This is a genomic window from Streptomyces sp. NPDC060209 (assembly GCF_042728155.1).
In the GTDB taxonomy this organism is placed as follows: Bacteria; Actinomycetota; Actinomycetes; order Streptomycetales; family Streptomycetaceae; genus Streptomyces.
In genome coordinates, this window is sequence record NZ_JBHWZS010000028.1 from 1 (window position 1) to 50,313 (window position 50,313).

The 50,313-nt window shown below is 70.2% G+C and carries 55 protein-coding genes and 2 pseudogenes; 23 read left to right on the forward strand and 34 right to left on the reverse strand.

Going from position 1 to position 50,313, the window contains the following annotated elements:
* Nucleotides 1-53 precede the first annotated feature (53 nt).
* The 14 genes from ACFWFI_RS08390 to ACFWFI_RS08455 form a co-directional block, all read right to left on the reverse strand.
* Nucleotides 54-1,886 (reverse strand): protein kinase domain-containing protein, encoded by a 1,833-nt coding sequence (locus ACFWFI_RS08390; protein ID WP_387387131.1) that lies wholly within the window; start codon nt 1,884-1,886, stop codon nt 54-56.
* Between the two features lie 43 nt (nt 1,887-1,929).
* The gene (locus ACFWFI_RS08395; RefSeq protein WP_387387133.1) at nt 1,930-3,612 is read right to left on the reverse strand and encodes an MFS transporter; all 1,683 of its coding nucleotides are present in this window, start codon (nt 3,610-3,612) and stop codon (nt 1,930-1,932) included.
* A 182-nt stretch (nt 3,613-3,794) separates the two neighbouring features.
* Nucleotides 3,795-4,463, reverse strand: a complete 669-nt coding sequence (locus tag ACFWFI_RS08400; RefSeq protein ID WP_387387135.1) for a lytic polysaccharide monooxygenase auxiliary activity family 9 protein — start codon at nt 4,461-4,463, stop codon at nt 3,795-3,797.
* A gap of 109 nt (nt 4,464-4,572) precedes the next feature.
* On the reverse strand, nt 4,573-4,728 hold the full coding sequence (locus ACFWFI_RS08405) for a DUF6131 family protein (protein ID WP_387387137.1): 156 nt from the start codon (nt 4,726-4,728) through the stop codon (nt 4,573-4,575).
* Between the two features lie 123 nt (nt 4,729-4,851).
* Entirely contained in the window at nt 4,852-5,130 is a 279-nt protein-coding gene (locus tag ACFWFI_RS08410; protein WP_387387140.1) for a gas vesicle protein K, read from the reverse strand.
* On the reverse strand, nt 5,127-5,354 hold the full coding sequence (locus tag ACFWFI_RS08415) for a gas vesicle protein (protein WP_387387142.1): 228 nt from the start codon (nt 5,352-5,354) through the stop codon (nt 5,127-5,129). Before ACFWFI_RS08415 ends, ACFWFI_RS08410 begins: the two co-directional genes overlap by 4 nt.
* A gap of 2 nt (nt 5,355-5,356) precedes the next feature.
* Nucleotides 5,357-6,175 (reverse strand): GvpL/GvpF family gas vesicle protein, encoded by an 819-nt coding sequence (locus tag ACFWFI_RS08420; protein ID WP_387387144.1) that lies wholly within the window; start codon nt 6,173-6,175, stop codon nt 5,357-5,359.
* A 19-nt stretch (nt 6,176-6,194) separates the two neighbouring features.
* Nucleotides 6,195-6,530, reverse strand: coding sequence for a gas vesicle protein (locus ACFWFI_RS08425; RefSeq protein WP_387387146.1), 336 nt, complete (start codon nt 6,528-6,530; stop codon nt 6,195-6,197).
* Nucleotides 6,527-7,636: an SRPBCC family protein gene (locus ACFWFI_RS08430; RefSeq protein WP_387387148.1), complete on the reverse strand. Its 1,110-nt coding sequence runs from the start codon at nt 7,634-7,636 to the stop codon at nt 6,527-6,529. Before ACFWFI_RS08430 ends, ACFWFI_RS08425 begins: the two co-directional genes overlap by 4 nt.
* Nucleotides 7,637-7,642: 6 nt before the next feature.
* Nucleotides 7,643-8,515 carry a histone protein gene (locus tag ACFWFI_RS08435; RefSeq protein ID WP_387387151.1) on the reverse strand — a complete coding sequence of 291 codons (873 nt, stop codon included), beginning with the start codon at nt 8,513-8,515 and terminating at the stop codon, nt 7,643-7,645.
* Between the two features lie 7 nt (nt 8,516-8,522).
* Nucleotides 8,523-8,777: a gas vesicle protein GvpG gene (locus tag ACFWFI_RS08440; RefSeq protein WP_387387152.1), complete on the reverse strand. Its 255-nt coding sequence runs from the start codon at nt 8,775-8,777 to the stop codon at nt 8,523-8,525.
* A gap of 1 nt (nt 8,778) precedes the next feature.
* On the reverse strand, nt 8,779-9,528 hold the full coding sequence (locus ACFWFI_RS08445; protein ID WP_387387153.1) for a GvpL/GvpF family gas vesicle protein: 750 nt from the start codon (nt 9,526-9,528) through the stop codon (nt 8,779-8,781).
* Between the two features lie 3 nt (nt 9,529-9,531).
* On the reverse strand, nt 9,532-9,987 hold the full coding sequence (locus tag ACFWFI_RS08450; RefSeq protein WP_387387154.1) for a gas vesicle structural protein GvpA: 456 nt from the start codon (nt 9,985-9,987) through the stop codon (nt 9,532-9,534).
* Nucleotides 9,988-10,019: 32 nt separating this feature from the next.
* Nucleotides 10,020-10,340: a gas vesicle protein GvpO gene (locus ACFWFI_RS08455; protein ID WP_387387156.1), complete on the reverse strand. Its 321-nt coding sequence runs from the start codon at nt 10,338-10,340 to the stop codon at nt 10,020-10,022.
* Between the two features lie 123 nt (nt 10,341-10,463).
* Here ACFWFI_RS08455 and ACFWFI_RS08460 point away from each other — a divergent pair, with 123 nt between their 5' ends.
* The 5 genes from ACFWFI_RS08460 (at nt 10,464) to ACFWFI_RS08480 (ending at nt 13,949) form a co-directional block, all read left to right on the forward strand.
* Entirely contained in the window at nt 10,464-10,907 is a 444-nt protein-coding gene (locus ACFWFI_RS08460) for a hypothetical protein (protein WP_387387157.1), read from the forward strand.
* A 2-nt stretch (nt 10,908-10,909) separates the two neighbouring features.
* The gene (locus ACFWFI_RS08465) at nt 10,910-11,929 is read left to right on the forward strand and encodes a PHP domain-containing protein (RefSeq protein WP_387387158.1); all 1,020 of its coding nucleotides are present in this window, start codon (nt 10,910-10,912) and stop codon (nt 11,927-11,929) included.
* Between the two features lie 111 nt (nt 11,930-12,040).
* The gene (locus ACFWFI_RS08470) at nt 12,041-13,003 is read left to right on the forward strand and encodes an iron-containing redox enzyme family protein (RefSeq protein WP_387387159.1); all 963 of its coding nucleotides are present in this window, start codon (nt 12,041-12,043) and stop codon (nt 13,001-13,003) included.
* 51 nt (nt 13,004-13,054) lie between these two features.
* Nucleotides 13,055-13,738: a HemK2/MTQ2 family protein methyltransferase gene (locus tag ACFWFI_RS08475; protein WP_387387161.1), complete on the forward strand. Its 684-nt coding sequence runs from the start codon at nt 13,055-13,057 to the stop codon at nt 13,736-13,738.
* Nucleotides 13,722-13,949, forward strand: coding sequence for a CDGSH iron-sulfur domain-containing protein (locus tag ACFWFI_RS08480; protein WP_387387162.1), 228 nt, complete (start codon nt 13,722-13,724; stop codon nt 13,947-13,949). Before ACFWFI_RS08475 ends, ACFWFI_RS08480 begins: the two co-directional genes overlap by 17 nt.
* A gap of 6 nt (nt 13,950-13,955) precedes the next feature.
* Here ACFWFI_RS08480 and ACFWFI_RS08485 read toward each other — a convergent pair.
* Nucleotides 13,956-15,160: pseudogene (locus tag ACFWFI_RS08485) on the reverse strand (aromatic acid exporter family protein).
* Between the two features lie 128 nt (nt 15,161-15,288).
* Here ACFWFI_RS08485 and ACFWFI_RS08490 point away from each other — a divergent pair.
* Nucleotides 15,289-15,471, forward strand: coding sequence for a DUF6480 family protein (locus tag ACFWFI_RS08490; protein ID WP_387387163.1), 183 nt, complete (start codon nt 15,289-15,291; stop codon nt 15,469-15,471).
* Entirely contained in the window at nt 15,468-16,082 is a 615-nt protein-coding gene (locus ACFWFI_RS08495; protein WP_387387164.1) for an endonuclease, read from the forward strand. Before ACFWFI_RS08490 ends, ACFWFI_RS08495 begins: the two co-directional genes overlap by 4 nt.
* A gap of 35 nt (nt 16,083-16,117) precedes the next feature.
* On the opposite strand, the gene ACFWFI_RS08500 is transcribed toward ACFWFI_RS08495, so the two are convergent.
* From ACFWFI_RS08500 to ACFWFI_RS08535, 8 genes are all read right to left on the reverse strand, one after another.
* Nucleotides 16,118-16,864, reverse strand: coding sequence for a hypothetical protein (locus ACFWFI_RS08500; protein WP_387387166.1), 747 nt, complete (start codon nt 16,862-16,864; stop codon nt 16,118-16,120).
* A gap of 164 nt (nt 16,865-17,028) precedes the next feature.
* Nucleotides 17,029-17,223 (reverse strand): hypothetical protein, encoded by a 195-nt coding sequence (locus ACFWFI_RS08505; protein WP_099177066.1) that lies wholly within the window; start codon nt 17,221-17,223, stop codon nt 17,029-17,031.
* A 136-nt stretch (nt 17,224-17,359) separates the two neighbouring features.
* The gene (locus ACFWFI_RS08510; protein ID WP_387387168.1) at nt 17,360-18,229 is read right to left on the reverse strand and encodes a phosphatidylinositol-specific phospholipase C/glycerophosphodiester phosphodiesterase family protein; all 870 of its coding nucleotides are present in this window, start codon (nt 18,227-18,229) and stop codon (nt 17,360-17,362) included.
* A gap of 210 nt (nt 18,230-18,439) precedes the next feature.
* Complete coding sequence (locus ACFWFI_RS08515; protein ID WP_387387169.1) at nt 18,440-19,561, reverse strand: acyl-CoA dehydrogenase family protein; 1,122 nt, start codon at nt 19,559-19,561, stop codon at nt 18,440-18,442.
* Nucleotides 19,558-20,748: an acyl-CoA dehydrogenase family protein gene (locus tag ACFWFI_RS08520; RefSeq protein ID WP_387387171.1), complete on the reverse strand. Its 1,191-nt coding sequence runs from the start codon at nt 20,746-20,748 to the stop codon at nt 19,558-19,560. Before ACFWFI_RS08520 ends, ACFWFI_RS08515 begins: the two co-directional genes overlap by 4 nt.
* Entirely contained in the window at nt 20,745-21,713 is a 969-nt protein-coding gene (locus ACFWFI_RS08525) for an NADPH:quinone oxidoreductase family protein (protein ID WP_387387172.1), read from the reverse strand. Before ACFWFI_RS08525 ends, ACFWFI_RS08520 begins: the two co-directional genes overlap by 4 nt.
* Before the next feature lie 101 nt (nt 21,714-21,814).
* Entirely contained in the window at nt 21,815-22,414 is a 600-nt protein-coding gene (locus tag ACFWFI_RS08530) for a helix-turn-helix domain-containing protein (RefSeq protein WP_387387173.1), read from the reverse strand.
* A 141-nt stretch (nt 22,415-22,555) separates the two neighbouring features.
* Complete coding sequence (locus tag ACFWFI_RS08535) at nt 22,556-23,287, reverse strand: PIG-L deacetylase family protein (RefSeq protein ID WP_387387175.1); 732 nt, start codon at nt 23,285-23,287, stop codon at nt 22,556-22,558.
* Nucleotides 23,288-23,497: 210 nt separating this feature from the next.
* Here ACFWFI_RS08535 and ACFWFI_RS08540 point away from each other — a divergent pair, with 210 nt between their 5' ends.
* A complete protein-coding gene (locus ACFWFI_RS08540) occupies nt 23,498-24,070 on the forward strand; it encodes a rhodanese-like domain-containing protein (protein WP_387387177.1) in 573 nt (190 codons plus the stop codon).
* Nucleotide 24,071: 1 nt separating this feature from the next.
* On the opposite strand, the gene ACFWFI_RS08545 is transcribed toward ACFWFI_RS08540, so the two are convergent.
* Nucleotides 24,072-25,373 carry an alpha/beta fold hydrolase gene (locus ACFWFI_RS08545; RefSeq protein ID WP_387387179.1) on the reverse strand — a complete coding sequence of 434 codons (1,302 nt, stop codon included), beginning with the start codon at nt 25,371-25,373 and terminating at the stop codon, nt 24,072-24,074.
* A gap of 245 nt (nt 25,374-25,618) precedes the next feature.
* On the opposite strand from ACFWFI_RS08545, the gene ACFWFI_RS08550 reads away from it, so the two are divergent.
* Nucleotides 25,619-26,443 carry an aldo/keto reductase gene (locus ACFWFI_RS08550; protein WP_387387180.1) on the forward strand — a complete coding sequence of 275 codons (825 nt, stop codon included), beginning with the start codon at nt 25,619-25,621 and terminating at the stop codon, nt 26,441-26,443.
* Between the two features lie 104 nt (nt 26,444-26,547).
* Here the strand turns inward: ACFWFI_RS08550 and ACFWFI_RS08555 are convergent, their stop codons facing one another.
* Nucleotides 26,548-26,823, reverse strand: coding sequence for a DUF2087 domain-containing protein (locus ACFWFI_RS08555; protein ID WP_387387182.1), 276 nt, complete (start codon nt 26,821-26,823; stop codon nt 26,548-26,550).
* A 129-nt stretch (nt 26,824-26,952) separates the two neighbouring features.
* On the opposite strand from ACFWFI_RS08555, the gene ACFWFI_RS08560 reads away from it, so the two are divergent.
* The 3 genes from ACFWFI_RS08560 to ACFWFI_RS08570 all read left to right on the forward strand — a co-directional run bounded on the left by ACFWFI_RS08560 (nt 26,953) and on the right by ACFWFI_RS08570 (nt 30,125).
* The gene (locus tag ACFWFI_RS08560; protein ID WP_387387184.1) at nt 26,953-27,927 is read left to right on the forward strand and encodes an acetylxylan esterase; all 975 of its coding nucleotides are present in this window, start codon (nt 26,953-26,955) and stop codon (nt 27,925-27,927) included.
* A 90-nt stretch (nt 27,928-28,017) separates the two neighbouring features.
* Nucleotides 28,018-29,199: a Gfo/Idh/MocA family protein gene (locus ACFWFI_RS08565; RefSeq protein WP_387387186.1), complete on the forward strand. Its 1,182-nt coding sequence runs from the start codon at nt 28,018-28,020 to the stop codon at nt 29,197-29,199.
* Nucleotides 29,196-30,125: a DUF6807 domain-containing protein gene (locus ACFWFI_RS08570; RefSeq protein WP_387387188.1), complete on the forward strand. Its 930-nt coding sequence runs from the start codon at nt 29,196-29,198 to the stop codon at nt 30,123-30,125. Before ACFWFI_RS08565 ends, ACFWFI_RS08570 begins: the two co-directional genes overlap by 4 nt.
* Nucleotides 30,126-30,256: 131 nt before the next feature.
* On the opposite strand, the gene ACFWFI_RS08575 is transcribed toward ACFWFI_RS08570, so the two are convergent.
* Nucleotides 30,257-30,649, reverse strand: a complete 393-nt coding sequence (locus tag ACFWFI_RS08575; protein WP_387387189.1) for a VOC family protein — start codon at nt 30,647-30,649, stop codon at nt 30,257-30,259.
* Nucleotides 30,650-30,817: 168 nt separating this feature from the next.
* Nucleotides 30,818-31,261, reverse strand: a complete 444-nt coding sequence (locus ACFWFI_RS08580; protein ID WP_387387190.1) for a nitroreductase family deazaflavin-dependent oxidoreductase — start codon at nt 31,259-31,261, stop codon at nt 30,818-30,820.
* A gap of 321 nt (nt 31,262-31,582) precedes the next feature.
* Between ACFWFI_RS08580 and ACFWFI_RS08585 the strand changes: the two genes are divergently transcribed.
* Complete coding sequence (locus ACFWFI_RS08585) at nt 31,583-32,944, forward strand: FAD-dependent oxidoreductase (RefSeq protein WP_387387192.1); 1,362 nt, start codon at nt 31,583-31,585, stop codon at nt 32,942-32,944.
* Nucleotides 32,945-33,064: 120 nt separating this feature from the next.
* Here ACFWFI_RS08585 and ACFWFI_RS08590 read toward each other — a convergent pair whose 3' ends face one another.
* On the reverse strand, nt 33,065-34,045 hold the full coding sequence (locus tag ACFWFI_RS08590; protein WP_387387194.1) for a hypothetical protein: 981 nt from the start codon (nt 34,043-34,045) through the stop codon (nt 33,065-33,067).
* Between the two features lie 372 nt (nt 34,046-34,417).
* Here ACFWFI_RS08590 and ACFWFI_RS08595 point away from each other — a divergent pair, with 372 nt between their 5' ends.
* From ACFWFI_RS08595 to ACFWFI_RS08605, 3 genes are all read left to right on the forward strand, one after another.
* Nucleotides 34,418-35,038 carry an L-threonylcarbamoyladenylate synthase gene (locus ACFWFI_RS08595; protein ID WP_387387195.1) on the forward strand — a complete coding sequence of 207 codons (621 nt, stop codon included), beginning with the start codon at nt 34,418-34,420 and terminating at the stop codon, nt 35,036-35,038.
* Between the two features lie 112 nt (nt 35,039-35,150).
* Nucleotides 35,151-35,342 carry a DUF6381 family protein gene (locus ACFWFI_RS08600; RefSeq protein WP_387387196.1) on the forward strand — a complete coding sequence of 64 codons (192 nt, stop codon included), beginning with the start codon at nt 35,151-35,153 and terminating at the stop codon, nt 35,340-35,342.
* A 177-nt stretch (nt 35,343-35,519) separates the two neighbouring features.
* Entirely contained in the window at nt 35,520-35,906 is a 387-nt protein-coding gene (locus tag ACFWFI_RS08605; protein ID WP_387387217.1) for a DUF2267 domain-containing protein, read from the forward strand.
* 3 nt (nt 35,907-35,909) lie between these two features.
* On the opposite strand, the gene ACFWFI_RS08610 is transcribed toward ACFWFI_RS08605, so the two are convergent.
* Entirely contained in the window at nt 35,910-36,917 is a 1,008-nt protein-coding gene (locus ACFWFI_RS08610; protein ID WP_387387198.1) for an MsnO8 family LLM class oxidoreductase, read from the reverse strand.
* Nucleotides 36,918-36,968: 51 nt separating this feature from the next.
* Nucleotides 36,969-37,355 (reverse strand): ArsR/SmtB family transcription factor, encoded by a 387-nt coding sequence (locus tag ACFWFI_RS08615; RefSeq protein ID WP_387387199.1) that lies wholly within the window; start codon nt 37,353-37,355, stop codon nt 36,969-36,971.
* 97 nt (nt 37,356-37,452) lie between these two features.
* On the opposite strand from ACFWFI_RS08615, the gene ACFWFI_RS08620 reads away from it, so the two are divergent.
* From ACFWFI_RS08620 to ACFWFI_RS08630, 3 genes are all read left to right on the forward strand, one after another.
* Nucleotides 37,453-39,480, forward strand: coding sequence for a heavy metal translocating P-type ATPase (locus ACFWFI_RS08620; RefSeq protein ID WP_387387201.1), 2,028 nt, complete (start codon nt 37,453-37,455; stop codon nt 39,478-39,480).
* Between the two features lie 130 nt (nt 39,481-39,610).
* Nucleotides 39,611-41,065, forward strand: coding sequence for a basic amino acid/polyamine antiporter (locus ACFWFI_RS08625; RefSeq protein ID WP_387387202.1), 1,455 nt, complete (start codon nt 39,611-39,613; stop codon nt 41,063-41,065).
* Between the two features lie 71 nt (nt 41,066-41,136).
* Complete coding sequence (locus ACFWFI_RS08630; protein WP_387387203.1) at nt 41,137-42,402, forward strand: arginine deiminase; 1,266 nt, start codon at nt 41,137-41,139, stop codon at nt 42,400-42,402.
* A gap of 188 nt (nt 42,403-42,590) precedes the next feature.
* Here ACFWFI_RS08630 and ACFWFI_RS08635 read toward each other — a convergent pair whose 3' ends face one another.
* Both ACFWFI_RS08635 and ACFWFI_RS08640 read right to left on the reverse strand, forming a co-directional pair.
* Entirely contained in the window at nt 42,591-43,484 is an 894-nt protein-coding gene (locus ACFWFI_RS08635; protein WP_387387205.1) for an endo alpha-1,4 polygalactosaminidase, read from the reverse strand.
* 214 nt (nt 43,485-43,698) lie between these two features.
* A complete protein-coding gene (locus ACFWFI_RS08640) occupies nt 43,699-44,106 on the reverse strand; it encodes a winged helix-turn-helix transcriptional regulator (protein ID WP_387387206.1) in 408 nt (135 codons plus the stop codon).
* A gap of 99 nt (nt 44,107-44,205) precedes the next feature.
* Here ACFWFI_RS08640 and ACFWFI_RS08645 point away from each other — a divergent pair, with 99 nt between their 5' ends.
* On the forward strand, nt 44,206-45,075 hold the full coding sequence (locus tag ACFWFI_RS08645; RefSeq protein WP_387387207.1) for an alpha/beta fold hydrolase: 870 nt from the start codon (nt 44,206-44,208) through the stop codon (nt 45,073-45,075).
* Between the two features lie 45 nt (nt 45,076-45,120).
* Here the strand turns inward: ACFWFI_RS08645 and ACFWFI_RS08650 are convergent, their stop codons facing one another.
* The gene (locus ACFWFI_RS08650; RefSeq protein WP_387387208.1) at nt 45,121-46,086 is read right to left on the reverse strand and encodes a YhfZ family protein; all 966 of its coding nucleotides are present in this window, start codon (nt 46,084-46,086) and stop codon (nt 45,121-45,123) included.
* 95 nt (nt 46,087-46,181) lie between these two features.
* Nucleotides 46,182-47,030, reverse strand: coding sequence for a class I fructose-bisphosphate aldolase (locus ACFWFI_RS08655; RefSeq protein ID WP_387387209.1), 849 nt, complete (start codon nt 47,028-47,030; stop codon nt 46,182-46,184).
* A gap of 158 nt (nt 47,031-47,188) precedes the next feature.
* Here ACFWFI_RS08655 and ACFWFI_RS08660 point away from each other — a divergent pair, with 158 nt between their 5' ends.
* The 3 genes and pseudogenes from ACFWFI_RS08660 to ACFWFI_RS08670 form a co-directional block, all read left to right on the forward strand.
* Nucleotides 47,189-48,586 carry an FAD-binding oxidoreductase gene (locus tag ACFWFI_RS08660; RefSeq protein WP_387387210.1) on the forward strand — a complete coding sequence of 466 codons (1,398 nt, stop codon included), beginning with the start codon at nt 47,189-47,191 and terminating at the stop codon, nt 48,584-48,586.
* A gap of 32 nt (nt 48,587-48,618) precedes the next feature.
* A complete protein-coding gene (locus ACFWFI_RS08665; RefSeq protein ID WP_387387212.1) occupies nt 48,619-49,992 on the forward strand; it encodes an FGGY family carbohydrate kinase in 1,374 nt (457 codons plus the stop codon).
* Nucleotides 49,989-50,313: pseudogene (locus tag ACFWFI_RS08670) on the forward strand (hypothetical protein); the annotation flags it as partial. The gene ACFWFI_RS08665 and the pseudogene ACFWFI_RS08670, both read left to right, overlap by 4 nt.

Here is a 50,313-nt window from a genome sequence, read left to right on the forward strand (position 1 = left end):
GGCGATGGAGGCGGCGGCTCCCCCACAGCCCGCCGGAACCCGGGTGCGGTCCGTCAGCCCGCCGCGTTGCGCCAGACCGTCAGGTCCAGAGTCATGTACTTGCTCGGCGAGTCCTCGGTCGAGAAGCCCTGCACCGTCACGAGACCCATGTGGCCCGTGCCCGTGATCACGCAGACCTGACGGCCCTTCGACAGCTTCTCGGTGGGGATGGTCTCCGCGAACCTGGTGTCCGCACGGCACGCCGCCAGCGAACCCTCCTGCGACGGGTCGAGCAGCACCAGCTTTCCGTCGGTGCTCTCCGCGTCGAGGTAACCCCCCGTGTCGTAGGCCAGTTCGTACCCGGCGTCCTCGCCCTCCAGGGGCCGTACGTCCTCGTCCGCGAGCGTCAGGTGGTAGCCGGCGGTGAGGTTGATGCCCTTGTACTCGTCGGGCTCCGGGTCGGGCTTGTCGTCCGACGTGTCGCCCGCCGTGTCGTCCGACGTGTCCGCCGGCTCCGCGTCCGGACCCGGAGTGCCGCTCGCACCCTTCTCCTGCCCGCCCTGGGGCGAACTCCCGCCCTGTGTCTGCTTGTCGTCGTCCTTGGTCAGCAGGTACGCGGTGCCACCGCCCGCGATTCCGAAGACCAGGGCGGCCGCGAGAGCGATGAGCAGGCCGCGCCGCCCCGCGCTCTTCTTCGGCGCCGGGGCCTGGTTCATCGAGCCGGGCACGGTATGCCCGCCCCCCGGATACGCCTGCGCGTGCGAAGGCTGCTGAGTGGGTGCGTAGGCATGCCCTTGCGGACCGGCCGGGTGTGTGGGGTAGTGCGGCTGCGGTGCCCGGTAGGGCTGCTGCGGCGGCCCGAACCCCGGCGGCGGAGTGGCCGGAGCCTGTGCGGCCGGCGACGCGGGAGCGGTGGGCGAGTAGGCCACTCCCGGGGCGGTGTTCGGAGCGGCGGCCGGGGGCGGCGGAGTCTGGACGGGGGCGGGAGCCGCAGCGCGTACGGTGATGTCGGCGGCCACCGGTGCGGGAAGCCAGTCCTCGGGGCGGCGCAGTACCGTCTCCGCGTTCGCGGTCCGGCAGAGTTCGATGATCTCGGCGATCGACGGCCTGCCCGCGGGGTCCTTCGTGAGGCAGCGGTTGACGAGCTCCGTCAGCCGATCCGGTACCCCGGTGAGGTCCGGCTCCTCGTGCACGATCCGGTAGAGCACTCCGTGCGAAGTCCCCTCTCCGAAGGCGGGGCTCCCCGTCGCCGCGTACGCAGCCACCTGGCCGAGGGCGAAGATGTCGGTGGCCGGTGTCACCTTGCGTCCGGCGGCCTGTTCGGGCGCCATGAACGAGGGCGTGCCGATGGTGACCCCGCTCCCGGTGAGAGAGGTCGCGTCGGCCGCGTAGGCGATACCGAAGTCGATGACCCGGGGCCCGTCCGCGGCGAGCAGCACGTTGGACGGCTTCAGGTCCCGGTGCACGATGCCCGCGCCGTGAATGACGTGCAGCGCCTCCGCCATGCCGGCGATGAGGAGGAGCACCGCCTGCACGGGCAGCGCGCCGTGCGCGACGACTGCGTCGGCGAGCGAGGGGCCGGGCACATAGGCGGTCGCCAGCCACGGCTGCGCGCCCTTGGTGTCGGCGTCGATCACCGGCGCGGTGAACAGGCCCTGCACCCGCTGCGCGGACTGCACTTCCTGGGCGAAGCGGCGCCGGAATTCCGGATCCTCGCCGAATTCGGGGCGGATCACCTTGATCGCGACGGGCCGTCCGCCGGGCGTGTACGAGAGATAGACCTTGCCCATACCGCCCGCGCCGAGCTTGGCTGCGATCCGGTACCCGGCGATCGTGGCGGGGTCGTCCCCTGCCAGTGGCTGGAAGATCTGGGAGCCGTTGCCCCGCTCGTGCTGCTGACCACTCATTGACTTGTATCTCCCCCGAAGGACACTGATGGCGAACGGCACCCTATCCAAGTGGAGGGGAACCTTCGCCTCCGCCTCGCTCCCGTGTCGCCTCTCCGGCATCGCGTGCATCGTCTGCGCGGCCGGCCTCCGGGGCGTTCTCGTCCGCGCCCGACTCCGCCGGGACCTCTTCCCCGGCCATCGGCTGCCCCATGGCCCCTCCGCCCCGCAGACGTTCCAGATCGGAGGACCGGACCTGTATGACGAGCAGCGCGATCAGGGCCGCGACGACGGAGATGATGGCCGCGACGACGAACGCGGTGGAGACACCCGAGGCCAGTACCTGGTCACCCCACGGCGCCGGGAGCTCACCCGTCCTGCGGAACTCCAACTGCTGGGCGGGGGTCGCCTCGGCGAGGAAGCGGGGTATCTGGTCCGTCGCCTCGTTGCGGCTGGCCGTTCCGAACACCGTGACCAGGATGGACAGTCCCAGCGAACCGCCGACCTGCTGCGTGGCGTTGAGGACTCCGGAAGCGGCGCCCGCTTCTCTCGGCACGACACCCGAGACCGCCATCAGCGTCAGTGACACGAACTGCATCCCCATGCCGGAGCCGAAGACCAGAATCGGTCCGAGAATGCTGCCCAGGTACGTGCTGTTGACATCGGTCAGCGTGAGCCAGCCGAGCCCCGCCGCCGCCAGGATCGCGCCCACCACCATGAAGGGCTTGGGACCCCATCTGGGCAGCAGCTGCGAGGCGAATCCGGCGCTGATCGCGATGATCACACTTATCGGCAGGAAGGCCAGACCGGCCTGCAGCGGACTGAAGTCGAGGATGTTCTGCACGAAAAGGGTCAGGAAGAAGAACATGCCGAACATCGCCGCGGCCAGGCTCAGCATCATCCCGTAGGCACCGGCGCGATTGCGGTCGCGGAACATGCGCAGGGGCGTGATGGGCTGCCTGGACCGGCGCTCGACGGCCAGGAAGACGAGGAGGAACACCACGGCGCCGCCGAAGGCCGCGATGGTCACACTGTCGCTCCAGCCGTCCTCGGAGGCCCGGATGAAGCCGTAGACGAGCAGCACCATGCCGAGCGTGGAGGTGAGCGCGCCGAGTACGTCGAAGTGGCCGGGGTGCCGTTCGGATTCCTTGATGTGGCGAGGCGTCGAGACGGCGATCAGCAGGCCGATGGGCACATTGACGAAGAACACCCAGCGCCAGTCGAGCCATTCCACGAGCACGCCGCCGGCGAGGAGGCCGATCGCGCTTCCGCCTGCGGACACGGCGGCGAACACACCGAAGGCCCGGTTCCGCTCGGGTCCTTCGCGGAAGGTCGTCGTGATGAGGGAGAGCGCGGTCGGCGAGGCGATCGCGCCACCGACGCCCTGGAGCGCACGCGCCGCGAGCAGTTGCCACGATTCCTGCGAGAGGCCACCCAGCAGGGAGGCGAGCACGAAGAGCAGCACGCCGAAGATGAAGACCCTGCGACGCCCGAGAATGTCGCCCAGTCGCCCGCCGAGCAGGAGCAGACCGCCGAAGGTCAGGGTGTAGGCGTTGATCACCCACGACAGACTCTCGGTCGAGAAGCCGAGTGAGGTCTGGATGTGGGGCAGGGCGATGTTCACGATGGTGATGTCGAGAACCACCATCAGCTGGCACGAGGCGATGATGAGCAGGGCAATCCCCTTGCCGTGGCCCCGCTCCGGGGATTCGGCAATCGGCGAAGACTTCGCTCGGGATCCAGTCATAGCGCTAGGTGCCATACGAATCGGCAGTGAAAAAGACGTTCACTCATCGACGTTAGGACGGGCCGGACGGGACCGCCAATCGATCACGTGACGGAAGAACGGATGCTCGCACGCACGACCGTTCGAGGGTCCCGCCGGACGCGGGCGGCCGGCGGGACCACGGGTCGGAGCAGGTGGCAGGATCAGGTGAAGTTCACGTCGCTGCAGAGGAAGTACGTCTGGTCCATGTGCGACGCCTGCCAGATCGTGTACACCACGTGACGGCCGCTGAGCCCCGAGGTGCTCACCGGGATCTCGTAGTTCTGGCTGGGGGCGTAGCTGCCGGTCTCGGTGATCAGCTGCAGGTCCTCCCAGGTCAGCGCTTCCGTGGCCGGGTCGAAGCCCTGCCGGGTGACGTACACCTGGAAGTAGTCGGCGCCGTGGCTGGCCTGGTCGTACAGCTTCACGGTGAAGTCACCGGTGATATCTGTGGCCTTCCACGCACCCACGGCGTCGAGGGAGTCGTACCGCCCGCTCTCCGTCCGGCCGCCGCTGCACAGCTGACCGTCGGGTACCGCGGCCGGGAAGTCGCCGCCGGAGCCGTTGCGGTAGAGCCCGTTCCAGTTCCACATGGCGTTGGGGTCGGCCTGCCACGCCTGCCAGCACATGGGGTCCTCCTGCTCCATGGCAGGGTTCTGGAAGTCGTCGCCCCAGCGCAGCCAGCAGCCGTAGTTGCGGGAGGCGGGGTCGACGACGGAGCCGTGGGCACTCGCGGTGCCCGTCCACGGGAGGAGACAGAGGACGGCGGCGACGAATGCGCCGCCCAGGCGCGGCACCCAGCCCGCTAAATTGACACGATCATGACAAATCATGGTGCGATCTCCATTTCGAGGAGGTGGGGGGATCCACCGGCGTGGGAGCGCTCCCGCGCCACTTTGGCTTTGCCCCGCCACCCTTGCCTCAAACATGCTCGACGCGACATCACCAGTAGTGGCGGCGGCCTCCGACCGCGTGCCCCACGGCCCCCAGGAGCCAGAGGGCGAGCCCGATCACGAGCAGGATGATCCCGACGGTCCACAGAAAACCGAGACCCGTCACCAGGCCGAGAATCAGAAGGATGGCTCCAATGATGATCATGGCTGCCTCCGGTCACAGCGCCTGCGTGAAGGGCAGGCACTTATGTGAGCATATGCCCAGAAAGTCGCCACGCCCAGAGCCGTGACCGTCCGCCGCCGCGAGCGCTCGGGCCCGGGGGGTACGTCAATCGCGGGGCAGAAGGGTTCCGAGCGGTCCCAGGTCCAGATTGAGGTCTTCAGGACGCACGCCGTGCTGCTCGCAGAGCTCCGCCATCCGCTGGTCGAGCATCATGAGCGTGGTCCCGATCTCGTCCACCTGACTGTCGGTGAGGTCCCCCTGGTCGATGCGGCGGATGGCCTGCCGCTCCATCAACTGCCGCAGCAGTTCCACCACGGTCAGCACCAGGGCCACGAGATCACGTCCCAGCTGGTCCGAATCGACGTCGAGTCGTGAGGTGGTCACAGCGGACCTCCGTCCGCCCAGGGAGCCGGGACGCGTTCGTTGACGGAGGAGAGCAGGGCGTGCAGCGACAGCCGCACGAGCGGAACGTCCGCGATCGCGATCACCAGGTCACCGCTGATCACCACGCCCGTCGCCAGGAGCCGGTCCAGGAGGTCGACGAGCGGCACCCCGATGGGGCCGCTCAGGGGCTCCGGATTGTCCCAGGGCACCAGTTCGCGCTCCATCTCTACACCTCACCGACGAAGGAGTACGGAACCCAGGGCCCCGAGATGTCGATCCGGGCACCGGTCGCGTCTCGCAGTGCCCGGGTGAGCGCGTCGAGTTCGGCTGCGCGGTGCTCGGCCACGAGGTAGGTCGCGTTGAGCACCTGGACCCGGCCCTTTCCCTCGAGCTCGGGGGCGTGGAGACGCAGCCTGCGTCCCGCGGCGGCAAGGTCCTGGAACGCGGCATCCACCGTTTCGGCCAGCCGGAGGGCGTCTTCGTGCCGCCGTTCACGCCGCGCCTGCACGCCTCGCTTGCGTTCCAGATAGGCGAGGCCGGTTCCGGGAGCCGGCCGGGAGAGTGCGGCCGGCGTCTCCGACCGCCGCTGAACAGGGCTCGGGTCCGGCACCGGGGATGCGGCCGCGTAGACCTTCACGCCCCACTCGGAGTGGTTCGCGGTGCGCCTCAGGGCGGCGAGGAAGCGCTCGGTCTCGTCGAGGAGTGCCTGCTGGGCCCGCTCCTCGCCGTGGTAGAGAGTGGCCAGCGGGAGAGGAACGGTGGGGCACGAGGCGGCGGCTGCCGACACCACGTCGTGATGCGCGCGTGCGTATCGTTCGAGCTCGTCCCGGTCGGACATACGGGCCTGCCACACCTCGTCGGTGAAATCGGCCGCTCGGACGGTCTGAACGATCGCGGTCAGCCCACCGAACGGCAGTGGGCGCAGGGGTGCGCCCGCCGCGACACCTGGCAGGCCTGCGAAAGCCGCCGGATCGGGTAGCTTGCACACCGCGAATACGTAGAGGGCGCTCTCAGCCGAAGCCTGTTCGGGTCCCCGGTCCGTCATGTGGCTCTGTTCTCCTTGCTCATCCGTGGTCCGACGTCTCTTCCGTCTTCGACTCGAGCGCCTCCAGACGCTCGCGCAATTCACGGTTCTCGTCCAGGAGGGAGTTACGGGCGGCGCGCGAACTCAGCGCGGGATCCGTCTCCCACCAGTCGATTCCGGCCTTCTTCGCGGTATCCACGGATGCGACGAACAAGCGGAGCCGGATGGTGAGCAGCTCGATGTCGAGGAGGTCGATCTTGATGTCACCCGCGATGACGATCCCCTTGTCGAGGACCCGTTCGAGGATGTCGGCGAGGTTGCTGTTCGGCGGCCCCGGGATGGGGTAGTCGTCCCGCCCGAGGTCGAGATCAGTCACCTTGACGACCTTCGTCCGCGTCGCTTCCGGGGGGCGGATTCCTCTTCTTCTTCCTCTTCTTCCTCTTCTTCTTCAGGCTCCTCCTCTTCGGGCTCTTCCTCTTCCTCTTCCTCTTCTTCCTCCTCTTCTTCCTCTTCTTCTTCCTCTTCGGGTTCCTCGTCGTCCTCGTACTCCTCTTCGGGTTCCTCTTCGTCCTCCTCCTCGTCCTCCGGCTCCCCTTCTTCCTCTTCCTCCTCCGGCTCCCCTTCCTCCTCGGAGTCGTCGGGCTCCTCGCTCTCGGCTTCCTCTTTCTCCATGGCTTCTTCGTGCGTCACAGTTACTTCCCCGTCGCGGATTTCACCGCGCCAGCCTTCGGGCTCCTCGTCGGTGAGTGTGACGAACCGCTGGAAGAGTTTGAAGTCGAGTCGCATGCGCCGGCCCTGTACCCGCCACAGGTTGCCTGTCTTCTCGAAGAATCCCGAGGGGTAGTACTCGATCACCAGGACGATCCGGGTGAGGCTCGGAGCCAGTTCGTGGAAGCTGACGCAACCACGTGTCGAGCCCTTGGCCCCCTCGGAGGTCCACACGATGCGGTCGTCGGGCACCTGTTCCTGGACCGTCGCTTTGAAGCCGCGCGAGGAAGGGCCGATCTTGACCTTCCAGTCGCTCGACATCTCCTCATCCATCGAGACGCTTTGAACGCCCTTTGTGAAGCTGCCGAACTTGTCGTACCGCGTCCAGTGGTCGTAGGCGTCGCGCAGGGGCACTCCCACGTCGAGGACCTCGATGATGTTCATGGACTTGCCCCCGCCGGACTGGCTTTTGCCCTTCCCGCCCCCGAACGCCTCCTTGGCCTTGTCCACGACTTTGTCCTTGACGTTCCCGGCCTTCTCCGAGACGAAGGCCTTCACCGGTGATTCGCCCTGCATGACGCGAGAAGCGATCGACGGCAGCGAACCGCCGTTGTCGGCGATGTCGGTGAGCTGGCCCGTGAGACCGGTCAGCTTGTCGCCGGCCTTCTGCGCCAGCTTCCCTGTCTGCGCTCCGAAAAAGTTCGAGACCTCCCCGCGGAGACGGTCCATACCCGACTCGGCCGCCTCGGGTTCGTCCTTGTCCGTCCTGGCCATGGCTGCCTACCTCCGCCGTTCGCCGCGCTTGGACGCGGTTCGCTTCGATGACGTCGTCTTCTTGGCTGAAGTGGTCTTCCGGGCCGACGACTTCTTGGCAGGCGCCTTCCGGGCGGCGGACTTCTTCGCCGGTGCCGACTTCTTGGCCGCCGCCTTCTTGGCCGGTGCCGCCTTCTTCTTGGCCGGTGCCGATTTCTTGGCTGCGGTCTTCTTGGCTGCGGTCTTCTTGGCCGCGGCCTTCTTCTCGGGCGCCTTCTTGGCGGCAGTCTTCTTCGCAGCCGGCTGCTTCTTGGCCGCCGCCTTCTTACCGGCCCTGCGCCCAGCTGCCCCATCGGAGGGCTTTCCCCGTCGTCTAGCGCTCGGGCGCGGCTCCTCCGGCTCTTCCTCCTCGTCCTCCTCCGGCTCTTCCTCCTCGTCCTCCTCCGGTTCCGCGTCCTCGTCCTCGTCGTACTCCTCGTCCTCCTCCGGCTCCTCCTCCTCGTCCTCGTCGTACTCCTCGTCCTCGTCCTCAGGCTCGTCCTCGTACTCGCCCTCGTAGCCCTCGTCCTCTTCGTCCTCCTCGGCGGGCGCCCCCAGCCGCGCCGTCCGGTCGCTGAGTGCGTCGGCCAGGGAGTTCATGCCCCGGTCCGCCGCCGCCGTCAGCGCCTTCCTGCCGGATTCGAGGACCTCGCCCTTCAACTGGTCCTGCAGTTCGGCGAACTGCGGCATCTCGCTCAACCGGCGCATGCCTTCGGCGGCGAGCTGGCGCGGTTCCAGGCCGAAGCGCCTGCCTGCCAGATAGGTCGCGACGGAGAGCGCCAGACGGCCCTTCTTCGTGCGGCCGAGTACGTATCCGCCCACCAAGGCTGCTGCGAGCGTCGCCTTTGTCTGATCTTCCATGAGTGAGTCACCTTCGATGGTTAGGCGCGGGGCGGACTCGTCCGGCATGGAGCCGGTCGAGCAGCTCCTCCTCTTGCCGTTCGAACTCCTCCAGGCTGACGTTGCCGTCCTCCAGTTCCTGGTTCAGCGCGGCGAGCTGAGCCCGGATCACACCGGGGTCGTGCAGTTCGCGATCGGCCGCGTCGTTCACCTTCTCCGCGACCCAGGCGACGCCACGGACCGGTGCGAGGGGCAGCAGGAGCAGGCCGGTGAACAGTCCCATGTCAGCCCCCTGCGACCGGGGTCCGGAGGCTGCGGGAGGAGACGAAGCTGTAGCAGGGCAGCGGCCCTGCCACTCGGAGCTCGACGTGATCACGATGCCTGTCGGCGAACCGCTGCACCGTTGCCCGGAAGGCGTCGCTCTCACTCCGGTCGATGAGAAACGAGACGTTGAGCGCGCAGCCATGGACCTCCGGCCCGGCGGCCACCGCACGAGCCATGGGTGTGAGCTTGTGGAGGATCTTCTTCCCGGCCACGGCCGCTCGGCGTGACAGCGCGGTGGCAACGGCCTCACCGAGTCTGACGTTCGCCTCGTAATCGGGGCGCCTGCGGACTGCTTCGCGCAGCCGTCGTACGTTCTTCTCCTCGGCGACGACGGCCGCGAGCGCGTTCTGGGCAGGGAGCGCCTTGAGGTTGATCTCGACCCCACCGTCCAAGTGGCTCAGCATGGCGAGGTGCTCCGCCTGTGATCCGGCCAGCTGGTCACGTACCGACTCCTCGTCGGGAGCGACCGCCCCGAAGCGCATGGGCAGCACGGGGCCACTGTCCGAGAGACGCAGCAGGACTTCCTGGTGAGCCATCAGGTCGCGTCGTCTGGCGCGCAGTTGTGGTGGCGCGTCGCTCACGACGGCGGTGATCCGCCCGTCACCGACCAGCCGCAGCGCGGCCGGAGGACTGCCCACGCCGACCGTGTCGGCCGGGAGCGCCTCTCCCGCCGGAATGATCGCGTACACGTACACGCCGTGCTCGGTCACGACTCACGCCTCCGCGCGTCGGCGTCGCTGCGAGCCCTCGCGCGCGGGCGCCCGACGCTTCTTCGGCCGCTCTTCCCGCTCGTCCTGGTCGTCGTCCTCGTCGTCGCCGCTCCCCACCGCCTTGCGCACCGAGTCGCCGACGGACTCCGCCGCCCTGCGCACCTTGCGCTTGCCGACCGACTTGGCCACGCCTCCGCCGAGCAGTTCGGGGATGGTGGTGCTGCCCGAGTCACGCTCGAGGTCGAGCCGGTTGCACGCCTCGGCGAAGCGCAGGTAGGTGTCCACACTCGCGACGACGATGCGCGCGTCTATCTTGAGGATTTCGATGCCGACCAGCGACACCCGGATGAACACGTCGATGACCATGCCGCGGTCGAGGATGAGTTCCAGAACGTCGTAGAGCGTGCCGGCCCTGGGCGGGCACGGGGCGACTTCGTCGGCGTACATGGTCGTGGTCATGGAGCGTCCTTCCGGGTGTGAGACGAAACGGGTCATTCGTCGGCGGAGCCACGCCTGTAGCGGCGGACCCTGCTGTACTCCATGAGTTCGCCCCGCTCATCGATCTGCACCTCGTACGAGGCCAGCAGGCTCGTGGTGTCCGGGATGCGGGGTACTTCGAGCACGTCGACGACGACGCACCATCCGTCGTCTTTCCGCCGCACCGCCGACACTCCCTCCGTGGGGTGACAGATCAGCCGTTCCAGGCTTTCGCAGGCAGCACGGGCAGCGTGCTCGGGGCCGCGTCGGGACGAGGAGCGGGGGGCCGCCGTTTTCGCTGCGTGCCCGGATCGGGCTGTACGGTTCTCTGCCATAAAATCCAGTCTCATCAGGATCGGTTCCGGCGCATCTCGACGGATGGACGGACGATCGGAGGAACTCACCCTTTCGGCGTTCCGGCGGGACGCGGCGCACGGGACATGTGCACAGTCGTATGCATGAGTGAGAGCCCTGGCCCCAGTGGGCCCGATGAAGAGCACGTACGGCCATCCGGGGCCGGCGACACGACCGTCGAGGCGCTCGGAGCGCTGACGGAGGCGCTGGAGAAGGTGGAACGCGCCCGGGGGCAGCTCTACGGGTTCCACCAGCTCACCGGCGGTGCGGATCTGACGCTGGACCGGGCTGTCGAGCTGCTCCGGATGGGTGGCCACGCGGAGCACGCCGACCTGGTGGCGCGGGAGATCCTGGGCCGCAACGTCATCCCCGGCTGCTGGACCTTCCAGCTCGTCGAGGCGTACGACGACACGTATTACCGGCCGTTCGTTGAGGTCGAGGAGCGGGTGCGCCAGGAGCTCGTGGGAGGGCGGCGCCACCTCTACGAGGCGGAGATGAAGGAAGCCCGCCGTACGCACGGGCACCCTCAGCACACCGCTCGGCCCTGACGATGGATCCGGCAGACGCCCTGCGGCGGATCGCGTTCCTTCTGGAGCGGTCCCAGGCGGCCACGTACCGGGTGAAGGCCTTCCGCACGGCGGCGGACGCGATCAGCTCGATGGACGGGGAGGAGGTCGCCGACCGGGTGGCGCACGGTTCGCTGGAAGCGATGCGCGGCATCGGGCCGAAGACGGCCAAGGTGATCCGTGAGGCCGTGGAGGGTGCGACTCCCGGGTATCTCGAAACGCTGGAGGAAGAGGCGTCGGCGCCCTTGGCCTCGGGCGGTGAGGCTCTCCTCGCCGCCCTCCGCGGTGACTGCCATATGCACTCGGACTGGTCCGACGGGGGCAGCCCGATCGCGGAGATGGGCCGGACGGCGAGCGAGCTGGGCCACGAGTGGGCGGTGCTCACGGACCACTCCCCCAGACTGACCGTGGCCAACGGGCTCACGACCGAGCGCCTGCTCGAGCAGTTGTCCGTCGTGGCGGAACTGAACGAACGGTGGGCGCCCTTTCGTCTGCTCACCGGGATCGAGTGCGACATTCTCGACGACGGATCACTCGACCAGGACCCGGAAGTACTGGAACGACTCGATGTGGTGGTCGTATCGGTCCATTCGAAGCTGCGCATGGACGCCACGGCGATGACCGGGCGCATGCTCGCCGCCGTACGCAATCCGCACGCGGACGTCCTGGGGCACTGCACGGGGCGGCTCCTCGGCGGAAAGAAGCGACCGCAGTCGGAGTTCGACGCCGAGCGGGTCTTCGCGGCGTGCGCCGAGGCGGGGACGGCGGTGGAGATCAACTGCCGCCCGGAGCGGCTCGATCCGCCGCGCGCCCTGCTCCGGCAGGCGGTCGCGTCGGGTGCTCTCCTCTCGATCGACACCGACGCGCATGCACCGGGGCAGCTGGACTGGCAGCTCTACGGTTGCGCGCGAGCGGAGGAGTGCGAAGTGCCCGTGGAGCGGGTCATCACCTCCTGGCCCGTGGAACAACTCCTGGACTGGACGACGGAGAAGACCCGCGGTTAGCGCCCCGGGCCGGGGTCAGCAGGTGAGGACAGGCCGGTGTCGGCTGTTCGGCGTACAGTCGATCACGGTTGTCCGTGTGACTCCGGGGCATGCCGGGGCAGGAGGAAACCCATGTCACCTCACCGCACAGGTCCTTCTCTTCCGCGAGCGCGCGGAGTGCTCTCCGCAGGGGTGATCGGTTACCTGCAGGACAGCGGCGCTCTGCCGGATCCGGATGACGCCCGGAGTGCCGAGCCCTACGGCGACGATCTGCAACTTGCCCTGTACGTCTGCTACGAGCTCCATTACCGCGGGTTCACCGGCGCACGCCCTGAGCTGGAGTGGGACCCGCCTCTCCTCGCGGTACGCGCCGCCATGGAGGAACGTTTCCTCGCGGCTCTGCGGCGCGACGCCACCGTGACCGCGAGCCTGGATGACGTCCTGGACGGCCTCCTCGTGGAACCGGTCCGCGGCTCCGGCGTCTCCTGGTTCCTCCAGGACCGGGGCGAGCTGCGCCACCTGCGGGACTACGCGATGCAGCGTTCCCTGTACCACCTCAAGGAGGCCGACCCGCATGCCTGGGTGCTGCCCCGGCTCAGCGGCCGGGCCAAGGCGGGCATGGCGGCGATCGAGTACGACGAGTTCGGCGCCGGCCGCGCGGACCGTGTCCACGCCCAGCTCTTCGCCGACCTCATGACCGACCTCGGCCTCGAAACCGCCTACGGCCGCTATCTGGACGAGGGCTGCGCACCCATGCTGGCCCTGGTGAACCTGATGTCGCTGTTCGGTCTGCACCGTCGGCTGCGCGGAGCGCTCGTGGGCCACTTCGCCGCCGTCGAGATCACCTCGTCCCCCGCCTCGCGGCGCCTTGCCCACGCCATGAAGCGCACCGGCGCGGGGCCCGCGGCGGAGTTCTTCTACACCGAGCACGTCGAAGCCGACGCCGTGCACGAGCAGGTCGTGCGCCGTGACGTGATCGGCGGTCTGCTCGACGACGAACCCGGACTGGCGGCCGACATCGTGTTCGGCATCACCGCTACCTCGTGTCTCGAGGACCGGCTCGGAGACCGGCTGCTGGCGGACTGGAGGGCCTGAACCGCCGTCCTGGTCCGCACCCGCAGGCCGAAGCATCGAATGGAGTCGCAGATGTCCGCAGACACGGCCGAGGCCGCCCGCACCGACCGCTTGATGACACTCCCTGGCGTGTACGCGCCCCAGCACGACACCCGCCTGCTCATGGCAGCGCTGAACCGGGAGGGCCTCGCCCCCGGCACCGAGGTCCTGGACGTCGGCACGGGCAGCGGTGCCCTCGCTCTGCACGCGGCGCAGCTGGGTGCGCGGGTGACGGCGGTGGACATCGCGTGGCGGGCCGTGGCGACCGCGCGGCTGAACGCGCTGCTGCACCGTCGGCGCATCACCGTGCAGCGCAGCGATCTGCTTTCGGCACTGCCCGGCCGGTCCTACGACCTGGTGATCTGCAACCCTCCCTATGTGCCGTCCCCCATGGGCCGGATTCCCGGGCACGGGGCGGCGCGGGCCTGGGAGGCCGGGCGCGACGGCCGGGCGATCCTCGACCGGGTCTGCGAGACCGTCCCGGCCGCGCTGCGCCCCGGAGGCCGCCTCCTCCTCGTGCACTCCGGGCTGTGCGACAGCGACGTGACCGTGCGGCGTCTCTCGGACGCCGGACTGCGGGCCCGTGTCAGTGACCGCGCCCTTGTGCCCCTCGGACCCGTGCTGCGCTCCAGACTGCGCTGGCTTCGGGATACGGGGCTGGTGAACGAGGGAGACATGGCGGAGGAGCTGGTGGTCATCCGTGCCGAACAACTCTGAACGCCCTTGCCGGATCACCCTCGGTGACGAAGGACCCCTCCTCGTGGAGGGGCCCGTGGAAGTCACGTGCGCGGACGGCAGCGTTGCCGTCTCCGACCGGTTCGTCGTAGCCCTGTGCATGTGCCGGCGAAGCCGGATGTACCCGTGGTGCGACACGAGTCATCGACGCCGTACGCAGCCCGACGAGGGGCCTCACCGCTCCGCGGACTGACTGCTCTCACTCGCCTGCCCGCAGCCGCGCCGGCGCCGCCCCGCGCAGCCGGCGGGACATCGCCCGCAGCCGCGGGTGGCGGTCGTGCGCCTCCGCCGAGCGGCGGTCCAGCTCCTCGGCCAGGCGCTCCGTGCGCTTGTCGATGTCGAGTTCGTCGAGGATGCGGTCGGCCTGGGGTGCTCCTGGACGTCTTCGAGCAGCAGATCCGCCACGCGGTCGCGCGTCACGCGACTGCGGGCGAGCGCGTCGGACAGGCGCTCCTCCGCCTCCTCGCCGCTCTCGGCCATCGGCGTGGTGATCATCAGCGCGAAGCCCTCGATCGCCTCGGCCATGTGCACGAAGAGTTCGCTGAGGTCCGTGGCCACATCCTCGGGGAAGAGCGCTTCCTCCGTACGCGCCTTGGCGAGGTCTGTCAGCGTGCGGGTCAGGACGCGCAGCACCACGGCGCAGATCTCCAGCGTGTCGAGCCCGGTCCGAAGGACGACGCGGTAGAGCAGCCCCTGCTTGACGCGGGGGTTGAGCATCAGGCTCTCCTCGGCCTGCCGCAGGGATGCGTCGACCTCGACGATGTCGTGGTCCAGGCGGCGGGCTTCGTGCAGGCGCGCGGCGGCCTCCTGCACGGGGTGGTTACCGCCGATCTCCTCGCCCAGGGCCCGGAACATCTTTCCCATCCGCTCCCCCAGGCCGCCGATGGAGACGCCCGCCGACTCGACCCAGACGGGCGGTGCCAGCAGGAGGTTGAAGAGCAGTCCCACCCCGGCGCCGATCAGTGTCTCCAGCACGCGCTCCCAGGCCGTATCGGCGACCTGCGCGACCCCGAGGACCAGCATCGCGCTGATGGCCACCTCGGGCACGAACTCGTTGACCCGTACCAGCCGCCCGATCAGCAGGGAGGTGAAGATGGTCAGCCCGAGAGTCCACCAGCTCAGACCCACCAGCGAGCTGAATCCGCTGGCGATCAGGACCCCGACGACGACGGCGTTCACGCGCCGGATCCCGGTGGTGAGCGTGGCGTAGAGCGTCACCTGCACCACGAGGAGGGCGGTGAGGGGGGCGGTGAGCGGCGCGGGATGCGGGGCGGGCAGGACCGACTGGGCCACCGCGAAGGCGATGACGGCCGCCGCCGTCGACCGCAGCGTCTGGGCCGCGGCGGGCTCGGTGGTGCGCTGGACGAGTTTGACGACGGGCTCGGGCGTGGAGACTGCAGGCATTCCTTGACGGTGCCCCGTTCCGGGCTCCCGCAGCGCTTCGGGGACCGGTCGGACTCCGTACGGACGTACGCGAAGCCACCATAGGCACCGGCCTCGCGGTGCGGGCCGCTTGGAGCGATGGTGGAGATATGGCTATCTCACTCACGCCCCCCGGGGAGACGCCTCCCGCAGAGGGTTGCATAAGCGAAGCACATGTCGAGCGCCCCGACGGTGGGATCTGGGAGCACCCCGTCCTCTGGGCGACCGTGATAATGCTGGGCTCTCTCGTCGTCGCGGGATACTTCATCGCGCGCATCTTCGGATTCACATGAGCACACGCCGGACTCTGGAGGCGTTGCTGGAGCGGCACGGCACCACGTATGCGGCCGAGGCGGGTATCCGGATGCGCGACACCCCCCAGCCCTTGTACCAGTTGCTCGTCCTGAGCCACCTGTTGAGCGCGCGGATCCGGGCACAGGTCGCGGTGGCCGCGGCGCGGGCGTTGTTCTCGCACCGGCTGCGTACGCCGCGCCGTATGGCCGACGCCACGTGGCAGGAGCGCGTCGACGCGCTGGGCGAGGGCGGCTACCGCCGGTACGACGAACGGACGGCGACCCAGCTGGGGGACGGTGCCCTGCTCCTGCTCGATACGTACGGCGGGGACCTGCGGCGCCTGCGCCGGGAGGCCGACGGTGACACGGACACACTGCGTTCGGGGCTCCGCCGCTTCCCCGGGATCGGGCCGGCCGGCGCCGACATCTTCCTGCGCGAGGTGCAGTCGGTGTGGGCCGAGACGGCGCCCTACCTCGACGCGAAGGCGCTCCAGGGCGCGGAACGACTGGGCCTGCCCACCGACCCCGGCAGGCTCACCCGGCTGGCGAAGGACCAGGACCCGGCCGTACTGGCCGCGGCGCTGGTTCGGGGCGCGCTGGAGAAGGGCTAGGGTCTCTCGTTTGGATCATGCTGGGCTCGCGTGCACTAGGAGGGCCGTCGCTTGCCCGGCTTGGTGGAGCGGCCCTCCACGAGCGCGCGCCTGATCTGCGCGGCGGCCGCGCGGGCGTGGTCCGAGGTGGATGTCCGGTCGGCCACCGACGTGACGAAGCGGTGGGTGGGGTGCAGGCACTGGCCGCACGGCGTGTCGCTGGTGATCAGATAGCCGTCCTCGCACTGGGAATTCGCGCAGCGGCCGGGGCTCACCAGCGCTTCGGCGATCTCCTGCGGTGCCCAGCGGCGCCGGCCGTCCTCGTCCTTCTCGTGGAGAGCGTGCGACCAGCGGACGTTCCACCGGCGTTCGACCCGCTCCAGGAGCTGGTCGGGGGTGCGTCGGGCGAGCTCGCGGTGGATCAGATCGTGCACCGTCCGGGGGTGGCGGTGGCCGAGTGCCTGGACCAGCGGTTGCGGGAGCGCCTGAAGGATGTAGGTGACCGGGTCGCCTCCCGCGCGCTCGCGCCACTTGCGGCAGGGGCAGGGGCCCTCGACAGGAAGCGCCCGCTGGCATCGGCCGCACCGTCCCCGGCATTCCGCGCAGAGCCCGTCGTCGAGCCCGTCAAGGTGGGGTGCGGGTGCCCGCCCGCAGTCGCGGCAGCAGGCGGCACAAGGGCCGCAGAGGCGCTCGTCGCCGAGCTTTGTCGTCCACTGCCGCTGCTGGCAGCGGCAGCACAGGGCGTTGTTGCAGTACTCGTGGTGTGCGGCGCCCGACTGTCGTCCGGGGTGCGGGAATGACATTGGTGCGTTCTCCAGGTGCGTGGCGAGGATCGGTCAGGTCCAAGCCATGTCGACGAAGCGCGCGCAGGGGCCCTCGGGACGACGGTATCGCCCTCGCCGGGTCCCGTGCGGCGCTGTGCCACGATCGGGTCGACATTCTCCCGCATCCCGACGGTGCGTGTGTATCAGGGCCTCAGGCCGCTGACGACGTTCGCGGTGGCGGTGATCCCTTCGTGGATGGTCGGCGCCATGCTCGTGCCCGCGAGGAAGAAGCCGAGCAGGGCGCACACGATCGCGTGCGAGATCTTGAGTCCGCCGTTGCGCAGGAAGATCACTGCGAGGATCAGCAGGAGCAGCACCACTGAGATCGAAATGGCCATGGCCAACCTCCTCCGCCGCGCCGGAATTGCGGCATTCGGCCGCCAGTGTGGCGCAGCGGAGAGGCCGTTCGGCGCACTGGCGTGTCCGCCGAACGGGTGTTGACGCACAGTGACCGGATGTGTCGGCCTGCGCCGGTCAGCCGCGTCGGCGGAGGAAGGTTTCGAGACCTGCCAGATCGTCGGTGTTGAGGTGGTCGACATCCGCGGCGACGAGCTCGGTCCAGACGGCGTCGCGTTCCGGACCGGCGATGTCGGGCGTCCCCCAGAACCGGACCCGTTGTCCGCTCGCGTGAGCCGCCGAGACGGCGGTGCGCAGCCGGTCCCGTTCGGCGGCGGGGAAGGGCCCTGTCCCCTGCCAGCTGAAGCTCGTGGCCCAGTTGGCGCTGATGAGCGGGATGAAGGAGGCGGGGGCCGCGGTGCCGAGATCCTCCGGCCGGCCGTCGTAGAAGGCGTACCGGGTGGTCTGCGCCTCCATCGGGACGCGGGCGGCGCGGTCTCCCGAGATGACGGGGGTGACCGCGCCGTTGCGGATCCTCCCGTGGACGGAGCGGGTGAGGATGTGGCGGTAACGGCGCAGCACCCGGTCGAGCGCGAGGTAGGTGGCGGCGCCGTCGGTCTTGATGTCGATCAGCAGCTGCAGCGGGGCGGGGTGTCCGCTGTGGACGGAACCGTGGTTGGCGCGGACCCTGGCCAGCAGCGGGTCGAGGTAGAGCGAGACGAGGGTGCGTGCGGGGTCGAGGCTCTCGGGCTCGTGGGCGACGAGCAGCTCGCCGTCCACGAGGAAGATGTCCGCCTCGACGCTCGTGAAACCGTGCGCGAGAGCGTCGTGGAGAGGGCGCGGGTGCAGGTAGTCGTTGTGCGCGTGGGCGCGGGCCAGCGGACGGGGACCGCGGGGGCGGACGGTCCCGGCAGGTGCCGCGGCGGCCTTCTGCGCGGGGATGAACGCGCCTGCGGCGGCGGTGGCGAGAGCGGTGGTGACGACTCTGCGACGGGTCAGGTGTGCCATGGGGTCTCCCTGAGACGGGCGGGCAGAGCGGGCGGGGGGACGCGACGAGTATGGGCGCGCGGATTCACCGAAAGGCAGGTACCTGCCAAGAGTTGAGCATGCCGTCGCCCGCGCGTCGGCTGCGCTGCGCCTGATGTTCCCCTGCGCCCGGCGCCCGGACATGGCGGAGCGGGGGCACGTGTGGTCACGTACCCCCGCTCCGGACGCGCTTCACGGTGCCGGAAGCTCCACCAGCTCGGCGACGGCGTCGCGATGGCGTCCCGCGGTGCCGTACGCGACCGAGTCGGCCTTGGCCCGCTTCAGATACAGATGCGCGGGGTGTTCCCACGTCATCCCGATCCCGCCGTGCAGCTGGACGCATTCCTCCGCCGCGTGAACGGCGACCCTGGAGCAGTAGGCCTGTGCCACGGCCACCGCGAGCGGGGCGTCCGGGCTGCCGGTCGCCAGCGCGTCCGCGGCGTTGCGGGCGGCTGCGCGCGCGGAGACGACCTCCAGCCAGAGCTGGGCCATCCGGTGCTTGAGCGACTGGAACGAGCCCACCGGCCTGTTGAACTGGTGGCGCTCGCGGGTGTGCCGGACGGTTTCCGTCAGGCACCACTCGGCCAGTCCGAGCTGCTCGGACGCGAGCAGTCCGGCGCCGGCCAGCAGGCCCTTGCTCACGGCCGCGGCCGCGGGGCCCGCCTCCGCGAGCCGGGTGCCGGTGGCCCCGGTGAGGGTGACCGTGGCGAGCGGGCGGGTCAGGTCGAGCGGGACGAGCGGCTGGACGGCGACCCCGTCCCCGCCGGCCTCCACCGCGTACAGACCATCAGCCGTGGGCACTAGGAGCACGTCGGCCGCGGCGGCCTCGGCGACGCCGGTCACGGTCCGTTCCAGCGTGCCGGTCATAGCCGCGGCTGCGCCGGCGGGCGGCGTGGCGAACGGAAGGGCGAGCACGGCGATCTTGCGGCCCGAGGCCAGCTCGCCGAGGAGTCCGGCGACGGGGCCGTCGTCGGCGCCCAGCGCGAGAAGGATCTCGGTCGCGACGACGGCGCTCGTCAGGTACGGCGCCGGGGCGACGCTGCGCCCGAGCTCCTCCAGGACCACGGCGGCCTCGCGGTGGGTGGCGCCCTGGCCGCCCAGCTTCTCCGGGACCAGGAGCCCCGCGGCTCCGATCCCTGCGGCAAGTGATTCCCACAGCCGCAGGTCGTACGGCGTGTCGGACTCGATGCCGGCGATCACCGTCGGCGCGTCGGCCCGGTCGGCGAGCAGCGAACGCACGGCGGACCGCAGGTCCTCCTCTGCCTCCGAGTAGAGCAGGTCGGGCGCCTGTGCGGCGTCGGTCTGTGCGGTCATCGGGCAAGATCCTTCCAGGCGACGTCCTTGTCGTTACGCGGCTCCACGGGCAGACCGAGGACGCGCTCGGCGACGATGTTGAGCAGGACCTCGCTCGTACCGCCCTCGATGGAATTGCCCTTGGACCGCAGATAGCGGTAACCGGCGTCGCGTCCGGTGAAGTCGACGAGCTCCGGGCGGCGCATGGTCCAGTCGCTGTACAACAGACCTTCGTCACCCAGCAGTTCGACCTCGAGCCCACTGATCTCCTGATTGAGACGGGCGAACGCGAGCTTCATGCCCGAGCCTTCGGGGCCGGGCTCTCCGGCGACGAGCTGCTGGCGCAGCCGCTCGCCGGTGAGCCTGGCGACCTCGGCCTCGACCCACAGCGTGAGCAACCGCTGGTGAAGGTCGTGGGTGCGCAGGCCGGGCTGTTCGCGCCAGGTCTTCGCGACGGTGCCGATCATGCCGCCCTCGCGGGGGATGCGGGCTCCGCCGATCGAGACGCGCTCGTTCATCAGGGTGGTCTGGGCGACCTTCCAGCCGTCGCCGACCGGGCCGAGGCGCCTGCTGTCCGGAATGCGCACGCCGGTGAGGAAGACCTCGTTGAACTCGGCCTCGCCGGTGATCTGGCGGAGCGGCCGCACCTCGACACCGGGGTCGGTCATGTCGCAGATGAAGTAGCTGATGCCGCGGTGCTTGGGGACGTCCGGGTCGGTGCGTGCGATCAGGATCGCCCAGCGGGCGACATGGGCGCTGGACGTCCAGACCTTCTGCCCGTCGACCACCCAGTCCTCGCCGTCGCGGACCGCGCGTGTGCCCAGGGCGGCGAGGTCGGATCCGGCGCCCGGCTCACTGAAGAGCTGGCACCACACCTCCTCGCCCACCCACAGCGGCCGCAGGAAGCGCTGCTTCTGCTCCTCGGTGCCGTAGCCGAGGACCGTCGGGGCGGCCATGCCCAGGCCGATGCCGATACGGCGCGGATCGTTGTCGGGGGCCCCGGCGGCGGCGAGTTCGGCGTCGACGACCGGCTGAAGGGAGCGCGGCGCGTCGAGTCCGCCGAGCCCGACGGGGTAGTGCACCCAGGCCAGGCCGGCGTCGAAGCGCGCCTCGAGGAAGTCGGCACGGCCGGTGGTGGCCGGCGGATGGGCCGCCAGCAGCTCCTGGGTCAGACGGCGGATCTGTGCCGCGTCGAGGGCGGTGCTCATCGGATGCCTCCTGACGGCAGGACGACGATGCGGCCGGTGCTGGTGCCGTCGGCGACACGCTGCACGGCCCGTGCCGCGTCGGCCATGGGGACACGCTCGCTGATCAACGGCTTGATGACCCCCTGTGCCGCGAGCTTGGTGAGCTCGTCGTGGCAGGCGCGGACGGCGGCGGGGTCCTTGGTGTTGTACAGACCCCAGTGGAGTCCGACGATCGAGTAGTTCTTCACCAGGGCGTGGTTGAGGCCCGGGGTGGGGATGGTGCCGCTCGCGAAACCGACGACGACGACACGGCCCTCGAAGGCGATGCACTTGACGGACTTGGCGTAGGCGTCTCCGCCGACCGGGTCGTAGACGACGTCCGCACCGCGTCCGCCCGTGGCTTCCTTCACCGTCGCGACGATGTCCTCGCTCCGGCGGTCGATGACCAGGTCGCATCCCAGTTCGCGGGCGATCGCGGCCTTCTCGGGGCCGCCGACGACCCCGATGACGGTGGCCCCGGCGGCCTTGCCGAGCTGGACGGCGGCGCTGCCGACGCCACCCGCGGCCGCGTGCACCAGCAGCGTTTCACCGGCCTGCAGATGTGCGCGCCGGTGCAGACCGAACCAGCCGGTCTGGTAGCCGATGTGCAGTGCGGCGGCCTCGGCGTCGTCCAGGGCGTCGGGGGCCGGCAGCAGGGCCGCTTCGTCCGCGACTACGTACTCGGCGAAACCGCCCCGCGGGAGGGCGGGGGTGGCGAGCACCCGGCGTCCGTCCGCCGTCTCACCGCAGATCTCCACGCCGGGGGTGAAAGGCAGCGGGGGCCTCACCTGGTACTGGCCGCGGCAGAGCAGCGCGTCGGGGAAGTTGATGTTCGCCGCGCGCACCTCGAGCAGCACCTGCCCGTCCCCGGGGGTCGGCCGGTCCGTCTCCTCGAGCTCCATCACCTCGCTCGGCTCGCCGTTCCGGTGCACTCGCCATGCCTGCATGAGGGGCCTCCACAACACTGTCGGCATTACCACTGCTCCGGCGCATACTAAGCGGTCGCTTGCCCCTCTGGGAACACCTCGCACCCACCCACTCGGCCCGTTCACGACCGCTTCGGCTTGGCCCTCACGTGCATCCGCTCACCCTGCGGCCCGAACAGGCTGAGAAATTCGACCGGCTCGTCGCCCGCGGGGCCGAACCAGTGCGGGAGCCTGGTGTCGAACTCGGCGGCCTCACCGGGGGCCAGGACCAGGTCGTGCTCCGCGAGCTTGAGCCGAAGACGGCCGTTGAGCACGTACAGCCACTCGTATCCCTCGTGGGTGCGCTGCTCGGGCGCCTCGGTGCAGGAGGCCTCCTGTATGACCTTGTACGCCTGGAGACCTCCCGGCCGGGAGGTGAGGGGCAGGGAGGTCTTCGCGCCGTGCACGATCGGCTTCGCCTTGACCCTCGGATCGCTGACCGGCGGCGCCCCGACGAGATCATCGAGCGGCACCTCATGGGCCCTGGCGATGGGGAGCAGCAGCTCCAGGCTGGGTCGGCGTCCGCCGGATTCGAGGCGGGACAGGGTGGAGACGGAGATTCCGGTGACCTCGGAGAGCGCCGCCAGCGTCACGCCGCGGTCCTTGCGCAGCCGTCGCAGCCGCGGACCGACCCCGGTCAGTACGGCGTCGAGTTCGGGGTCGTCCTGATTCTGTTCCTTCATGACGCCCATTGCAGAATCAGCAATCCTGTTTGTCAATCGGGCACCTGTGCGACCGGAGGCGTCGCCCCCATCCGGAGACCCGGCGGACGGCCCGACCCGATGCCGGGCCCAACGTCAGACCCGGACCGGCCACCGGGCGGGTCAGCGGGCGAAGACTTCGAAGGTGACGGCCGGGCGGCCGCCGAAGCGCTCGGCAGCCGCCTCGGTGGTACCGGTGAGGAACGCACGGCAGTACGTCTCCGGATCCTCGTCCGTCAGCACCTCGATGTAGGTGCGGTGCGCCATCAGAGACTGGACGGAACGCTCGAACCCCGGTGTCGCGTCGACCGCGTGGGTGGGCCGGTCGGTGCCCGCCACGGCGACCCAGCGCACCCCGTCCCACGGCTCGAGATCCTGCTCACCCAGTTCGGGGAAGATCCAGCGGTTTCCCGCGTCGCCCGCGGCGTCCAGGGTGGCCCGGCCGACCGCACGGTGATCCGGGGTGTTCCAGGCGACGCCGCCCCAGGTGTCACGGTGGTTGAGAGTGATGAGCAGTTCGGGCCGGTGACGGCGGATCGCGGCGGCGATGTCGCGGCGCAGAGCCGTGCCGTACTCGATGACACCGTCCCGATGATCGAGGAACTCCACGGAGGCGACGCCGACGGCCGCGGCGCTCGCCCGTTGTTCCCGCTCCCGCAGTGGAGCGCACGCGTCAGGTGCGATCGTGTCGATCCCGGCCTCACCGCGGGTCACCAGGAGGTAGGTGACCTCACGCCCCCCATCGGTCCAGCCGGCCACGGCGGCGGCGCAGCCGTACTCGAGGTCGTCGGGATGGGCGACCACCGCCAGCGCACGGTGCCAGTCCGTGGGCATGGGTTCCAGCTGCTGTGTCATATCCGGCAGGCTATCCAGCGAACGGAGACGGATGCACGCATTCCGTAAGCGGTTCGGGGCAGGGAGCAAGGAGTTGCTCCGGTCGGACGTGCCCACGACCAGCCGTGCCGAGCCGGAGAGCAATACCCCCAGGGGTATTATTACCGTCCGGGGCGCCGGGAGCAGGACCCCGGACCGCCCCCGCTCCGGCGACCGAAAGGAACCCCGCTCGTGATCAGCCCCGCATCCCTCTCCCCCTCCGAGGCCGCAGCCCGCCTGGAGGAGTTCACCGTCATCGACGTGCGGGCACCCGGCGAGTACGCCTCCGGGCACGTGCCCGGCGCCCTGAACATCCCGCTCGACCGGCTCGGCGAGGCGGTGCCCGCCCTGAAGTCGGCCTCCGCCCGTGGCTCGCTGCTGGTGGTGTGCGCCTCCGGCGTACGGTCCACCAGGGCGTGCGAGATCCTCGCCGACGCCGACATCGACGCCGCCACCCTGACCGGCGGGACCTCCGCCTGGGAGGGTGACGGGCACGGACTGGACCGCCCGGTGGGGGCCCGGGCGACCTGGCCGATGGAGCGCCAGGTGCGTCTCGCCGCCGGTTCGCTGGTGGTGGCCGGCCTGGTGGCGGGCCGGCGCCTTCCGGCGGCGCGGTGGCTCTCGGCCGGCATCGGTGCCGGACTCGTCTACTCCGCCGTGAGCAACACCTGCGGCATGGCAGCCGCCCTCTCCAAGCTGCCGTACAACCGCGCGCCGCAGTCCGCGGCCGGCCTGGACGCGACGCTGGACGCCCTCCAGGGCTGACCTAGCGGTCGCTCTCCCCCCGCACGAGGGCGAGCAGCCGGTCCAGCACGCGGGGGCCGCCCGCGCGCACGCCGTCGTGCTCGTACTCGCTGGTCACCCATGTACGCAGTCCACGGATCGACGACGCGGTACGCAGTGCGTGGCCGGTGTCCACGTACATGTCGTCGTGGTAGACGGCGGCGGCCACGGGCACCTCGTTGGCCGCGAGCCGCTCGGCGTCGTACAGGACGGGCCAGTCGGTGCGGGCGGCGAGCAGCTCCGCCGTCTCGCGCAGGGGGCGCAGCGCGGGATCGACGTCGAAGTGCCAGGGGTGGATGCTCTCGCCGGTGAAGAGCACGGGGCCGTCGCCGGCCAGGGCGGCGGCGGCATCGAACTGCGGGAACTCGGCGCGTACGCGTTCGGCGGCCCAGTCGGTGGGGCGTGCGCCCTGGCCGTAGATCACCTCGTGCATGAGGGCGTACAGCGGGTGGCCGGCGAACGAGGTGGCGGTGCGCATGGCCTCCTGGAAGGCATCGGACAGCTCGGTGCCGTGCGGGCCCTCGACGAACGCGTTCTCCAGTAGGTAGTGCAGCTGGTGACTGCCGCTGCCCGAGCCCAGCATGATGCCGAGGGACTGGAATCCCTCGGGTGTCAGCGTGTGCCCGGCGCTGTCCGGGCGGTGCTCGGCGAGGTGTGCGGCGATGGCGCGGGCACGGGCGACGTCCTGCGGGTAGCGGGCGTAGTGGGCGGCGGCCTTCCGCTCGATCCGCGGGTAGGCGGCCCGGTAGACGTCGTCGGCGTGCCCGTCCAGTGAGGGCAGACCGCCGGTGATCAGGACGGCTTCGAGGCCTTCCGGGGCGGCCGAGAGGTAGTGGACGGCGCAGAAGCCGCCGAAGGACTGCCCCAGGACCGTCCAGGGCGCGCCGCCGGTGAGCCTGGGGCGGATCAGTTCGCAGTCGCGGACGATGCTGTCGGACCGGAAGTGGGCGAGGTAGTCGGCCTGCTCGCGGGCGCCGCCGCGCAACGGCAGCGTCTGCCGGTTGGCAGGGGTGGACAGGCCGGTGCCGCGCTGGTCCAGGAGCAGCACACGGAACTCCCGCACCGCCCGCCCCAGCCAGGCCTCCGTGCCCACGAAGCGGCGGGCGCCGAAGCCGGGGCCGCCTTCCAGATAGACCAGCCACGGCAGGTCCTCAGGGGACTTCCCGCTCGCCACGGCTTCGCGGCCGAAGATCTCGATCGTCTCGCCGCCCGGATCGTCGTGGTCGAGAGGGACCGTGAACCGTCGGTCGGTGAGGACGATGCCGGGCTGGCGATAGCTGTTCAAGGGAACTCCTGTATCCGGTGCTTCCCGGACAGTTCAGCACATCGCCGCGACCCGGCCGGTCGCGGGCCCGTTCGCCTCCGACCCCGGTGCCTCCACCGTGCGGACGCAGGAGGAGCCTCGCGGACGCATGAGGACGCTGGACAGATTTACTGGCGTTTGTCATTAACCCGCGTGTGCAATTATTGTCTACGCCAGTAACCATCGTACGCGGATCGATTCGGTCCGTCACCACGAGAGGCATCACCATGTCCACGGTCCCCACCGTCACGCTCAACAACGGCGTCACGATTCCGCAGCTCGGCTTCGGTGTCTTCCAGGTCCCCGACGACGAGACCACCGCCGCGGTCGCCGCCGCACTGGAGGCGGGCTACCGCTCCATCGACACCGCCGCCGTCTACGGCAACGAGGCAGGCGTCGGCCGCGCGCTGGCCGAGTCCGGGCTCGCCCGCGATGAGCTGTTCGTCACCACGAAGCTCTGGAACGCGGACCAGGGATACGACGCCACGCTCGCCGCCTTCGACGCGAGCCTGGCCAAGCTCGGCCTCGACCATGTGGACCTCTACCTCATCCACTGGCCCACGCCTGCCCGTGACCTCTACGCCGACACCTGGCGCGCCCTGGAGAAGCTGCTGGCCGACGGCCGGATCCGGGCCGCAGGCGTATCCAACTTCCAGCCCGCGCACCTGCGCCGCCTGCGCGAGGAGAGCTCGCTCGTCCCGGCGGTCAACCAGATCGAACTGCACCCCGGGCTCCAGCAGAGCGAGCTGCGCGCGGTGCACGCGGAGTACGGCATCGCCACCGAGGCATGGAGCCCGCTGGCGCAGGGCGCGCTGCTGGACGACGACGTCCTCGTCTCACTCGCCGGACGTCACGGGAAGACCCCGGCCCAGGTGGTTCTGCGCTGGCACCTCCAGCTCGGCAACGTCGTGATCCCGAAGTCGGTCACGCCCGCCCGCATCCGCCAGAACATCGACGTCTTCGACTTCGAGCTCTCGGCAGCCGACATGGACGCGATCGCGGGTCTGGACCGTGGCATGCGCACGGGCCCGGACCCCGACACCCTCAACTGAACCGACCCACCGGCTTGTTCACGAGCCATGAGCCGAACCGATCCGGGCAGGTGCCTCGCGCCTGCCCGGCCGTGTTTCACGAATAGGCACCAGGCGCCGGCCGACTACCGCCCGCGCCGGTAGCTGCTTCCGTCCCGGGGCCGCTCGAGCAGACCCGCGACCACGAGATAGCGGCGAAGGGCCGAGCAGTCGTCGTGCACCGTGAGCAGCGCGTCGTTGACCTCGCGCTCCGCGTAGACGCGGTCGCGCTCGAAGAGCGTGTGCGCGAGGTGCACCAGCAACTGCTCGCGGCGGGCGGGCTTCCGGGGGATCGCCGTCAGGCGCCCACCCGAGAAGAGCGCGGCCACCTGGTGCGAGCCGCGGGGTTCCGAATCGGACATGCCGGAAGCCTCGCAGGAGGAGGCCGTACGGGCAACGCGTTTTCCCGCAGGGTGAACGCTTGTTGACGTTAGGGCTGACCGTCGTACGGTGTGACCATTCATTCACCCTCACTCATGAGGCGGTCCCACATGGCCCTGTTCGATCTCCCCCTCGATGAACTGCACGCCTACCGCAGCCGGTCGGTGGAGCCCGAGGACTTCGACGCGTTCTGGTCGGACACACTCGACGAGGCCAGAACCCACGATCTGGACGCCCGCTTCGAGCTGTGCGCCGACCTCAATCTCGTCACCGTCGACGTGTACGACGTGACGTTCGCCGGCTTCGGCGGCCACCCCGTCAAGGGCTGGTTCGTCATACCGGCGGGAACCACCGAACCCCTGCCGGTGGTCGTGGAGTTCATCGGATACGGCGGAGGGCGGAGCCTGCCCCACGCCCACCTCCTCTGGGCCTCGGCCGGCATGGCCCACTTCGTGATGGACACCCGGGGCCAGGGCAGCGGCTGGGCCCCCGGCGACACCGCCGACCCCGTGGGCTCCGGCCCCTCGCTGCCGGGATTCATGACCCAGGGCATCGAGGACCCGGCCACGTACTACTACCGCAGGGTGATCACGGACGCGGTACGTGCGGTGGAAGCGGCCCGCTCCCACCCGCTGGCCGACGCGTCCCGCACCGCCGCGATCGGTGCGAGTCAGGGCGGCGGCCTCGCCCTCGCGGTCGGAGGACTGGTGCCCGACCTGGCGGCCGTCGCGCCGGACGTGCCGTTCCTCTGCGACTTCCCCCGGGCGACCAGGCTGACCGACCGCAAGCCGTACCGCGAGATCGGCGACTACCTCAAGACCCACCGGGGCCGGGCCGAGCAGACGAACAGGACACTCTCCTACTTCGACGGGGTCCACTTCGCCGCCCGGGGGCGGGCACCCGCACTGTTCTCCGTGGCCATGGAGGACCTGACCTGCCCGCCGTCCACGGTGTTCGCCGCGTACAACGCCTACGCGCACGCCGACAAGGAGATCGAGGTGTACGACTTCAACGATCACGAGGGCGGCGGCCCGTTCCAGCACGCGGTGCAGCTCACGCGGCTGCCGCGACTGCTGAAGGCCTGACAGCGGCGCGCGGCCCGGACCCCTTGACCCGCCTCGCGCGCGGAGCCTAGGTTTCCCGGAGAGAAAGCGCTTGCTGTCCGGTGGGCGCCCATGTCTCCACCTGAAGGGGTGTTTGTCACGACCAGCAATCCTTCGCACCGGGAGCCGGTGCGGGTCGCGATCGTCGGCACGGGTGCGATCGCACGTGGCAGTCATCTGCCCGCGCTGACCGCACTCGGCGCCGGGCAGCCGTTGGAGATCGTCGCCGCGGTCGATGTCGACGCGTCCTCGGTCGAGGCGTTCTGCACCGACGCGGGCATCGCCCACCCGTACACCGACCTCGACCGGATGCTCGCCGAGCAGCGTCCGGACCTGGTCACCCTCGCCACCCCGCCCCGGTTCCACCGCGACCAGACCGTCGCCGCGCTGCGCGCCGGGGCGTGGGTGTGGTGCGAGAAGCCGCCCTGCCCCTCACTGGAGGACTTCGACGCGATCGAGGCGGCGGAGGGCACCGCAGGTGACGGCCCGTACGCGGCGATCGTGTTCCAGCACCGCTTCGGCTCGGGCGCCGGGCACGTCCGGGAACTGCTCGCCGAACAGGCCCTGGGCCGACCGCTGGTGGCGCACTGCCAGACCACCTGGTACAGGGACGAGGCCTACTACTCCGCCCCCTGGCGGGGAAGTTGGAGCAGCGAGGGCGGCGGGCCCGCGATGGGGCACGGCATCCACCAGATGGATCTGCTGCTCGACCTCCTGGGCCCGTGGGCGGAGATCCGCGCGATGGCGGGGCGACTGGTGCACGACGTGGAGACGGAGGATGTCTCCACCGCGCTCATCCGCTTCGAGAACGGCGCGATGGCCACCGTCGTCAACAGCGTGCTCAGCCCGGACGAGGTCAGCCGTATCCGGATCGACTGCGAACGGGCAACGGTCGAGCTCACCCATCTGTACGGGTACCGCAACGCGGACTGGCGGATCACACCGGCCCCTGGAGTGACCTCCGAAGAGGCGGACGTCTGGCGCGACTTCGGAGCCGATGTGCCCAGCTCGCACGAGGCGCAGCTCAAGGGCCTACTTGAGGACCTGCGGGCCGGCCGCAGACCGCGGAGCAGCGGCGCGGACGGCCGCAAGAGCCTCGAGCTCGTCGCGGCGCTCTACAAGGCGGCCTTCACCGGGGCCACCGTACGGGCGGGCGAGATCGGCCCGGGCGATCCCTATTACGGCGCGCTGCACGGCGACGCCCCCGGCTGGGCGCCGGAGCGCCCGGACCGGTCCGCGGAGGTCGTGGCATGACGAAGGAAGTGGAACTCGACCACCGGCACGGAGACCACCTGTCCGTCACGGCGACGGGAAGCGGGGTGGAACTGCTGCGCTACGTCTACCGGGCCGAGGAGGCTTGGGAGGCCCCCAAGCCGTACATCCATCCCCTGCGGACGCTGTCCGGCCAGGTGGTGACCGGGTACCGGCCCAACGATCACCGCTGGCACAAGGGTCTGCAGATGACCGCCTCACATCTGTCGGGCGCGAATCTGTGGGGCGGCAACAGCTATGTGCACGGCGAGGGATATCTCGCCCTGCCGGAGCGCGTCGGGTCCATGGCGCACGCCGGTTTCGACGATGTGTCGGTGCACGACGGCGGTGTCCGGTTCTCGGAGCGGCTGACCTGGCATCCCCGCAGCGGCGGGCTCTGGGCCGAGGAGACGCGCCGTATCGAGGTGCACGACATCGACGTGGTGACCGGCAGCTGGGCGCTGACCTGGTCGTCGGCGGTCACCAACCGGCGTGCGGAACCGCTGCGATTCGGCAGCCCGACGACGCACGGCCGCCCGAACGCGGGGTATACGGGGCTGTTCTGGCGCGGGCCGCGCGCCTTCCGGGACGGGCGGATCATCACTCCGGACGCCGAGGGGCCGGACGTCATGGGACAGCAGGCCCCGTGGCTCGCGTACAGCGGTGAGCACGACGAGGCCGACGGGCACGCGACGCTCGTCTTCGTCCACGCCCCCGGGAACGACCACACCGGCGCGGGTGGTGCGCACCCGGCCCACTGGTTCGTGCGCAACTCCCCCTTCGCGGCCGTCGCTCCGTCGTTCGCCTTCCACGAGGAGCTGGTACTGGACCCGGGAGCGACCCTGACCCGTCGATACCGGGTGCTGGTCGCCGACGGCGCCTGGGACCGCGACCGCATCGCGTCCGCGGTCGGCGGACTCTCCTGGTAGCGGTTCAGGTCTGTTCCTGATCCACGGTTCCGAGGTGCACCGGCCGGGCCTGGGGCTCTCGGGCTCGTGGCGAACGGCTCAGGCCGGGCGCGGCCTGAGGCCCTCGTTCCCGCGGGTCGGACTCGTAGCGATCAGGCATCGTGGACGGGCTCCAGGAACTCGAGCCGGTTGCCCAGCTTGTCGAGCACGTAGAAGCGGTTGTACCCAGGGAACGCGTCGTCCCAGGTGACGCTCACCCCGTTGTCGTCCAACCGCTCGGCGAGCACGTCCAACGAGCTCACAAGGATGCCCGGGTGCGCCTTACTGCTCGGGCGGAAGTCGTCCTCGACGCCCAGGTGGATCTCCAGACCACCCCCACGGAACCAGCAGCCACCGCGTGCTGCCAGCTCTGACGGCTTCTCCAGCTCGGTCATGCCGAGAATGTCACGCCAGAACTCGCGGCAGAGCGCTTCGGCCCCCGGGGGGATCGCGAGTTGCACATGATGCAGGCCGTCGAAGGTGTACTCGGAGTTCGGCTGAGCCACATCCGCTCCTCCCTCTGTCTTGATGTCAAGGTAAAGAGTCGGGAAGGGCCGGGCAAGGGGGAACGGCGTCCCGCGCTGAAGCCGGTATTCAGCCCTTCGGGATCAGCTGCCGGATCGGCCTGCCCGGCACACCGTCCGGGTTCGGCCGATCCGCTCACGGCTGTCGCCTCAGCTCTTCCCGGCCAGGGAGAGGACGAAGACCGGGATCTCGCGGTCGGTCTTGGTCTGGTATTCGGCGTAGTCGGGGAACGCCTCCACCGCGCGGCCCCACCACAGGGCCTTCTCCTCGCCCGAGACCTCGCGGGCGACCATGTCCTGCCGGACCGTCCCGTCCCGCAGCTCCACCTCTGGGTCGGCTTGTACGTTGTAGTACCAGACGGGGTGCTTGGGGGCGCCGCCGAGCGAGGCCACCACCGCGTACTCCCCGTCGTGCTCGACCCGCATCAGCGGGGTCTTGCGGAGCTTGCCGCTCTTGGCGCCGCGCGTCGTCAGGAGGATGACGGGCATGCCGCGCAGCGTCGTCCCCTTCGTTCCGCCGGAGCTCTCGATGAGCTCCACCTGCTCACGGACCCACGTCGTCGGGCTCGGCTCGTACTCGCCCTCGATCGGCATGGCACATGTCCTCTCGTCGGAGTGTCGCGGTCGTGTGCCCATCATGGCTCCGCAGTGGACCCGGAGCATGCAGGGACACCGGCGTACAGCCTGCCCGCCGAGCACCGTCTCATTCTCTGGACCGACGTGAGACGGCCAGGGATCAATCCGCTCACAGAAACCCGAACCCTTCAGGCCCATACGTCCAGATATTTCCGATATATCCTCTCGCCCCGCTCCTGGGGCTCCCGGGCACAGGACGTACCGTGGGGGCAGCGGAGTAAGCCAAGCCTTACTCCGCTGCACTCTGCCCGTGCTCGTCCGCCCTAAGGAACACACTCCATGACACGCCCCGTCCGCGTCGCCATCGTCGGAGCCGGTCCCGCCGGAATCTACGCAGCGGACGCGCTTCTCAAGTCCGAGGCCGCCCAGGAGCCGGGCGTTTCGATCGACCTGTTCGAGCGCATGCCCGCCCCGTTCGGCCTGATCCGGTACGGAGTGGCTCCGGACCACCCGCGGATCAAGGGCATCGTCAAGGCGCTGCACCAGGTCCTGGACAAGCCGCAGCTTCGGCTGTTCGGCAACGTCGACTACCCCAACGACATCGGCCTGGACGACCTGCGGTCCTTCTACGACGCCGTGATCTTCTCCACTGGCGCCGACGCCGACCGCGCGCTCGACATACCCGGGATCGAGCTCGAGGGCTCCTACGGCGCCGCCGACTTCGTCGCCTGGTACGACGGGCACCCGGAGGTCCCGCGCACCTGGCCGCTGGAGGCCGAGAAGGTCGCCGTGCTCGGTGTCGGCAACGTGGCCCTGGACGTCGCGCGCATCCTCGCCAAGACGGCGGACGAGCTGCTCCCGACCGAGATCCCCGCGAACGTCTACGACGGGCTCAAGGCGAACAAGGCGCTGGAGGTGCACGTCTTCGGACGGCGCGGGCCGGCCCAGGCGAAGTTCAGCCCGATGGAACTGCGCGAGCTGGACCACTCGCCGAACATCGAGGTCATCGTCAACCCCGAGGACATCGACTACGACGAGGGCTCGATCGCCACCCGCCGGGAGAACAAGCAGGCCAACATGGTCGCCTCCACGCTGGAGAACTGGGCGATCCGGGATGTGGGCGACCGCCCCCACAAGCTCTTCCTGCACTTCTTCGAGTCCCCGGTGGAGGTCGTCGGTGAGGACGGCCGCATCGTCGCCCTGCGCACCGAGCGCACGGAGCTGGACGGCACGGGCAACGTCAAGGGCACGGGCCGGCACACGGACTGGGACGTGCAGAGCGTCTACCGCGCGGTCGGCTACTACTCGGAGGAGCTCCCGAAGCTGCCCTTCGACGTGGTCTCCGGCACCGTCCCGCACGAGGCGGGACGCGTGCTGACCGGTGACGAGCCGATGCCCTCGGTGTACGTCACCGGGTGGATCAAGCGCGGTCCGATCGGCCTGATCGGGCACACGAAGGGCGACGCCAACGAGACGGTGGCCTGCCTGCTGGAGGACCACGCCGCCGGACGGCTGCCCACCCCCACGCAGCCCGGGCCCGACGCCGTCGTCGACTTCCTGGAGCAGCGCGGTGTCCGGTACACCACCAAGGAGGGCTGGCACCGCCTGGACGCCCACGAGCAGGCGCTCGGCGCCGAGCAGGGCCGTGAGCGCGTCAAGGTGGTCGAGCGCACGGCCATGCTGGACGCGTCCGGAGCCTGACCGCCGGTGACACCCGCGCCCCCGGAGCCCTTTCCTCGACGGACGGCTCCGGGGGCGCTGTGCTGTCCGGGGAACGGAGCAGTGGACCGGCGCGTCCGGGCCCTCACGTGCGAGGGCCCGCTACGTCGGGCGCCGAGGGCGGCCTGCCGCGCTCTTGGCCGCCTTGCCGGTCGACCGCCCTGCCACGCTGCCGGCCTTCTTCGCGGCGGGCTTCGCCGCGGACCCCTTCTTGGGTGCGGCCTTCTTGGGTGCGACCTTCTTGGCAGGGGCAGCCCTTCTCAATACGGCTGTGGCCTTGGCTGCCGGCTTCTTGCCGGATCCCGCCTCCTTCGCAGTATCGGTGCGTCCGGTCCTGCTCCGTTTCGTCGAGTCGCGCTCGGCGCCTCGCCTCCGACGACGGGCGGGCGGGCGCTCGGACTCCTGCTCATCCTCCGCGCTGCCGAGCTCCTCCTCGTCCTGGGTGCTCCCGACGACGTCCCCGACACTCTTGCCGACAGCGCCTCCGGCGCTTTTGCCCACCGCGTCCGAACCGCTGCGGCCCACGTCCTCGACGGCAGCCCCCGCTCCGTCGCCGAGACCCTCCACCGCTGCGCCCGCGCCCTCAGCGACGGACTCGACGGCCGCCCCGGCACCTCGCCCGACGTCGCTCACGGCCGCGCCCGTGCCCTCACCCAGCTGCCCCACGGCCCTGCTGGTGCCGGCCCCGACCTTCTCGACCGCCTCGCCCACACCACGGGTCAACTGCTCGAGAATCTGGGGGTTGCGGTCCACCGTGGCCAGCAGCCGGGTGACGATGGCGGCGATGTTGTGGAGCCGCACCCTGAGCTGTGCCTGGACATCCACACCCGCGATGTCCAGTTCGACGCGGCCGAGGCGCACGTCCGCCCCCACGTTCAGCTTGAGGAGGTCCAGCACCTCCGCCTGCAGGGAGACGTGGGCCTCGAGGTCCTCGACTTCCAGATTCAGTTCGTCCACATGGAGAGAGGGGACGTCCAGAAAGACGTCTGACCGGCTCTCACCGGGACCGTGGTCCTGCGGGATCGCGATCTCGTGATCATCCGGGTCCTGACGCCCGTGGTCGGCGCCGTCCGAGCTGGGCATGATGCGCGCACATCCTCGATTGACCCCCGAGCAGCAACTTCACGTTCAAGTGTCGACCGGGCGAAACCATCATGCAATCGCCGGGCGGGTGAGCCGTGCGGCAGCACGCAGGCGCCCTCCGGCGCGCGGCGAGCCGGTGCCGCTCGTACGGGGTGGAGCAGATCCACGACGAAGGCCGAAGCACTCCTGACGGGCCGCGGGACGGTGTCACCCGCGCGGACGGCACACGGCGTCATCCGGCCACCCCGCAGGGGTACTTACCGCTCGCGCGAACTCATGGCGTCATCTGTTCCGGGACGGACGAGCGCCGTCGCCCTGCGCCTCGCACGCCGTAAGCGGAACGCGGCCGGACCGAGGCCGTAGACTCGGCGGATGGCCAAGTACTTCGACGTGCACCCCGAAAATCCCCAGCGCCGCACCATCACCAACGTGGCCGAGAGCATCCGGTCCGGCGCCCTCGTCGCGTATCCGACCGATTCCTGTTACGCCCTGGGATGCCAGCTGGGCAGTCGCGACGGAATCGACCGCATCCGGTCGATCCGGAACCTCGACGACCGCCACCACTTCACCCTGGTGTGCCAGAACTTCGCGCAGCTCGGCCAGTTCGTCCAGGTCGACAACGACGTCTTCCGCGCGATCAAGGCGGCGACACCCGGGAGTTACACCTTCATCCTTCCCGCCACCAAAGAGGTGCCGCGGCAGTTGCTGCACCCCAAGAAGAAGACCGTCGGCGTCCGCATCCCGGATCACACCGTCACGCAGGCGCTTCTGGCCGAGCTGGGTGAGCCGCTCCTGTCCAGCACACTGCTCCTGCCGGACGAGGAGGAGCCGCTGACGCAGGGCTGGGAGATCAAGGAGCGTCTCGACCACGTCGTGGACGTCGTGCTCGACTCCGGCGACTGCGGCACCGAGCCGACCACAGTCATCGACTTCTCCGGTGGCGAGCTGGAGGTCGTGCGCCGGGGAGCCGGCGACCTGGCCCGGTTCGAATAGCAGACCGCCCGCTCGGTCACTCCGCGATTCCGGCCCCTCCGCCGAGATGCGCGCACCCCCGGGTGCCTGGTTCGGTGGAGGGGTCCGCTCCGCCCAGCGCCAGGGAGTGATCATGAGCGAGTCAGAAGACGTCCGGGACCGTCTCCAGCGGATGCGCGGCCAGGCCCAGGACCTCGAGAAGGCCGCCGAGCAGGCCACCGACCCTGCGGAACGCCAACGCCTGCAGGACGAAGCGCACCGGCTCGAATCCCAGAGTGTGCAGGTCAGTGGTATGGCGAGCGGGGACATCTACCCCATGGAGTAGAACGGGTGGCTCCACACCGGGGGCAGCGGGCCGGCTTTCCACTTGCCCTCACCGGGATGACATGTTACTACCGGAAATGAGGTGACATGCGGTGGATACGCGGAGGGCGGGGTACGGGCTTCCCCTCCCCCGCCCCGCTCTCCGCTCGCGCCCGCGAAGGGGACCCCGGTGACGTACATGAGATGGCAGCCGTTCCTGGAAGCCGTCCAGGAGCGTGGCGACTATCCATCGGTCCTGGAGGCGGAGCGGGCGTCACGCGTGGTTCTGGCACTGCTCGGGGCGCATCTGGTCGGCGAGGAGCGGAACGAGCTGGCCGCCCGGCTGCCGGAGACGTTCTCGCTCATCCTCCTGAACCCCCTGCAGGCCGCCGAACCGCTCAGCTCCGAGCGGTTCGTGCGCGCCGTCTCCGCCTGGATCGAGGGCGCGAACGAGCAGACGGCGGCCTGGGACACCAGCGCCGTGCTCAGCGTGGTGGCCGACGCCTCGGGCGAGGATCTGCTCCAACGCCTTCTGCTTCAACTTCCCCCGGGGTACGACCTCTTGTTCGGCCACCCCAGCGGCTGACATTCAGCCCAGGCCCGCGATCCGCGCGAGCCGTCGCATCGAGTCCACCAGCGCCTCGCGGTCGTACGTGCTCGTGGTGACCAGCACCTCGTCCGCTCCGGTCTCCTTGATCACCAGCTCGAGTCCGGCCTCCACCGTTTCCTCGGTGCCCGCCAGGTGTCCACGCAGTCCGTTCTCGAACAGCCCCCGTTCCTTCTCCGTCATGGCCAGCGCCTCGATCCGCTCGGCCGGCGCCAGGGGCGGGAAGGAACCGTGGGTGCGCGAGTACGCCATGGACCAGGCTTCAGGGGCCAGCAGACGGCGCGCCTCCTCCTCGGTGCCGGCGACCGCGACGGTGCCCGCCACGATCACATAGGGCTCCCGGCCCCACGCGGAGGGGCGGAATCCGCTGCGGTAGCCCTCGACCGCCCGTATCAGGTTGTCGCGGCCGCGGAGGTCGCCCACCACGAGCGGCAGGCCGGCAGCCGCGGCGATGGCGGCGCCTTCACCGGTCGCCAGGACGTACGGGGGGACGAGCAGCCCCTCGGCGGGGCGCGCGTGTACCTGGGGGTGGGCCTGCTGGGTGCCGTCCAGCCATCCGAGGAGCTCGGCGAGCTGTCCGGCGAAGGCGCCGGCGTCTTCCTTGTCCCGGCCGAGAGCTCTGCGGATCCCGTCGGTGAAGCCGACCGAACGCCCGAGTCCCATGTCGATCCGGCCGGGGAAGAGCGAGGCGAGCACCCCGAACTGCTCGGCCACGACGAAGGGCTGATGGTTCGGGAGCATCACCCCGCCGGTTCCCACCCTGATGGTGGAGGTCGCGGCCGCGACGGCGGCGGCCAGCACCGTCGGCGCCGAGCCTGCGACGCCGGGCACGCTGTGGTGCTCGGACACCCAGAAGCGGTGGTAGCCGAGGGCCTCGGCCGTGCCTGCCAGGGCGACGGTGTCCCGCAGCGCCTGCGGGGCGTCGTACCCCTCGCGGGTCCGGGAGCGGTCGAGGAAGGAGAACCGGGTCGATGCGATGGGAGAGCTCACGCTTGGTTCAACGCCGCGGATGCGCCGGGATTCCCTGTGCCGCCACGCGGTTCAGCGCACCGAGGCCGCCGCGGCGATCTCGGCGGGCGTGTCACGGAGACCGAGGCGCAGGTGCTCGACGTGGTAGAGGGCCTGATCGAGGAGTTCGGCGACGTGATGGTCGTACAGGGCGTACACGATGGAACGCCCTTTGCGCTCGCCGGCGACCAGCCCCAGATTCCGCAGCAGCCGCAGTTGGTGCGAGCAGGCGGAAGGCTCCATCTCCACCGCTTCGGCGAGATCACCGACCGCGCAGGGGCCCTCCTGAAGACGCGCCAGAATCCGCAGCCGGGAGGGCGTGGCCAGCGCCTGGAGGGTCGCGGCGACACCCGCTGCCCCCACGGCGTCCAGGCGCTCGCGGGTGGTTGCGGTGCTCTGCTCGTCGCGTCCGTGACCCATGGCGTCCATTCTACGGATGACACATGAAGACCTGTTCATATATTCCTGTACGGTGAGGGCGTCGTCGTTCCCGCCGCCCGTGAGGGGTCGTTCCGTCATGCCCGCTGTCGTCGTCCCACCCCCGTCGCGCACCGCTTCCGCGGGTACCGGCAAGGCACCCCGGCGTCGCACGCGGGTCCTCGCACTGACGGAGGCCCGCTGGGCGGGCGCGGCCCTGGTGCTGTTCCTGCTCGCCCTCCCGCTGGAACTCACCGGAGCCCCCGGCTGGACATGGGGCCCGCTGTACGCCCTCGTGTACGCGGCCGGAGGCTGGGAGCCGGCCCTTTCGGGGCTGAGGGAGCTCCGGGAGAAGGTCCTGGACGTGGACCTGCTGATGATCGTGGCGGCGCTCGGCGCGGCCTCGATCGGCCAGGTGATGGACGGGGCACTGCTGATCGTCATCTTCGCGACGTCCGGTGCGCTGGAGGCGCTGGCCACCGCGCGCACCCAGGACGCGGTCCGCGGCCTTCTCGACCTGGCCCCGGCCACCGCCTCCCGCATCACCCCCGACGGCGGCGAGGAGAGCGTCGCCACCGGGGACCTCGCGGTCGGCGATGTCATCCGGATCAGGCCGGGTGAGCGCGTCGGCGCAGACGGCCGGGTGCTCGACGGGGCGAGCGAGGTCGATCAGGCCACCATCACCGGCGAACCGCTGCCCGCGGCGAAGGGCCCCGGGGACGAGGTGTTCGCCGGGACCCTGAACGGTACGGGCTCACTGAAGGTCGCCGTCGAGCGGGACGCCTCCGAATCGGTCATCGCCCGGATCGTGGCGATGACGGAGGAAGCCTCCCGGACCAAGGCCCCCACCCAGCTGTTCATCGAGAAGGTCGAGCAGCGCTACTCGCTCGGCATGGTGGCCGCCACCCTGGCGGTCTTCCTCGTTCCCCTCGCCCTCGGCGACGACATGACCGGCAGCCTGCTGCGCGCCATGACGTTCATGATCGTGGCCTCCCCCTGCGCCGTGGTCCTTGCGACCATGCCGCCCCTGCTCTCCGCCATGGCCAACGCCGGGCGCCACGGGGTCCTCGTGAAGTCCGCCGTCGTCATGGAGCGCCTCGGGCAGGCAGACGCGGTGGCACTGGACAAGACCGGCACCCTCACCGAGGGCACCCCGCGTGTCACCGGCATCCATCCCCTGCCCGGCAGCGGGCTGACCGACGACACACTGCTCGCCCTGGCCGCAGCCGCCGAGCACCCCAGCGAGCACCCGCTGGCCCGAGCCGTCGTGAACGCGGCCCAGGAGCGACGCCTGCGCCTGTCCCCGGCCTCGGAGTTCGCCTCCGCGCCCGGTACCGGCGTCACGGCCACCGTCGACGGTCACCGGATCTCGGTCGGCTCCCCTGCCCGGCTCCTTCAGGACACCGCCACACCCCCGGCGGCCCGGGCCGCCGCGTCGGCCGTCGAGCTGGAGGAGACCGGGCGCACCGCGGCTCTCGTCATGCGCGACGGCCTGCCGGTCGGAGTGCTCGGGATCGCCGACCGCATCCGGCACGACGCCGCGGCGACCGTCGCCTCACTGGCCCGCCTGACCGGCGGTTCACCGATGCTGCTGACCGGCGACAACGCACGCGCCGCCGCCCGGCTGGCGGCCGAGGCGGGCATCACCGACGTCCGGGCGGGGCTGCTTCCTCAGGACAAGGCCGCCGCCGTTCGTGAACAGGAGCGGGCGGGACGCAGAGTGCTGGTCGTGGGCGACGGCGTCAACGACGCGCCCGCGCTGGCCGCCGCGCACATCGGGATCGCCATGGGGCGGGCAGGCTCCGATCTCGCCCTGGAGACCGCGGACGCCGTGATCATCCGCGACGAACTGGCCACCGTGCCCACGGTGGTGGCCCTGTCCCGAGCGACCCGCCGACTGGTCGTGCAGAACCTGGTCGTCGCCGGGGCGTTCATCTCGGCCCTCGTCGTCTGGGACCTCGTGGGCCATCTTCCGCTCCCGCTGGGCGTCCTGGGACACGAGGGCTCCACCGTGATCGTGGGCCTCAACGGCCTCCGGCTGCTGCGCGAATCGGCGTGGCGCCGCGCGGCCGGGCAGGATCCGAGCGTCTCCGGTCCCGTCACCCGACCCACTGCGGACGTCGGCTGAGGGCCCGTCACCGACGGCGGCGAGACGCCTCCGACCGAGCCGTGCGACCCGCCACCACCGCCCCCGCAGGGCATTAGGTACCATATGCCGCTAAAGTCCCCTTCGTATCTGCACCATATGAGGGGACCTCATGACCAGCTCCCGAAGCGGAATCGACGTCCCCGAAGGACCCACCACCGCGGTCAAGATGACGCTGCTCACCCTGACCACGATGGTGGTCGGCTCGATGGTGGGCGCCGGGGTGTTCTCCCTCCCGTCACGCTTCGCGCAGGAAACGGGTGTCGCCGGAGCACTGATCGCCTGGGCGATCGCCGGTACGGGCATGCTGATGCTCGCGTTCGTGTTCCAGACTCTGGCCGTACGCAGGCCCGATCTCGACGCCGGTGTCTACGCCTACGCCAAGGCCGGATTCGGCGAGTACCTCGGCTTCTTCTCCGCCTTCGGCTACTGGGCGAGCGCCTGCGTCGGGAACGTGACCTACTGGGTGCTGATCACATCGACGATCGGAGCCGTCTGGCCGGCTCTCGGCGACGGCGACACCGTACTGGCCATCATCGTGTCCACGGCCGGTCTGTGGGCCTTCTACTTCCTCATCCGCCGGGGGGTGAAGGAAGCTGCGGCCATCAACAGGGTGGTCACCGTGGCCAAGGTGGTCCCGATCCTCGTCTTCGTCATCCTCGCCCTGTTCTTCCTCGACACGAAGATCTTCGCCGACAACTTCGGCGGCGCGGACTACGCGGGCTCCCTGTTCGACCAGGTGCGCGGCACCATGCTGGCCACGGTGTTCGTCTTCCTCGGGGTGGAGGGCGCCAGTGTCTACTCGCGGCACGCCAAGCGCCGGGAGGACATCGGGAGAGCCACCGTCCTGGGATTCCTCAGTGTGTTCGCCGTCTTCGCGTCGGTCACCATCGTGTCGTACGGCATCATGCCCATGGCCGAGATCGCGGACCTCCGACAGCCCTCCATGGCAGCGGTCCTGGAAGAGGCGGTCGGGACCTGGGGACAGGTCTTCGTGAGTGTGGGACTGATCGTGTCCGTCCTCGGCGCCTATCTCGCCTGGACCCTGATGGCGGCGGAAGTCCTCTTCGTCGCCGCCCAGGACGAGGACATGCCGCGTTTCCTGCGCCGCTCCAACTCCGCCGACGTGCCCGTGCCGGCGCTGCTCATGACGACCCTGCTGTCACAGGTCGTCCTGGTCATCACCCTCTTCTCGGACGACGCGTTCAACTTCGCCCTCGATCTGACCAGCGCCCTGTCCCTGATCCCGTTCCTCCTCGCAGCGGCGTTCGCCGTCAAGATCATGGTGCGCCCCGACGAACTGACCGAGGGGACGGGCCGCGGGCGCGACCTCCCCGTGAGCGTCGTGGCGACCGTCTACACCGCCTTCCTCCTGTTCGCGGCCGGGCTGAAATTCGTCCTGGTCTCCTTCATCATCTACGCCCCCGCCACGATCCTGTTCGCGATGGCCCGCAGGGAGCAGGGCCGCCGGGTCTTCTCCCCGGTCGAACTCGTCATCTGCGCCGTCTCGATCGCCGGAGCCGTGGTCGGCGTGATCGCCCTGGCATCGGGGTGGATCAGTCTCTGAGGGGTCCCCCTCCCGCACCTGCCCGGCCCCTCCACGAGCGGGCTCCGCGGCCCGACCGAAAGGCAGCCCACATGACGAACACCTCCGCCCTGGACACGGCCCCCGTGCTCGGCGTCCATTCCGAGGTCGGCAAGCTGCGCAAGGTGCTGGTCTGCGCACCGGGTCTCGCGCACCGCCGGCTGACCCCGAGCAATGCGGACGACCTGCTCTTCGACGACGTGATGTGGGTGGACAACGCACAGCGTGACCACGCCGACTTCGTCGGCAAGCTCCAGCAGGCGGGCGTCGAGGTGGTCGAGCTGCACGACCTGCTGGCCGCGACACTCACGGACCCCGCGGCCAGGTCGTGGCTGCTCGACCGCAAGATCACCCCCAACGAGGTCGGCCTGGGACTCGTCGATCCGACCCGTGCCTATCTGGAGTCGCTGGAACCGCGCCGGCTCGCCGAGTATCTGATCGGCGGCATGGCCACCGCCGACCTGCCCGAGGAGTACCGGTCCGGCTATCTCGCCCTCGCCCGCGAGTCGACCGGCGCGCGCGAGTACCTGATGCCGCCGCTGCCGAACACCCTCTACACCCGCGACACCACCTGCTGGCTGTACGGAGGGGTGACGCTCAACCCCTTGTACTGGCCCGCACGCCACGACGAGACGCTGCTGATGAAGGCGGTCTACCGCTTCCACCCGGACTTCTCCGGCGCGAAGGTCTGGTGGGGCGATCCCGAACTGGACTGGGGCCAGGCCACCTTCGAGGGCGGTGACATCATGCCGGTCGGCAACGGTGTCGTCCTCATGGGAATGAGCGAACGCACCTCACGGCAGGCCATCACCCAGGTCGCCGCGTCCCTGTTCCGCCAGGGAGCCGCCGAACACGTCGTGGTCGCCGCCATGCCGAAGCTCAGGGCGGCCATGCATCTGGACACCGTCTTCACCTTCGCCGACCGCGACATCGTCACCCTCTACCCGAAGATCATGGACGCCGTCCACACCTTCTCCCTCCGCCCCAGCGACCGTTCACCCGGCGTGGAGGTCATCGACGAGGGATCGCGCCCGTTCACCGACGTCGTGGCCAGGAGCCTCGGCCTGCCCGCCCTGCGCGTGATCGAGACGGGCGGCGACGTGTACGCCTCCGAGCGCCAGCAGTGGGACAGCGGCAACAACGCCGTCGCCCTCGAACCGGGGGTCGTCTTCACCTATGACCGCAACACGCAGACCAACGATCTGCTGCGCGCGGCGGGAGTCGAGGTCATCACGATCGTCGGTGCGGAGCTGGGTCGCGGCCGGGGCGGCGGGCACTGCATGACCTGCCCGCTCATCCGCGAGCCGGTGGACTTCTGAGCACCGCCCCGACCCTGCGCACGGTCGGCCGCTCCGGCGCGGGTCACCGGCCGTCCCGGCCGGGAGAGGGCGGACTCGGGGTGCCGACCGTGGGAGCGGAAGGCTCACCCTCAGCCGTTCCGTCGCTCCCGCGTCAACGCCGTGGCACGGCTCATGTCGCGGCAGTCGTCCCCCTTCCCGCTAGAAGCTCAGCAGGTCCGGAACACGTAACCCTTCTCGTCGGCGGGGAGCACATCGAGGTCTCGCAGGACGAGGGAGATCCTGTCGCCCCAGGCGGAGCAGCTCTCGTCGAAGCCCACGTCGCCCTCGCCCTCGTATTCGATGGCGAAGACACGGTCGTCGTACGCGTCGGCGTAAGCGTCGCATTCGTCGAACTGGGCGCATTCCTCCGTCACGGCGAAGTCGAAGCCGATCGCGGCGTGCCGGTCGAGCAGGTCGGTGGTGTTCTTCTGCCCGATCGCCAGACCGTCGCTGTGCGCCCGTTCAGCCAGTGCCTCGGCGAAGGCGGCATTGTGATCCTGAGTCAGTTTGCCCTTCGACCGTTCGAAGGAGTCGAGATTGTCCGGCTCCACCGCCTGGAAGCCGCTCTCCTCGCAGCCGTCGATCCACTCCCCGACGATCTCCGCGAGCTGGGTGCGCCTGGCGGCCGTCGAGGTGTCCAGAAGCACTTCGTCCCAGCCCTCGTCGATGATCAGCTCCCCGTCACCGTCCCGCAGCAGGAGGTCCGGGTGGGTGTCCTGCCACCACTCCAGTGCGCCGGGCTGGGTCTGGAAGGCGTTGACGTAGCAGACGTTGTACTGGCCGGGGGCCGGCTCGTCCTCACGGTCACGGGACACCGCCCGCACCCCGTCGGGCGGCGTGTAGCCGCCACCGATCTGATAGTCGAACTTCATACCGGCCGTCGGCAGGACGACATCGGCGGTCTTCGTCCGCTGCGCGGGTTCGGCGCCGCCGGACGCTGCGCCGTCCTCGACGGCGCAGCCGGCCAGAACGCCCGCCACGAGGACTGAGGCCAGGCCCGTCGTCACGCCGGCGACCGCGCGCTTGCGGCGAAAGAACAGGGAAGGGGCGCGGCCGGCCACACGTATCTCCAGGTGTCAGGGATCCGGAAAATGGATCACCACCTATCCTCTGTCACCGCTCCGGAGGCCGGTCCCCCGGGGCGGCAGGTCACCGGGAAGTCCTCGGCGTGCTCTGCGGCCCACAGTGCCCAGAACCTCACGAACATTCCCTTGGCACCGAACAGGGGCGTCTCGCGCCGGCTGCCGGGCATCGGCAGCGGCGACCGACCGGACATCAGGAATCGGCCGCGTGCTCGTCGGCGAGCTGCTGGGCGCGGTCGATCTCGGCAATGTGCTCCTCGGCCCACTGGCGGACCGTGGCCAGCGGGGCGTCCAGCGACAGGCCGAGCTCGGTGAGTCCGTAGAACACACGCGGAGGCACACTGGGCTCCACGCGGCGGCTGACGAGTCCGTCACGGGCCAGTCCCTGCAGCGTGACCGACAGCATCTTCTGCGAAACGCCCGCCATGCGGCGCTGCAGTTCGGCGAAGCGCACCTCGTCCGGGGACGCTTCTGCCAGCACCTTGACGGCCATCGACGTCCATTTGCCGCCGATCCGGTCGAGCAGGCGCCGCGTCGGGCACTCCGGGTCGAACAAGTCACCGCGCGTGCCTTTGGGCGTACGCGCTGTCGAGGGGGTCACCTGAAGCTCACCACCTGGTGCAAAAGTGCGGTCTTGGCCGCTCCAGGGTAGTCACCTACCGTTCTGTTGTCACCATTGGTAACTACAGGGAGGCTCCTCATGCCCTTCTCTTCACTCCCCGGCTCCGCGGGCCAGGCGCCGGCGGTGGAGCTGCACCGCGTCGCGGTGAACGGCATCGATCTCAACGTGGCGACCGCCGGCACGGGGCCCGCCCTGCTCCTGGTCCACGGGTTCCCGCACACCTGGCGGCTGTGGACCGGCGTCCTGGGCGACCTGGCCGAACGGCACCGGGTGATCGCCCCCGACCTTCGAGGCCTCGGCGCCAGCACACATGCGGCGGACGGCTACGACGCCGAGACCCTCGCCGAGGATCTCCTGACCCTCCTGGACGCGTTCGGCGAGAAGTCGGCGTCCGTGATCGCCATCGACGCCGGAACCCCGCCCGCCTTTCTGATGGCCATGCGCAGCCCCGAGCGCGTCCACCGGCTGGTACTCATGGAATCGCTCCTGGGTACGCTGCCCGGCGCCGAGGAATTCCTCGCGGGAGGGCCGCCGTGGTGGTTCGGCTTCCACCAGGTTCCGGGGCTCGCGGAAACCGTACTGCCGGGCAACGAGGCGGCATACATCGACTGGTTCCTCGACTCGGGCACCCTGGGCCAGGGAATCGGGACCGAGACCCGGGACGCCTTCGTCAGCGCGTACACGGGCGCCGAAGCCCTGCGCTGCGCGTTCGCCTACTACCGCGCCATGCCTGCCACCGCACGGCAGATCCGGGAAGCCGTGGAAAACGGGCGGCTGTCGGTACCCACCCTGGCCGTCGGCGCCCAACCGGTGGGGAGGGCACTCGAACGACAGTTGCGGCCCGTGGCCGATGATCTCACCGGTCACGTCATCGAGGACTGCGGCCACATCATTCCGCTGCACCGGCCCGAGGCGCTCCTCCGCCTGGTGCGTCCCTTCTTCGCCTGAGACCCGCCCCAGGACAGGTTGCTGCACCTCCAGGAGAGTGTGCGCTCATACCCGGAGCCGCAGGGGACCGCCCCCGTCAGGAAGGACCGCCCGGGGTGCTGCGGGCGGCGTGGCGAGGAGGTCGTCGCCCTCGTCCGTGGCGCGGGAGAGCAGGACGCCGGGGATGTTGTCCTGGGTCGCCACCAGGACCGCGGCGGAGATGGCCATGGCGAGTTCGACGGCGTCCGGGCGAGTGAGAGGAGCCGTGTCCAGGCCGGCCGCGTCGAGCGGGATCAGCGAGTCGACGGTGTGCCAGATGCCCGCGTCGATCTCGCCGAGGAGTACCGCCCGCGGCACGGACGTGAAATCGGTCGGCACATAACGACCCGAGCCCTCGGGGAACTCGGCATGGGTGAGCCGCTGGTGGTCGTCGGAATCGAGGTCGATACCGATCCGGAGTTCCGCCCCGCCGGCGCCGCGCTCCGGCCCGGTGGTGCGGGTGACGACGACGAGACTTCCTGGCGCGTAGTAGGTACCGCTCCCGAGGGTGAGCGTGCGATGCCCGGCCGGGCCCTCGGAGAGCAGGTCTCCGGCGGCTCCGGCGGACATGAGCGCGATGTCCGCCCGGTGGGCCTCGATCGCCTGCAACCGGGCCTCCGCCCCTCGCAGGTGACCGGCCGTCGTGTACGCGCCCACCGGGGCGAAGCGCTCCGCCACCGCCCTGGCGACGCGCATCGACTCCGGCGGGGCGTTCGGCGGGAGCAGCAGGTGCACGGGGCTGAGCCGCGCCGCCGACCACAGCAGGGCCGCGTCCAGTTCGGTGATGTAGGTCCCTTGGTGTCCTCGGGCGACCAGGGACATCGCCCCCTCGTTCCTGAGGTCCTTCAGCGCCTTCTGGACCGTGCCGGATCCGACCCCCAGCGACTCCTGGTAGTGGACGGTGGTGGGCAGGCGCCCACCGACCCCTGCGCGGAGCACGTCCCGGGCGATGACCTCCCTGGGGGCGGTGCCGACTGGGGAGTTGGAACTCAAGGCTGCCATGGTCACGCGGTGCTTTCGGACTCCGGTGCGGATATGCGGACATGCTGTGGTGCGGCTGAACGGCCTGTCGGCGGGCTGACGCGGGTTCAGGCCAGGAGCGCCTTGGCACGGTCGACCGGATCACCATCATGGACGACCGCGTGCAGGGCCGACAACACGCGCTCCGGCCGCTCGGCCCGGAAGACCCGTCGGCCGAACATGACGCCGCCTCCGCCCGCGGTGACGGCGTCGTGTGCCAGTGCGAGTGTGTCGAGCGGGTCGTCTCCGCCCTTGCCGCCCGCCAGCAGGATCGGCACGTAGCAGCTCTCTGTGACCTGGGCGAAGGCTTCCGGCGAGCCGGGCCACAGTGCCTTCACGAGGTCGGCACCGATGTCGGCGGAGATCCGGCAGTACATGCTCATGACCTCGGCACCGAGTGCGTCCGGGTCGTCGCCCTCGAGCGCGGAGCGCGGCTCGATGATCAGGCCGAGGCCGAGGCGCTCGCAGTCGCGGGCGATACGGGCGTTGCGCTCCACCTCGGCACGCTCGAGCCGGGTGTCGCGCTGCCCCAGATAGAGGTACGTCATGACGGCGTCGACCCCGGCCGCGGCAACCGCCTCCAGGTCGGCGAGCTGGGCGAGCACGCCCTCCCCGCGGCCGTCCGCGCCGGGCGTGTAGATGCCTCGGGCGTGGTTCTTCCAGTCCAGATGGAGGATCAGCCCCGGCTTGTCGCGCCCGGTGAACGTGTCTTCCAGGAGCGGGACCATTCCGGGCGTCACCATGACGCCGTCGGCAGTGGTCAGTTTGCTGAAGACGGACTGGATCTCCGCCGTGCTGCGCAGTCCGGCGGGCGGACCGCTCGTCACCCCGTGGGAGGCGGCGACCACGACCGCCCGTCCGCTGGCAGGCCTGACCAGTCGCCCGAGGCGGATCTTCTTACCGGTACGCGAGTCCATGAAATCGCTCCAATATGCAGCTTGCAGAGAATTGCATTATGACCCTAGGATCCCACCACAGCGGCTGTCAATCGAGCCGCCCCGGCGGGCCGCCTCCGGCTCGCGCCCACTCGGCGCACGCCCCGCCTCCCCCGGAATCAGCAATTTCTGGAGCACCCATGACAGACCTCCCCGCCGTAGTCACCGCCCTGTCGCACGAGCTCGGGCCGGACGCCGTCCATACCGACGAGGTGTCCCTCACCGCCTCCAGCCACGACTCCTGGCCGCTCTCCACCAAACTCGGCAAGCTCGGCCGCCACACCCATCGCGCCGACGTCGTGGTCAGGGTCGGCTCGGAGGCGGGGATACGCGCGGTGCTCGCCGTGGCGGCGGACCACGACGTCCCCGTCACCGTCCGCGCGCTCGCCTCCTCCGTGACCGGACAGCCCCTTCCGGTGCGCGGCGGCATCGTGCTGGACGTCTCCGCCCTGCCGGCCACGTACACCGTGAACACCGAGGACCTGACCGTCGAGGCGTCCGCCGGCTACAACGGCGGACAGCTGGAGGCCGAACTCCAGGAGCGGGGCTGGACGCTCGGCCACTCGCCGCAGTCGCTGCACCGCTCCAGCGTCGGCGGCTGGCTCGCCACGCTGGCCACCGGCCAGTTCTCCTCGTACTACGGAGGCATCGAGGACCTGGTCGTCGGCTATACCGTGATCCTCGCCACGGGCGAGACGCTGCGCCTGTCCGCGGCGCCCCGCGCCGCCATGGGGCCGGACCTGCGCCAGCTCTTCCTCGGCTCGGAGGGCACACTCGGCGTCATCACGTCCGTCACCCTCAAGATCTTCCCCGTGCCGCCCGTCCGGCTCCTCGAGACCTACCGGCTGCCGTCGGTGGAGGCGGGCGTGGCCGTGATGCGGGCCCAGGCGGCAGCCGGGCTGCGGCCGTTCGTACTGCGGCTGTACGACACGGCCGAGGCACGTCACGCGCTCCAGGACGACACGGTCGACAGCCCCGTGATGTTCGCGGGCACCCAGGGACTCGAGGCGGTCGCCCGCGCCGAGTCCGACGCCCTGGGCTCCATCGTCACCGAGCACGGCGGCACCGCCACCGGCCCCGGCGGTACGGAGAAGTGGATGGCCAGGCGCTTCGACTTCTCCGGTGTGGAGAATCTGCTCGCCGAGGACGGCGGATACGCGGAAACGGTGGAAGTGGCCCACAACTGGAGCGGCGTCCTTCCCCTCTACCACGCTCTTACCGAGGCGCTCGCGCCACTGGCGGACGAGGTGCTCGCCCATTTCTCGCACGTCTACACCCAGGGCACCTCCCTCTATCTCATCCTTCGCGGGAAGGCCGCGAGCGACGAGGAAGCCGTGCGCCGGCTCGAGCAGGTGTGGTCCACCGCCATGCGCGTGGCCCTCGAACACGGCGCGGAACTCTCCCATCACCACGGCGGCGGCCTGGCCAGGTCCCCGTACACCAGGCGTTCCCTCGGGTCCTCGCACCTCCTGCTGCGCCGCCTGAAGAACGCCCTCGATCCGAACGGCGTGCTCAATCCCGGCAAGCTCGGCCTCTGATCCCACCCGCTCCGAGGAAAGGCCCCCGACCCATGTGGTTTCTCGGCATCGACATCGGCACCACCCATATCAAGGTGGCGGGCGTCGACGAGGACGGCACACCGCTTCCGGCCGGCCGCATCCGCACGCCCACGCTCGACGTCGGCGCACTAGTGTTCCACGACGCCGAGGTCATCTGGCGCGCCACCACCGAGCTCATCGCCGAGTACGCGAGGACGGCGGCAGCGCCGCACGGCCCGCTCGGCGGAGCCGCCGTGGCGTCCTTCGGGCAGGAGGAGTCCGTCGCCGTGGACAGCGCCGGCCGGATGCTGTACCCGTCGCTGGCGTGGTGGGAGCGACGCCCAGTGCGTGCCCTGGACGCGGAGACGGCCCACTGGCTCGATTCCTACGAGCAGTTCCAGGTATCCGGGCTGCGCCACCGGCTCGACCAGACTCCGGAACGCACGGCCCATCTCCGCGCCCGCGAGCCGGAGCTGTGGCGGTCGACGGCTCGCTGGGTGGACTTCTGCACCTTCGGCACCCACCGGATGACAGGCGAATGGTCCTGCGCGACCAGCCAGATCACTCACAGCCAGTGCTTCGAACTGGCCACTCTGGCTCCGCACGCGCCGGCGATGGAGAGGCTCGGGCTCACCCCCGGACACTTCGCTCCCGCGCTGCCCACCGGAGCGGACGCGGGGGAAATACTGCCCGCGTCCCTGCCGGGAGTCACCCTCTCCCCCGGTGCCCGGGTCGTCATCGGTGGCCACGACCAGGTCGTCGCTGCCCGTCAGGTGCACGCCATGAGCGGGGCCGAGGTGTTCGACTCCATCGGAACGTCCGAGTACCTCATGGTCGGCACCGAGACGTTCGTCCCGAGGACACGCTCGTACGAGCTCGGCCTCGACCACGAGCGTGCGTGGCACGACGACGGTTTCCTGCTCGGCTGCCCCATCCCCTCGGGCAAGGTCGTCCAGCTGCTCGCCGAACTGTTCCACGACGGTGATTTCGACGGCCTGTTCTCCGATCTCGCCACGACTCCCTCCGGCGGTCTGCCGTCGCTGCAAGTGAAGGTCGGCTCCACCGGCGAGGGCACCGAGGGTCTGCTGACACTGGCCGGCGTACCGGCCGGGGCACGGCCGGCCGAGGTCGTACGCGGCACGCTCGATCACCTGGCCGATCTGGCGCGTACCACCATCGGCGAGATGTGTGAACTCGCCGGGAGGCGGCCTGGGCAGGTCGCACTGATGGGTTCCCTCTTCAGGCGGCCCGAAATGGCGGCACACCGGCGTGAGCGCTGGGAGCTTCCGCTGCACATCAGCCCGCTGACCGAGCCCGTCGCCTCCGGTGCGGCGGCCGTCGCCAGGGACGCCCTGACGCGGTCCGGCGTACCGCACCCCGGCCACGACGGCAAGGAGACATCGTGAGCATCGCCATCACCTCGCTCAACAGCGCGATCGAACGGCTCCTGGTTGTGGAGACCCACCGGCCCGGCTCTGTCCACCGCCTGACCCGCAGTGAGACGTTCGCGGGCGGCAAGGGCGTCAACGTGGCCAGGGTCCTGACCCAGCTGGCGGCCGGCGGGCACGAGCCGTCCGCGCCGGTGCCCGCTCCTCAACTCCTCGGCTTCTCCGGCGGCCCCACCGGACGGCTCTTCGAGGACCTGCTCGGAGCGGAGAGTCTGGCTCACTCCCTCGTCCGGACCGCGGGAGCCACCCGGATCTGCGAGGTGCTCGTCGACCTGTCGG

What these genes read in the sequence shown, in the direction of transcription:
- ACFWFI_RS08645 (WP_387387207.1), top strand. Translation starts at nt 44,206, where the DNA reads ATGCCCTTCTCTTCACTCCCCGGCTCCGCGGGCCAGGCGCCGGCGGTG.
- ACFWFI_RS08450 (WP_387387154.1), bottom strand. Translation starts at nt 9,987, where the DNA reads ATGACCACGACCATGTACGCCGACGAAGTCGCCCCGTGCCCGCCCAGG.
- ACFWFI_RS08550 (WP_387387180.1), top strand. Translation starts at nt 25,619, where the DNA reads ATGTCCACGGTCCCCACCGTCACGCTCAACAACGGCGTCACGATTCCG.
- ACFWFI_RS08395 (WP_387387133.1), bottom strand. Translation starts at nt 3,612, where the DNA reads ATGACTGGATCCCGAGCGAAGTCTTCGCCGATTGCCGAATCCCCGGAG.
- ACFWFI_RS08400 (WP_387387135.1), bottom strand. Translation starts at nt 4,463, where the DNA reads ATGATTTGTCATGATCGTGTCAATTTAGCGGGCTGGGTGCCGCGCCTG.
- ACFWFI_RS08630 (WP_387387203.1), top strand. Translation starts at nt 41,137, where the DNA reads ATGACGAACACCTCCGCCCTGGACACGGCCCCCGTGCTCGGCGTCCAT.
- ACFWFI_RS08595 (WP_387387195.1), top strand. Translation starts at nt 34,418, where the DNA reads ATGGCCAAGTACTTCGACGTGCACCCCGAAAATCCCCAGCGCCGCACC.
- ACFWFI_RS08420 (WP_387387144.1), bottom strand. Translation starts at nt 6,175, where the DNA reads ATGACGGACCGGGGACCCGAACAGGCTTCGGCTGAGAGCGCCCTCTAC.
- ACFWFI_RS08440 (WP_387387152.1), bottom strand. Translation starts at nt 8,777, where the DNA reads ATGGGACTGTTCACCGGCCTGCTCCTGCTGCCCCTCGCACCGGTCCGT.
- ACFWFI_RS08490 (WP_387387163.1), top strand. Translation starts at nt 15,289, where the DNA reads ATGGCTATCTCACTCACGCCCCCCGGGGAGACGCCTCCCGCAGAGGGT.
- ACFWFI_RS08560 (WP_387387184.1), top strand. Translation starts at nt 26,953, where the DNA reads ATGGCCCTGTTCGATCTCCCCCTCGATGAACTGCACGCCTACCGCAGC.
- ACFWFI_RS08510 (WP_387387168.1), bottom strand. Translation starts at nt 18,229, where the DNA reads ATGGCACACCTGACCCGTCGCAGAGTCGTCACCACCGCTCTCGCCACC.
- ACFWFI_RS08605 (WP_387387217.1), top strand. Translation starts at nt 35,520, where the DNA reads ATGAGATGGCAGCCGTTCCTGGAAGCCGTCCAGGAGCGTGGCGACTAT.
- ACFWFI_RS08530 (WP_387387173.1), bottom strand. Translation starts at nt 22,414, where the DNA reads ATGAAGGAACAGAATCAGGACGACCCCGAACTCGACGCCGTACTGACC.
- ACFWFI_RS08660 (WP_387387210.1), top strand. Translation starts at nt 47,189, where the DNA reads ATGACAGACCTCCCCGCCGTAGTCACCGCCCTGTCGCACGAGCTCGGG.
- ACFWFI_RS08470 (WP_387387159.1), top strand. Translation starts at nt 12,041, where the DNA reads ATGTCACCTCACCGCACAGGTCCTTCTCTTCCGCGAGCGCGCGGAGTG.
- ACFWFI_RS08525 (WP_387387172.1), bottom strand. Translation starts at nt 21,713, where the DNA reads ATGCAGGCATGGCGAGTGCACCGGAACGGCGAGCCGAGCGAGGTGATG.
- ACFWFI_RS08555 (WP_387387182.1), bottom strand. Translation starts at nt 26,823, where the DNA reads ATGTCCGATTCGGAACCCCGCGGCTCGCACCAGGTGGCCGCGCTCTTC.
- ACFWFI_RS08505 (WP_099177066.1), bottom strand. Translation starts at nt 17,223, where the DNA reads ATGGCCATTTCGATCTCAGTGGTGCTGCTCCTGCTGATCCTCGCAGTG.
- ACFWFI_RS08475 (WP_387387161.1), top strand. Translation starts at nt 13,055, where the DNA reads ATGTCCGCAGACACGGCCGAGGCCGCCCGCACCGACCGCTTGATGACA.
- ACFWFI_RS08515 (WP_387387169.1), bottom strand. Translation starts at nt 19,561, where the DNA reads ATGACCGCACAGACCGACGCCGCACAGGCGCCCGACCTGCTCTACTCG.
- ACFWFI_RS08460 (WP_387387157.1), top strand. Translation starts at nt 10,464, where the DNA reads ATGAGTGAGAGCCCTGGCCCCAGTGGGCCCGATGAAGAGCACGTACGG.
- ACFWFI_RS08590 (WP_387387194.1), bottom strand. Translation starts at nt 34,045, where the DNA reads ATGCCCAGCTCGGACGGCGCCGACCACGGGCGTCAGGACCCGGATGAT.
- ACFWFI_RS08435 (WP_387387151.1), bottom strand. Translation starts at nt 8,515, where the DNA reads ATGGAAGATCAGACAAAGGCGACGCTCGCAGCAGCCTTGGTGGGCGGA.
- ACFWFI_RS08565 (WP_387387186.1), top strand. Translation starts at nt 28,018, where the DNA reads ATGTCTCCACCTGAAGGGGTGTTTGTCACGACCAGCAATCCTTCGCAC.
- ACFWFI_RS08615 (WP_387387199.1), bottom strand. Translation starts at nt 37,355, where the DNA reads ATGGGTCACGGACGCGACGAGCAGAGCACCGCAACCACCCGCGAGCGC.
- ACFWFI_RS08655 (WP_387387209.1), bottom strand. Translation starts at nt 47,030, where the DNA reads ATGGACTCGCGTACCGGTAAGAAGATCCGCCTCGGGCGACTGGTCAGG.
- ACFWFI_RS08500 (WP_387387166.1), bottom strand. Translation starts at nt 16,864, where the DNA reads ATGTCATTCCCGCACCCCGGACGACAGTCGGGCGCCGCACACCACGAG.
- ACFWFI_RS08430 (WP_387387148.1), bottom strand. Translation starts at nt 7,636, where the DNA reads ATGGCCAGGACGGACAAGGACGAACCCGAGGCGGCCGAGTCGGGTATG.
- ACFWFI_RS08620 (WP_387387201.1), top strand. Translation starts at nt 37,453, where the DNA reads ATGCCCGCTGTCGTCGTCCCACCCCCGTCGCGCACCGCTTCCGCGGGT.
- ACFWFI_RS08465 (WP_387387158.1), top strand. Translation starts at nt 10,910, where the DNA reads ATGGATCCGGCAGACGCCCTGCGGCGGATCGCGTTCCTTCTGGAGCGG.
- ACFWFI_RS08495 (WP_387387164.1), top strand. Translation starts at nt 15,468, where the DNA reads ATGAGCACACGCCGGACTCTGGAGGCGTTGCTGGAGCGGCACGGCACC.
- ACFWFI_RS08520 (WP_387387171.1), bottom strand. Translation starts at nt 20,748, where the DNA reads ATGAGCACCGCCCTCGACGCGGCACAGATCCGCCGTCTGACCCAGGAG.
- ACFWFI_RS08415 (WP_387387142.1), bottom strand. Translation starts at nt 5,354, where the DNA reads ATGGAGCGCGAACTGGTGCCCTGGGACAATCCGGAGCCCCTGAGCGGC.
- ACFWFI_RS08390 (WP_387387131.1), bottom strand. Translation starts at nt 1,886, where the DNA reads ATGAGTGGTCAGCAGCACGAGCGGGGCAACGGCTCCCAGATCTTCCAG.
- ACFWFI_RS08625 (WP_387387202.1), top strand. Translation starts at nt 39,611, where the DNA reads ATGACCAGCTCCCGAAGCGGAATCGACGTCCCCGAAGGACCCACCACC.
- ACFWFI_RS08455 (WP_387387156.1), bottom strand. Translation starts at nt 10,340, where the DNA reads ATGGCAGAGAACCGTACAGCCCGATCCGGGCACGCAGCGAAAACGGCG.
- ACFWFI_RS08535 (WP_387387175.1), bottom strand. Translation starts at nt 23,287, where the DNA reads ATGACACAGCAGCTGGAACCCATGCCCACGGACTGGCACCGTGCGCTG.
- ACFWFI_RS08580 (WP_387387190.1), bottom strand. Translation starts at nt 31,261, where the DNA reads ATGCCGATCGAGGGCGAGTACGAGCCGAGCCCGACGACGTGGGTCCGT.
- ACFWFI_RS08570 (WP_387387188.1), top strand. Translation starts at nt 29,196, where the DNA reads ATGACGAAGGAAGTGGAACTCGACCACCGGCACGGAGACCACCTGTCC.
- ACFWFI_RS08600 (WP_387387196.1), top strand. Translation starts at nt 35,151, where the DNA reads ATGAGCGAGTCAGAAGACGTCCGGGACCGTCTCCAGCGGATGCGCGGC.
- ACFWFI_RS08665 (WP_387387212.1), top strand. Translation starts at nt 48,619, where the DNA reads ATGTGGTTTCTCGGCATCGACATCGGCACCACCCATATCAAGGTGGCG.
- ACFWFI_RS08405 (WP_387387137.1), bottom strand. Translation starts at nt 4,728, where the DNA reads ATGATCATCATTGGAGCCATCCTTCTGATTCTCGGCCTGGTGACGGGT.
- ACFWFI_RS08585 (WP_387387192.1), top strand. Translation starts at nt 31,583, where the DNA reads ATGACACGCCCCGTCCGCGTCGCCATCGTCGGAGCCGGTCCCGCCGGA.